The sequence below is a fragment of the Stutzerimonas kunmingensis genome (genome assembly GCF_900114065.1).
Taxonomy (GTDB): Bacteria; Pseudomonadota; Gammaproteobacteria; order Pseudomonadales; family Pseudomonadaceae; genus Stutzerimonas; species Stutzerimonas kunmingensis.
Genome location: NZ_FORS01000006.1, coordinates 54,668 through 112,338, shown reverse-complemented (window position 1 = coordinate 112,338; position 57,671 = coordinate 54,668). Strand labels below are relative to the sequence as shown.

Here is a 57,671-nt window from a genome sequence, read left to right as displayed (position 1 = left end):
GCACGATGTGCAGGTTCTTCTTCAGGAAGTCTCCGCGCGACTCGGAACCGGCGTCGTTGACGACCCAATCGATAAAGCCGTCGAAGAGGATGTCCGACTTGCCAACCGGGAAAGTCATCGCCCAGGTGGGGGTCACCTGCCACTGACCGGAAGCGCGGCCGGTGGAGCCGTCGGGCTTGCGATAGTAGAAGTTCAGTGCGAAACGGTCGAAGCCGGGCAGGTCCAGATCGAAACCCGGTCCCAAGAGGTAGTTCTGATTCGGTACGCCTTCGGCCGAGCTTTCACCACGCTCATAGGTGGCGGCAACCAGAACGTCCTTGACCACACCGAAAGACAGGTCGCTTCCGCTGATCTTGCTTAGCGACAGGCGTGGGCTGAACTCGCCGTAGTAGGTATGGCCGTCGCTCCCGCTCACGCCGTTGTACCAGATGTTGTCGACGAAGAAGAACATGTCGCCCCATGCCCAGCCGCTGGCATGCTCGAAGGTGACGGTCTGCTGGGTGTCGGGGTCGACCTTGTAATCCTGGCCGTAAAGATAGGTCAGGCTGTTGTTTTGCCAATGCATCAGATCGCCAGCCAGCGCCGGTGTCGCAAGCAGTGTGCCGGTAAGGGCGAGGCAGAGCGGGGCAGTCTTCAGTTGCATGGAAGTGGTTCCTGTGTGTTTTTTTATAGGCTAGGCCGTCGCGACCGGGCGCGTATTCTGGGCGAAGGCCGAGACGGCGGGAAGCGGTGTGTGTGTCGTTCAGCCCGTTGAATCGGCCCGGGCAGCCTGTGGCATGACGTCGCGGTCGTGGCGGTCGTGCGGCTTGTAGTCCGGAATATTCACCGACAGCGTATTGGTGCCAACGGCATCCTCGACCAGCTCCTCGGGGTCGAATACATCGACTTCGCTCGGTTCGCGCGGCAGGAACAGGTTGAGCAGGATGGCGCTGAAGGCGCCGATGGTGATCGGCGAACCGAAGATGTTCTTCAGCACCTCGGGCATCGCGCTCAGCACCTCCGGCACGCCGGCGACACCCAGGCCGAGACCCAGGGAAATCGACACGATGAGCATGTTGCGGCGATGCAGGCCGGCTTCGGCGAGGATCTTGATACCGGCGATGGCCACGGTGCCGAACATGATCAGCGTGGCGCCGCCGAGCACCGGCTTGGGCATCAGCTGCAGCACACCGCCGACGAAGGGGAACAGACCCAGCAGTACCAGGACCGCGGCGATGTAGTAGCCAACGTAGCGGCTGGCGACGCCGGTGAGCTGGATGACGCCGTTGTTCTGGCTGAAGGTGGTCATCGGCAGGCTGTTGAACACCGCGGCGACCGCCGAGCTGCAGCCATCGGCGAGGATTCCCGATTTGATCCGCCGCAGATACACCGGCCCGCGCACCGGCTGACGCGAGATCATCGAGTTGGCGGTGAGGTCGCCGGCGGTTTCCAGCGGTGTGATGAGGAAGATCACCGCGATCGGGATAAAGGCCATCCAGTCGAAGGCGAAACCGAAACGGAAAGGTTGCGGCACGCTGAGCAGCGGCAGTTCGCCCAGCTCGGCGAAGTCCACCTTGCCCATGGACCAGGCCACCAGATAGCCCGCGGTCAGCGCGATGATCACCGCCGACAGCCGCAGGATCGCCCAGGGAAAGCGGTTGAGCACCACGATGATGCCGATCACCAGGCCGGCCAGCGCCAGGTTGGGCAGGGCGCCGAGGTCATCGGCGCCGTAGCCGCCGGCGATATCGGTCATCGCCACCTTGATCAGCGAAAGGCCCATCAGGCAGATGATGGTGCCGGTGACCACCGGGGTGATCACCCGGCGCAGCTTGTTGATGCACTGGCTGAAGGCGATCTCGACGAACGCGGCGCAGAAACTCACGCCGAACAGCGTGGCGAGGATATCCTCCGGCGTGCCGCCACGCGCCTTGACGATGAAACCGGCGCTGAGGATGGCGCTGAGAAAGCCGAAGCTGGTGCCCTGCAGGCACAGCAGTCCAGAGCCGATGGGACCGAAGCGCCGGGCCTGGACGAAGGTGCCGAGACCGGAGACGAACAGCGCCATGCTGACGAGGTAGGGGACGTATTGATCGAGGCCAAGCGCGCTGCCGACGATCAGGGTGGGGGTGATGATACCGACGAAGCTGGCCAGCACGTGCTGCAAGGCGGCGAAGGTCGCGGGTAGCGGGCCGGGGCGATCATCGAGCTGATAGATGAGGTCCTGATTCGCTTGCGGAGCGGTGCCGCTCCTGTTTTCGGTTGCGGTCATTGTTAAGCCTGCCATTTGTTGTTTTACGGTCATGGGCTTGCGAGGCTTCACGGCACCTCTATCGCTGTCCGTCGAAAGCTGTTCGATCGGTCAGGACGCCTGGACTATAGCAACCTGTAGACAGGCTGATAAACAATAAATCAGAAAATTGTGCACAATTGGATCGACGGCAGTTGGCCCAGATCGCGCGAGCGGGTCTGGACCGGGCCTCAGCGCGGTGCCTGCAATTCCCGCGAGACATTTTCCGCAAGGCCCGCGCCGGCCTCGCTCATGGTCAGGTAGGTGCGGTCGGCGCCAGCTTCCTGGATGCGCTGGGCGATATCCTCGTACATCGCGTGGGACACGATCAGCCCGCCAAATCCGCTTTCGCGCAGCTTGCGGGTAGAGATGATCTTGGCCTCGGGATCGTTCATCGCCAGGATCACCGCCTCGACCTCGTTCATCTCCAGGCTCTGCCAGAACATCTGGTCCTCGGCATCGGCAAAGAGGATGTGCCGGCCCTCGGCGGTGTTCTTTTCCACCATGACCGGGTCGGAATCGAGGCTGACCAGGGCGAAACCCTTCTCCGCCAGATAGTCGTAGGCGGCGCGCCCGGTACGGCCCATGCCCATGATCAGAATGCGCGCATCGCCCAGGGACACCGGTTGTTCGTCGGGGTGGCGAATGTTGCGCTCGTAGCGGAGCAGACGCGGCGCCAGACGTTCGTACAGCGGATGGGCGAAACGGTTGATCTGCGCCGAAACGATGAACGAGAACGCCACGGTGATCGCCAGCGGCATCAGCCACTGCGGCAGCACCACACTGACGACGATCAGGCCGAATTCGCTGTAGTTGGTCAGGCTGGCGGCGCTGAGAAAGGCGCTGCGGGCGCGCAGGCGGAAGGCGACGAACAGGCCGAAGAACAGCACCGCCTTGAGCGGCAGCAGCAGCGACATGGCGAAGGCGAACCAGAGGGCGTTGGCATCCGGCAGCCCACCGATGCCGATCTTCAGGAAGAAGCCAACCAGAAACACTTCCTTGATCGCCCACAGCGAGTTCGACAGCTCGCCGGCACGCTTGTGTTTGGCGAGCATGGCGCCGAAGGCCAGCGCCCCCAGTTCGGAACTCAGGCCGACGTATTCGAAGCCGAGACCGCCGGCCACCAGCGCCAGCATCAGGCCCAGCAGCACCATCAGCTCCTCGTGGCCGCTGTGGTCGAGCAGGCGGAACAGCACGGGGCGCAGCAGCGGCAGCAGGAAGACCAGCAATGCCCAGGCGGAAGGGGCCTTGCCCGCGGCGAGGCTCATGACCACCAGAGCGATGAGGTCCTGGATGATCAGCACGCCGATGGCGACGCGGCCGTGAAAGGCGCGCAGCTCGCGCTTGCTTTCCAGCACCTTGGCCGCCAGCACGGTGCTGGAGAAGGACAGCGCGATTGCCAGCAGCATGGCCTCACGCCAGCTGTTATCGAGGATCAGCATGATCGCCGGCATCACCAGCACGCTGGAGATGAAGAAGTGCAGCAGGCTGCCGCCGATGACTTCGCGGCGAACCAGATTGCCGAGCTTGAGCTTGAGCCCCACGGTGAACAGCAGCAGGAGCACGCCCAGATGCGACAGGTGATCGAGAACGATGCTGTCGTCACGGGTCACGCCCACGTAGTCGCCCGCTGCGGCCAGCGCGAAGCCGGCGCCCAGGTAGCCGATCAGCGGCGGCAGGCCGATGAAGCGGGCAAGCAGCCCGAGGGCGAAAGCGAAGGCAATCCAGCTGGCTTCAATCACGGGGCGGCGTCCGGCGTCGAGGGAGGGCGCGGCATTTTAACGGGGTGTCGGCGATTGGGTAGCGTCGGCAGCGATATTCCTTGCGGGAATCTGCTCGCGCGCCGCGCCCTGGAGGCGGGAGTTGCCGTGATGCAGCGCAGCGTTGCCAAACCTTGCCTAGGGAGCCGAGGAGGGATGTGGTGCGGCCAGTGCTCTCAACTGGAACGGTACGTAGAGAGAACGCCGCGCGGGCTGCGCGCGGCGTCTTTGCTCAGTCGATGGACGCGCCCTTGGCGATCCAGTCACCCAGCAGATCGCGCTCGTCCTGGGTCATCTGGGTGATGTTGCCCAGCGGCATGATCTGGCTGGCCACGGTTTGCGCATGGATCTTCGCCGCCTGCTCGCGTATCTGCTCGGCGGTATCGAACATCACGCCCGCTGGGGCCGCGCTGAACAGCGGGCTGCTCGGCTGCGCTGAGTGGCAAACGGTGCAACGCTCGTGAATCACCTCGCTGACCTGGGCGAACTGGCTGGCACTGGCGCCGCTCTGCTGTGCACTCGTGCTGGCCTGCTCCGGCGAAGTCGCCGCCAGGTTTGGTGCTGCCGGCTGACGGTTCGGCGCGGTGACGTAAGCCAGGCAGATCATGCCCAGAGCCGCGGCCGGTAGCGCCCAGGCAAAGCGGTTACTGTTGTGGCGGGTGTTGAAGTAGTGGCGCGCCAGCACCGACAGCGCGCCGAGCGCGGCGAGGATCAGCCAGTTGTATTCGCTGCCGTAAGTGCTCGGGAAGTGGTTGCTGATCATGATGAACAGCACCGGCAGGGTGAAATAGTTGTTGTGCCGCGAACGCAGCAGGCCCTTGGCCGGCAGCACCGGATCGGGCGTGCGGTTCTGTTCGATGGCGGCGACCAGCGCACGTTGGGCCGGCATGATGATGCGGAACACGTTGCCGACCATGATGGTGCCGATCAGCGCGCCGGTATGGATGTAGGCTGCGCGGCCGCTGAATACCTGCGAATAGCCCCAGCACGCGGCGATCACCAGCACGAACAGCACCAGGCCGAGCAGGGCGGGGGTCTTGCCCAGCGGCGAGTCGCAGAGCAGGTCGTAGACGAACCAGCCTACGATCAGCGAGCCGAAGCCGATAGCGATGGCCGCCGCAGGGGACAGCTCGCTGCCCGGTGCGATCAGGTACAGGCTGGGGTTGAGGTAGTACACCACCATCAGCAGCGCCACGCCCGACAGCCAGGTGGTGTAGGCCTCCCACTTGAACCAGTGCAGGTTTTCCGGCATCTGCGGCGGCGCCAGCTTGTACTTCTCCAGGTGGTAGATACCGCCACCGTGGATGGCCCAGAGATCGCCCGACAGGCCCTCACGCGGGTTGGCGCGGTTGAGGTTGTTCTCCAGCCAGACGAAATAGAAGGAAGCACCGATCCAGGCGACGCCAACGATCATGTGAATCCAGCGGATACTCAGGTTCAGCCATTCGGTCAGATGGGCGTCCATTTGTCATGCACCTCTTGCGGCCTGCAGGCGGCCGTATTTCTTCTTATTGGAATCGGCTTGAGCGCGGCGCGAACGCAGGCAAGGCAACGCCGAATGAGCCAGCGCAGTAGCGGTCATGTCGATTCCGGTTGGGGGTCGAGGAGGAGTTGCTGATCCTCCGTGAAGAAGTACTCGTCGCAGTTGTTGCCAGAACCGCTGCGATCGACCACCAGGAATTCATCCCGCTTTTCGATCGTCAGCACCGGGTGGTGCCAGACGCCGCGGTGGTAATTGACGCCCTGCCTGCCGTTGCTGCGGAAGGCACGGACGTGGCCCGGTACAGGTGCATCGCCAAGTGGCGCGACCACGACCAGAAAGGGGTTGCCGAGCAGCGGGATGAAGGCCTGGCTGCCCAGCGGATGACGTTCGAGCATGCGGATGACCAGCGGCATCTCCAGCGCCTCGGCGGCGAAGATGCTGATGATCGCCTGGTCATCGGGCGCGGCGGTCTCGACCGTGGCCATCTTGTGATAGCGGCGGGTCGAGCCGTTGTTGATCATGAAGTAGTCGCTGCCTTCGGTCTCGATGACGTCGCCGAAGGGGGCGAAGGCTTCCTTGGTCAATGGCTCGATGGTCAGGGTGCGCATGGTGTGCTCGTTCTTTGTTGAAGGATCGGTATTCGCTTGGGGCTGCTCCCCCTCACCCTAACCCTCTCCCCGGAGGGGAGAGGGAACTGGCGCGGAGAAACGGCTGACCTCGTTCCTCCCTCTCCTCTCGGGGAGAGGCCGGGGTGAGGGGAAAGGCGCTTCCTACTTCGCCACCTTGCCAAACAACCGCAGCCGGCTCACACCGCCATCCGGGAAGATGTTCAGACGCACATGGGTGATCGGGCCGAGCTTGGCGATCTGCTCGCTGAACTCATGTTCGGCGTGCATCGACAGCTTCTGGCTCGACAGCAGCTCGCGCCAGAACAGGCTCTGGGTCTCGATCTGGCTGTCGGTGCCACCTTTGACGTAAGCCGCCTGGACCGAGCAGCTGTCCGGGTAGTTGCCCTTGAAGTGCAGGGTGTCGACGACGATGCGCTCGATCTCGCCCGGATGGCCGAGGGCGACGATGACCCAGTCGTTGCCGGGCGTGCGGCGGCGGGCGGTTTCCCAGCCGTCGCCCATGTTTTCGCCGCGGTTCGGGTTGAGGATGTTGCTCATACGGCCGAAATGCTCGTCCGAGCAGGCCAGCGCGCGACCGCCATTCAGCGCCGCCGCCAGGTCGATCTGCTCGTTGTCGCCGACGCTGCTCCAGTCGCGGAACGGGATGCCGTGCACGCGCAGACGCGCCACGCCGCCGTCCGGGTAGATGTTGAAGCGCAGGTGGCTGACCGGCTTGTCGAAGGCGATCTCGTGGTAGTGGTGGCTGTTGCCCTGGAGCTCGACGGCCGGAAGGATTTCCGTCCAGACGGTGTCTTCGATCGGGTCGCCGTCAGCGACGAAGCAGGCTTCCAGCGAGGCGGACGGCGGGTAGTTGCCGGTGAAGTGGCTGGTGTCGATATCCACGCCCTTGATCTGACCAGGCACGCCCAGGCGGATCACCGCATGGTCGTAACCTTCGAAGCGCTTGCGGCGCGACTCCCAGCCATCCATCCACTTGCCGTTGTCATCGAAAACGCCCTCCTTCCATACGGCCGGCGTTGGCTGGAACAACCGGTTGACGTCGGCGAACCAATCGTCGGTGACGGAGATGGCGCGGGTGCCCAGGCGGGCATCGGCCAGGTTGACGTATTTTTCGAAGGGTACGGCGTAAGCTTTCATGGACTCGTCTGCCTTGGATGAGAAGCGGTTTCTGTCATTACTGCCTTTGTTGCGGTTGGTGCTCGTTACATCGCCTGCAGGCGGAACAGGGCGATCTTGTTGATTTCCACCAGCGCCCGGGCGAATTCCTGCTCGGGATCGTTGTGGATGCGTTCTTCGAATGCGGCGAGGATCTGGTGCCGGTTGCTGCCTTTGACCGCCATGATGAAGGGGAAGCCGAACTTGGCCTTGTAGGCCTCGTTGAGTTCGGTGAAGCGGGCGAACTCCTCCGGCGTGCATTCGTGGATGCCGGCGCCGGCCTGTTCCGAGGTACTGGAGGCGGTCAGCTCGCCACGCACGGCGGCCTTGCCGGCCAGGTCGGGGTGAGCATTGACCAAGGCCAGCTGAGTGTCATGGTCGGCGGCGAGCATCGCCTGGGACAGGCGGGTGTGCAGCACTTCGATGTCGTCCAGCGTCTCGTCGACGCCCGCCTGGTAAACGGTTTCGGCAACCCAGGGTGAGTGCTCGTAGACGTCGGCAAAGGCGGCGACGAAGGCGTCGCGATCCAGCGTCGAGGGTTTGATCGTCTTGAACGGGGTCATCAATTGCGCTCCGCGATAAAAGGGTGGGTGGCGTGCCAGTGGCGGGCGATGTCGACACGACGGGCGCACCAGACCTTCTCATGACCCTTCACGTACTCAATGAAGCGTGCCAGCGACGCCAGACGCGCCGGGCGCCCGAGCAGCCGGCAGTGCATGCCGATGGACAACATCTTCGGCGCGCCTTCGCAGCCTTCGGCGTAGAGCACGTCGAACGCATCCTTCAGGTAGGTGAAGAAGTCATCGCCGCTGTTGAAGCCCTGCACCTGGGTGAAGCGCATGTCGTTGGTGTCCAGCGTGTAGGGGATCACCAGATGCGGCTTGTCCGGCGTCGACTCGGAGTCCCAGTACGGCAGGTCGTCGTCGTAGGTGTCGGAGTCGTAGAGAAAGCCGCCTTCCTCGCGTACCAGGCGCCGGGTGTTGGGGCCGGTGCGGCCGGTGTACCAGCCGAGCGGCCGTTCGCCGGTGATCTCGCCGAGGATGCGGATGGCTTCCTGCATGTGCTCGCGCTCCTGCGCCTCATCCATGTACTGGTAGTCGATCCAGCGGTAGCCGTGGCTGCAGATTTCGTGACCTGAGCCTGCCATCGCCTTGATCAGCTCGGGGTGACGCTGGGCGGCCATGGCGACGGCGAAGATGGTCAGCGGGATGTCGTGCTTGTCGAACAGCTTGAGCAGGCGCCATACGCCAGCACGGCTGCCGTATTCGTAGAGCGACTCCATGCTCATGTGGCGCACGCCTTGCAACGGTTGCGCGGCGACCATCTCGGAGAGAAAGGCCTCGGATTCCTTGTCGCCGTGCAGCACGCAGCGTTCGCCACCTTCCTCGTAATTCAGCACGAAGGACAACGCGATACGCGCATCGCCCGGCCAGTGCGGGTGCGGTGGGTTGCTGGCGTAACCGATCAGGTCGCGTGGGTAGTCGGCGCTCACTGGGGTGCTTCCTGTATGGCAGGTCGTCATGGCACGACCGGATGGCTGGATTGTATACAAATTGAATGAGGCTTTGTAAATAGCAATTTTCATCCTTTCGCTATAGCTGGTATCTGCCGTGTCGCGATCAACCATGCTCAGAGGCATCTGCAGCTTGCAGGTAACGGGCCAACCGATGCTTGAAAAACTGTATACAAAAATATCTGCAGATTGTCTTGAGCGATGTGGGGAGGATGGTTATGCTCGGGGCAGTTTCCATTCAACAGAGCGGAGGTGCCCGTGGGCCGATTGACCACACACGTACTCGACGCCGCCCACGGTTGCCCGGGCAGCGGAATCAAGGTGGAGCTGTACCGCGTCGAGGATCAGGCGCTGACCCTGGTCGCAACCCGTGAGACCAATGCCGACGGGCGCTGCGACAGTCCGTTGCTGGAAGGTGCGGATTACCTGTCCGGTGTCTATCAGCTGCAGTTCAGTGCCGGCGATTACTACCGCCGCCGTGGTGTGGTCCTGGCGGATCCTGCGTTTCTCGATGTGGTGGTGCTGCGCTTCGGGATCGATTCGGAGCAGGAGCATTACCACGTGCCGTTGTTGGTATCGCCGTATAGCTATTCGACGTATCGGGGTAGCTAGTCGCTTTTCCCTTCAGTGCTGACTCTTGTGGAGTCCCTTTGCCCGCCTTAATGGCGGGTTTTTTATGGGGTGAGTTTGGTTGGCGTGAGGCGCTCGGCGCGGGTTACAGCGTGCGCATTGCTCGATGCTTTACCTTTCTTTCGTGTCGGCGAGTAGCAGGGGTGGAAAAACGCGCCGCGTTTTCCACCGGGGGTGGCGTGCAGATCTTTGTCTGACGCCCGCTAACGACTAGACAAAGGCTTCGCTAAAGAGCGCTACCGACTCATCAAAGACGCCGCTCCCGCGCCCCCAAACAGCGCCGCGCTGGTCCGGTTGAACCACGCATGCCCTTTCCCGGTGCGCAGGTAACGTGCCGCCCCCTGCGCGCCCAACCCGTAGGCCAGCTTGCAGAGCAGATCGAGCACGGCCCAGGTAAGGATCATTAGCAATAGCTGCGGCAGCAACGGCTGCCCCGCGCTGAGAAACTGCGGCAGAAAGGCGGCGAAGAAGAGGATGTCCTTTGGATTGCTGCCACCAAGGATGAACGCCCGGCCGAACAATCGACTGAAACGTGGGGCGAGGGCGGGGCTTTCGATCTCGTGGGCGATGGGTGTGCGACGGGCTTCCTTCCAGCTCTGCCAGGCGAGGTAGAACAGGTACAGGGCACCGACCAGCTTGAGCGTGCTGAACAGCCGCTCCGAGGCCATCAGGAGCGCGCCAAGCCCCAGCGCCGAGGCGCTGAGCAGGGCGATGGAAGCTGTCACACCTCCCAGGAAGGCCGGCCAGGAGCGGCGCACTCCGTAGTTCAGGCTGTTGCTGATCATCAGTAACGACAGCGGCCCGGGGATCAGGATCACCACCAGCGCCGCACCGGCGAACAACAGCCATATTTCCAGGGTCATGACGGCCTCCTATAGCCAATGCAAAAGCCCCACTGCGGAGCAGTGGGGCCGTAGGTGAGCCGGGCGCTGCCGGCCCGGTTCAGAGAAACGCGAACTTGGCGATGAATATCACGCACAACACATACAGGCTGATCGATACCTTGTCGCGCTGGCCAGTCAACAGCTTGAGCGTCGCGTAGGTCAAGAAGCCCAGGGCGATACCGTTGGCGATGGAAAAGGTCAGCGGCATCATCACCACGGTGACGATGGCCGGGATGGTGTCGGTGTGGTCCTTCCAGTCGATATTCGCCAGGCCACTCATCATCAGCATCGCCACGTAGATCAGCGCGCCGGCGGTGGCATAGGCGGGAATCATGCCGGCCAGTGGGGCGAAGAACATGGCAATCAGGAACAGCACGCCGACGGTCACTGCGGTCAGCCCGGTGCGGCCGCCGGCGGCGACGCCCGCGGCGCTTTCCACGTAGCTGGTAACCGGTGGGCAACCGACGAAGGCGCCGACCACGCTGGAGCTGCTGTCGGCCTTCAGCGCGCGGGAGAGGTTCTCGATCTTGCCGTCCTCATTGACCAGGTTGGCACGGTGGGCGACGCCCATCAGGGTGCCGGCGGTGTCGAACATGTTCACGAAGAGGAAGGCGAGGATCACGCTGACCATCGCCACGTTGAGCGCGCCGGCGATATCCATGGCCAGCCAGGTCGGCGCCAGGCTCGGGGGCATCGACACCAGGCCGTTGTACTCGACCAGACCAAGCGCCCAGCCGGTGGCGGTGACCACCAGCATGCTGACCAGGATCGCACCGAAGACATTGCGGTGGCTGAGTACGGCGATCATCAGAAAGCACACCGCGGCCAGCAGCGCCGACGGCTCGGCGAACGAGCCCATAGTCAGCAATGTTGCCGGGCTATCGACGACGATGCCGGCGGTCTTCAGGCCGATCAGGCCGAGGAACAGGCCGACGCCAGCGCCCATAGCGAAGCGTAGGCTCATGGGGATGCTGTTGAGCAGCCATTCGCGGATGCGCGACAGGCTCATGATCATGAACAGCACGCCGGAGATGAACACCGCGCCGAGCGCGATCTCCCAGCTGTAGCCCATCTCGCCGACCACCGTGTAGGTGAAGAAGGCGTTCAGGCCCATGCCTGGCGCCAGGCCCACCGGCCAGTTGGCGTACAGCCCCATCAATAGGCAGCCGAGCGCCGCGCCGATGCAGGTGGCAACGAAGGCAGCGCCGTGGTCGATGCCGGCGTCGGCCATGATGTTCGGGTTGACGAAGATGATGTAGGCCATGGTGACGAAGGTCGTCAGGCCGGCGAGCAGTTCGGTGCGGATACTGGTGCGGTGTTCGCTGAGTTTGAAGAATCGGTCGAGCAAACCCGCGTTCTTCGGTTGCAGCCCGAGGGTCGGGTGTACCTGCTTCGTGGTTTCCACAAGGTGTTCCTCATCGTTCTTGTTGTCTATCACCCAGAGCGGTGCTCTCGAGGGCAGGTGATGGTGAGGGCTCTTCTGCTCGGTTTATTGACCGAAAGGTCAGGAAGGCTTGACGCGATTATGCTTTTGTATACAGGAATTGCAACTCGATTTGCGCAAATTCAGTCGTTCAGGCGGCTTTTGACTATCAATCCTGTTCTGCGTGAAGCGCTATGGTGAACGAACAGATGTAGGCTTCCCGCTTGATTGTGCACAATATTTGGATTTATTTCGCTGTTTAACCATCGGCTACTGCCAGGCACATGGCGAAAGGCAGTAAAGTTCGGTCTGCCGATACTTCCGACGCGAGTCACCATGAACGAACAGTTGCAGCCTCTGAAAAAGCCGACACGAAACGGCAAGGTCCGTACCGGGACCCAGGACGACATCGTTTACGCCCATATTTTCGACGCCATTCTCGAACAACGCCTGGCGCCGGGTACCAAGCTCAGCGAAGAAGCGCTGGGCGAAATCTTCGGGGTGAGTCGGACCATCATCCGCCGCGCGTTATCGCGGTTGGCTCACGAAGGCGTGGTGCTGTTGCGCCCGAATCGCGGGGCGGTGGTGGCAAGCCCCAGCGTGGAGGAAGCCCGGCAGATCTTCTTTGCCAGGCGAATGGTGGAGCGCGCCATCACGGAACTGGCGGTTCAGCACGCTACTGCTGAGCAACTGGCGGAACTGCGGCAGATGGTGGCCGACGAGCAGGATTGCTTCGCTCGCGGCGATCGCGGCGCCGGCATTCGCCTGTCCGGTGAGTTTCACCTGAAGCTGGCCGAGGCGGCAAAGAACGCGCCGCTGGTGAGCTTTCAGCGCAGCCTGGTCTCGCAGACCTCGCTGATCATCGCCCAGTACGAGAGCGGCAACCGCTCGCATTGCTCTTTCGACGAACACAACCAGCTGATCGATGCCATCGCTGCCCGCGACAGCGAGAAGGCAGTGAGCCTGATGATGCATCACATGGATCACATCGACAGCAAGCTCAACCTCGACGAAGACAGTGCGTCGGATGACCTGCACGCCGTGTTTTCGCATCTGGTGCTTGGCAAGAAGAAGCCGCGCGTACTGCGCTGAGATTCGATGTGGATCCTGCCGTTGTGCGGGATCATCGATATTAGAAGTAGGCCGGGCGGCGTTCCGTTTCAGCCCACCGACCGGGGGGGGCGGGTTTGGCGGGAGCGGAACGCCGCCCTGCTCATGCTGCGGACGCCGCTCTTGATTGGAGGGACGTCCGGCGCATCTTGGGGCGTGGACAAGGCTTCGCCGTTGTCCACGCACGCGGTGCTCGGCGAACTCAACAGCCCTAGCGCTTGTGCACGCTGCACCCGGCCGCGTAGGTCTCCTTTTATGTGGAATAGAAAATCAATGAAAACGGGGGCTTTGCTCACCCCCGGTGCTTTTCATACCTAACCAGTATGGCTATAGCTTCTGAAAAGAAAGAGATCGCCAACGAAGCCAGTTTAAGATCCCTGACCTACCATCGGGCTGACATGCACGTAAAAGAGACAACAGGCAGAAAACGACCAGCAGCGGACTACCGCCCGCTATTGCCGAGAAAAAAAAACTTAAAGCAGTGTCCCAGAATCGGTTGACCACTACAGCCATCAGTATGACTTGAGATCGATATCGCTGGAAAATTTCTCCCCAGGCACCTCTTTTATCAGGGCCTGCCCGGCTATCGGCGTCTTACCATCGAATGTGAGAGTTGGGCCACCATGCAGTTCCCAGCCGTTGTTCAGCGATTCGGTTATCCGCATGCAGAACAGAACATCGTCCGGTCCTGTAACAAATCTATATAACTTCATAAAATTTCCTATTCCGAAGTTTTCTTAGAGGGTGTTTACAAAATCAGGTAGTCAGCCGGCGAAGCAGCAGTCTCGCCTCAGTGAGCCAGACCCAAGCTTCAGCGACCTGCGCCAGTCGATCGTGATGCATCGCCAGCCGTCGTGCACGTTCGTTCCAAGCATGCGTGCGCTCGACGACCCAGCGCTTGGCCAATACAACGAAGCGAAGCCTTGAGCATCGGCTTTCACCGTAAACAGGTCCAGCTGTTCGGGGCGTATCCAGCGGCCCACGTTCCTGTTGGCCGGATGCCGCACCACCTGGACCCGGATGCCATGGCATTGGGAGACCGTCTGCGCACACTGGCCGGCATAGCCGCTATCGGCGAACAGCCTCTGGATGCTGGGATATTTCGTCATCGCCGCCGCCACCACCGGATGAGCGCCATCGCGGTCCTGCACACTGGCGGCCGTTACGCTGACCGCCAGCAGCAGCCCCAGCGTATCGACCACCAGGTGGCGCTTGCGTCCCTTGACCTTCTTGCCCGCGTCATAGCCCGTATCGCCTCCTTGTGGGGAACCGCGCGTGGACTGGGCATCCAGTACCGCCGCCGTGGGTTCTGCCGCGCGCGCCTCTCGCTCACGCCATTGCGCCCGCAGACGATCATGCATCTGCTCGAACTTGCCCTGAGCGCTCCAACGACGGAAGGTCCGGTACACGTTCTGCCAGCGCGGGAAGTGTTTAGGCAACATCCTCCAGGAACCTCCGGTCCGCACCACATAACAGCAGGCATCGACCAATGTCCGGCGGCTGAACCGCGGCGGCAGCCCTCGACCGCCCTCGTTCTCGAAGAGATCCCGGACTAAGGTCCACTCGGCATTGGTCAGGCAACTGGGGTAGATCTGTTCCGGCTCCAGGCGTCGATGGGCGGCGCTATAGCCGTATCGTGCAGGGCCAGGCACCGCCGCCTCCACCATCACCGCTTCATGGCTGGGCGCACGCTCGATGCCCTGCCGGCGTAGTGTGGTGATCAGCGTCTACTGATGCACACTCAATCCGGTACGACGGGCCAGTTCAGCACCGATCTCCTCCAGCGTGGCGGTCGGATCAGACTCGACGATTGCCACCAGGATCGCTACGTGATCACCCTGTAGCTTGCGGGGGCGGCCCATTTCGATCTCTCGCTTCGACTGAAAAAGCCAGATTATACTATTTTTTGTAAACACCCTCTTAGTATAGGTTTATAACGCTCTAGTTCAGGGCCAGGTTGGGGGTAGCAGCGCCCGAAGCCCCTGTGGTGTGTTGATATAGGCGACCAAATTTGGAGCCGCTCTTCTCGGCAGCGGAGATACAGACAGCAAGCAGTTAAGATCGAGGGAAGACAGCATACGAGCAACACGCGCTGGCTCAGGGTGAAAGAGTTCAAGCTTGACGAGGGACAGCCCAAGGTCTTGAAGCTTCGCAGCAGGATGAATGTCAGTCTGCCATTCAATTAGTGCAGGGCCGATGCCATTTAGAGGAACTGAACCATCGGCGGGAATAGTAATTAGCCAGTTTAGTGCGCCACGGCTAATGGACTCGACTACCCCAAGCGGCTCAGAGCAAGCGCCTGCCATTGCATGAATGTCAGTGGTGCGAGCAACCCACGTAGAAAGGGATGGCATTGCGTCGGGGCGCAAGCTCTCGAGACCGAACCAACGAGGCCGCTCGGGCGCAGGTGCATCCGGATTGGGCGAGATGACTTCAAGGAACAGCGCGTCGCCCAGCCGTAAAAGCAAGTTGTGCGTTCCCATTCGCGGATGCTCGCCACCAATCTGGGGCTCGGCTCCAAGGGTTTGCCATATAAACTCCGCACCTGCTTCAAGTGATGGTGACGTAACCGTGATGTGGTCTAACTGGCAACGCGGCACGCTAAGACCTCTTGACGTTTGGTTAAGGTGGGGGCTTAAGCCCCCAGCGAGCGGAGCGGTATTCCCTGCGGCGTCACCGGAGCCGACAGTCCTGCAACGCGTCTTTATACATTACACCGATTCCGGCCGCACTGACCCCTTGGAGCCGTTACGCGGCGGAGCCCGTCTCCTTTTGTGCAGGCGGTGGTATTCGAGCTTCAGCCGGTTCCAGCCGATCGCTGCAGCCGGTTTGAAAAGCGGTGTGATCAGGCATAGAGCGATATCATGGCTACTCTTCTTTCCTTTACATCGACGCGGCCAGGGCTGAATTATCGAGATTTACCGAGCGCAGCCCCTCCAGCGCAGCGAGTAGATACTCTATTGGCGATCAAGCATTTTTTATGTGCTGATCGCTGAAAAACCGGGTGGAGTCGAAGGGCACGCCGAGTTTGAGACAGGCCCAGATTCCCGTCAGGTACTTGCGCATGACCGCACACAGTGCCTGGATTTTCTTCTTGCCTCGCTTCTGCAAGACCTCATAAAACGCTTTGGCGTTCGGGTCATGGCGCACCGCAGACAAGGCTGGCATGTAGAGCGCACTGCGCAGGTAGGCGTTGCCAGCCTTGCTCAAGCGTCCGGGCTTGTTGACGCTGGTGCCCGATTGGCATAGCCGCACGTCCAGGCCGGCGTAGCGGCTGACCTGGGCGGCTTTCAGCTCTCTGGGCAACACGCACAGCTCGGCCAGCAATGCGATAGCGCTGGCTTGAGCGATACCCTTGGCCTGCTTGAGGTTCGCCAGGTGCTGCTGGTGTTGCGGCTGTTGGCCGATCAGCTCGCAGGCAGCCTTGGTCAACCTCTCGATGCGCTGATCCAGACGTTCGATGCCTTCGACTTCATCGTCGACAAGCAAGGGTAAGGTAGATGACTTCGAGCGCAGGGCATGTAGCCGATTCTTGGCCTGGGTGCGAGCTGCGGTCAGGCGGTTGATCTGTCGCCCTATGTCGCGCAGGCCCATCAGGGTGTCGTCGGGCGCCTGCCACAGGACAGGGTTTCATACACTCGCCGTATTCAGCCAACAGCGCGGCATCCGCCGCATCGGTCTTGCTGTTGCTCAACTTGAGCTGGGCGAAGTGGTGAAAGCTGCGTGGATTGATGACTGCCACCGGCAAGCCGGCTCGCTGCAGCGCCACCGCCAGGTCCAGGTAGTAAACGCCTGTGGCTTCCAACACCACGCGGGCCACCGTGAGCCCCTTGAGCCGCTTGATCAGTGCCTGATGCCCCTCGTGGGTTTGGCGAAACTCCGCTGTGTCGACAACACGCCCAGCACGCCACTGAGCCACTGCGACGGACTTTGCTCCAACATCCACACCAACAAAAGTCTCCACGGGTTCACCTCCACTGATTTATGCGTAACAATCATCACCGGTTCCCCGACCTCGCACTTCTTACCGCTGCAACCTTGTGATGCGAAGTCCACCTCTCGCGAGCTGGCTTCCGGATACTCCACGCAGTTGGTAATGAGGCGGGGGGCCAATCTACAAACGAGATCACTCAAGGTGTCTCCAGGGTGGGACGGCCTCCCGGTAACGCTTCGAATCATCGCTTATTGACGATGGATTCAACATACAAGGGTGGGCTTCAGCCCACCAGATTCCCAGTCACACTTTACCTCGTGGCATTACTCACCTTACACAGCGGTGGCGAGCTTATGCTTTGCTGTGCACCGAGACCCCGGCGACGTAGGTTTCCTTCACAGCGCGATCGTCGCCGAGAGTCATCAGCGCAAAGAGCTTTTCCTGGAGCGTCGTCGCCTGGCTCAGCCGGTAGTCGATCAGCGGAGTTGCCTTGTAATCGAGCACAACGAAGTCGGCATCCTTGCCCGGTTGCAGGTTGCCGATCTTGTCGTCCAGATAGAGCGCCCGCGCACCGCCGAGCGTGGCGAGGTATAGGGCCTTGAACGCGTCGAGCTTCTGCCCCTGCAGCTGCAGCACCTTGTAGGCCTCGTTGAGGCTTTGCAGTTGCGAGAAGCTGGTGCCGCCACCGACATCCGTGCCCAGGCCCACGCGCACGCCGTGACCTTCCAGCTTGGCCAGGTCGAACAGGCCACTGCCGAGGAACAGGTTGGACGTCGGGCAGAAGGCGACGGCGGAACCTGTCTCGCCGAGGCGTTTGCATTCGTCGTCACACAGATGAACGCCGTGCGCGAATACCGAGCGCGCACCGATCAGGCCGTGGTGGTCGTATACGTCGAGGTAGCCGCTGCGCTCGGGGAACAGCGCCTTGACCCATTCGACCTCCTGCTTGTTCTCGGAGATATGGGTGTGCATGTACAGCCCGGGAAATTCGGCGAACAGCTTACCGGCCAGGGTTAGTTGTTCGGGTGTGCTGGTCGGCGCAAAGCGCGGGGTGACGGCGTAGTGAAGGCGACCCTTGCCGTGCCAGCGCTCGATCAGCTCGCGGCTGTCGGCATAGCTGGACTCGGCGGTGTCGGTGAGGAAGTCCGGCGCGTTGCGGTCCATCAGCACCTTGCCGGCGATCATCCGCAGGTTGAGCTTTTCCGCCGCTTCGAAGAAGGCATCCACCGATTGCTTGTGCACGGTACCGAATACCAGCGCCGTGGTGGTGCCGTTGCGCAGTAGTTCGGTGAGGAACAGGTCGGCCTGCTCGCGAGCATGTGCCATGTCGCTGAAACGGCCCTCGTTTGGGAAGGTGTAGGTTTCCAGCCAGTCGAGCAGCTGCGCGCCGTAGGAGCCGATGACGCCGACCTGCGGGTAGTGGATATGGGTATCGACGAAGCCAGGGGTAATCAGCGCATCCGGGTATTCGACTATCTCTGTGCCGGCCGCCAGGGTCGGCAGCAGCTCGGCGGCATGGCCGATGCGTGCGACCTTGCCGTCCTCGACGATCAGCAGGCCGTCCTCGAAGTATTCATGGGATTGCTCGATGCCCACGTCGCGCGGGTCGGCGAGGCAGTGGAGCAGGGCGGCACGGTAGGCTTTGGTGCTTGGCATGGTGACTCTCGAAAATCGTTGTGTGAGGTGATGCGTTGACATGGGCAGGCCGTCGCCGGAGGTGTGCCTGCCACAAGGTCGGGTGGTCAGTTTGTCTGGGCGCGGCGCGAAGCGGGGACCAGCATCGGTACCGGCTTTTCACCGTCCGCGGTCTTCTCGCCACCCTTTTCACCGAAATGCGCGTTGTAGGTGGCGATCACTTCACCAGCGATGGACACGGCGATCTCCACCGGCAGCTTGCCCTTCACCTCGGCGATGCCCATCGGGCAGCGCATGCGTTGCACCGTTTCGGCCCCAAAGCCACGGTCGCGCAGGCGGTGTTCGAATCTGGCGCGTTTGCTCTTCGAGCCGATCAGCCCGTAGTAGGTGAAATCGTTGCGCGAGAGGATCGCGGCGGACAGCTCCAGATCCAGCTGATGATTGTGGGTCATGACGATGAAGTAGCTGCCGGCGGGCATGTTATCCACTTCCTCGACCACATCGTCGTTGACCACCTTTTCCACGCCGCGCGGAATCTCGGCGGGGAATTCGTTATCGCGCGAATCGATCCAGCGCACCTTGCACGGCAGGCTGGCCAGCAGCGGCACCAGCGCGCGCCCGACATGCCCGGCACCGAACACGGCGATATGCGCCTGCGGCTGGCCCATGGTCTCGAACAGCAGCACCGTGGCGCCACCGCAGCACTGACCGAGGCTGGCGCCGAGGGAGAAACGCTCGAGACGGGTGCCGCGGCTGCGCTTTTCCAGCATTTCGCGGGCGATCTCTTGCGCCTTGTATTCCAGATGGCCGCCGCCGATGGTGTCGTACAGGCGCTCGCGGCTGACCACCATCTTCGAGCCGGCATTGCGCGGCGTGGAGCCGCGTTCCTCGATGATGGTCACCAGCACGCAGGGTTCGCCTTGTTGTTGCAGGTCGGCGAGTGCTTCGATCCAGGCCGTGTTGCTCATGTCTGTGTCCCTAGTAGTTCGGGCGGCCGCTCCGTGGAAAAAACCGCGAAGCGCCTTCCACCCAAACGATCAAGTTGTGTTGATGGTGGACAATCACAGGGTTGTCCACCCTTGGTCAGGCCGGGGTGGTCTCCGCTGCCGCAGACCTGCTCGCGGTCTGCTTCAACCTACGCATCTGCTCCACACCCCACAGCACCCGCTCCGGCGTCGCTGGCGCGTCGATCTTCGGCTGAACCTTGTAATCCGCCAGGCTCGCCACGGCGTCTTTGATCGCGCACCAGACGGATATCCCGAGCATGAACGGCGGCTCGCCCACGGCCTTGGAGTGAAACACGGTGTCTTCGGGGTTCTTGCGGTTCTCCACCAGCTTGACCCGCAGATCCAGCGGCATGTCCGCCACCGCCGGGATCTTGTAGCTGGCCGGGCCACTGGTCATCAGCTTGCCCTTGTCGTTCCAGACCAGCTCTTCCATGGTCAGCCAGCCCAGGCCCTGGACGAAGCCGCCTTCGACCTGGCCGATATCGATGGCCGGGTTCAGCGAGGCGCCGACGTCATGCAGGATGTCGCTGCGCAGCATCTTGTATTCGCCGGTCAGGGTGTCGACGATCACTTCCGAACAGGCCGCGCCGTAGGCGAAGTAGTAGAACGGCCTGCCGCGCGCCTGGCTGCGGTCGTAGTAGATCTTCGGAGTGCGGTAAAAACCGGTGGACGACAGCGAAACCTGGCCGAAATAGGCCTGCTGGATCAGCTCATCGAAGCTGATGTACTGGTCGCGCAGGCGCACCTGGCCATTCTTGAACTCGACATCTTCCTCGAAGATCTGCCACTTGCGCGCGGCGAACTCCACCAGCCGCTGCTTGATGGTCTGCGCGGCATTTTGCGCCGCCTTGCCGTTGAGGTCGGTGCCGCTGCTTGCTGCCGTCGGCGAAGTGTTCGGCACTTTGTCGGTATTGGTCGCGGTGATCTGGATGCGGTCGATATCGACCTGGAACACCTCGGCCACCACCTGGGCGACCTTGGTGTTCAGGCCCTGACCCATCTCGGTGCCGCCATGGTTCAGGTGGATGCTGCCGTCGGTGTAGACGTGCACCAGCGCGCCGGCCTGGTTGAGGAAGCTGGCGGTGAAGCTGATGCCGAACTTCACCGGCGTCAGCGCCAGGCCCTTCTTCAGGATCGGGCTTGCGGCATTGAACGCGCGGATATCTTCGCGTCGCTTTGCATAGTCGCTGCTGGCTTCCAGCTCGGCGGTCATCTCCTCGAGCATGTTGTGCTCGACGGTCTGGTAGTAGTGGGTGACGTTGCGCTCGGTCTTGCCGTAGTAGTTGCGCTTGCGCACCTCGAGCGGGTCCTTGCCCAGCTCGCGGGCCACCGCGTCCATGATCTCCTCGATGGCGACCATGCCCTGCGGGCCGCCGAAGCCGCGGTAGGCGGTGTTCGAGGCGAGGTTGGTCTTGCAGCGATGGCCGTTGATGGTGGCGTCGCCCAGGTAGTAGGCGTTGTCGGAATGGAACATGGCGCGGTCGACGATCGAGCCGGAAAGGTCCGGCGAGTAGCCGCAGTTGCCGGCCAGGTCGATCTCAATGCCGTGCAGCAGGCCGTCGTCATCGAAGCCGACGTCGTATTCGACGTAGAACGGGTGACGCTTGCCGGTCATGGTCATGTCTTCCATGCGTGGCAGGCGCATCTTGGTCGGGCGGCCGGTGAGGCGTGCTATCACCGCGCACATGCACGCCGGGCCGGCGGCCTGGGTTTCCTTGCCGCCGAAGCCGCCGCCCATGCGGCGCATGTCGATGACGATCTTGTTCATCGAAACGCCGAGCACCTCAGCGACGAGCTTCTGCACCTCGGTGGGGTTCTGCGTCGAGGTGAAGACGATCATGCCGCCGTCCTCGGTGGGCATGACCGAGGAAACCTGGGTCTCCAGATAGAAGTGCTCCTGCCCGCCGATGTGCAGCGAGCCCTGCAGCCGACGCGGCGCGCTGGCCAGGGCCGTGGCCGAGTCACCACGCTGGTGGGTGTGGCTGTCGAGCACGAAGTGCTTCTTGTGCAGCGCCTCGACCACGTCGAGCACCGGCTCCAGATCCTCGTATTCGATGATTGCGGCCATGGCTGCCTTGCGCGCGGTTTCCAGGCTGTCGGCCGCGACGGCGATCACCGGCTGGCCGATGTACTCGACCTTGCCGTCGGCGAGCAGCGGATCACCCGGCAATACAGCGCCGATATCCAGCTGCCCGGGTACATCCTGAGCGGTGATGGCAATGGCGACGCCAGGCACCTCATAGCAGGGCGCGGTGTCGATGCGGGCGATGCGTGCGTGGGCACGGTCGCTCATGCGCGCATAAATATGCAGCTGATTGGGAAACTCCAGGCGGTCGTCGACGTACACCGCCTCGCCAGAGACATGCTTGGGCGCGCTGTCGTGCTTGACGCTCTTGCCGACGCCGGTGATCAGATCCTCGGTAAACAGCGCCGCGATTTCTTCCTGAGTGCGGGTGGTTACGTGGTTAGACATAAGCGGTCACCCTCGTTTCGGTTTTCGGTGCGTGTTGTTCGAGGAAGCATTTACGCAGCAGGTTCTGCGCGACCAGCAGGCGATATTCGCGGCTGGCGCGGAAATCGGTCAGCGGCGTGAAGTCCTCGGCCAGCGCCTCGCAAGCGGCTTCCACGGTTTGCTGGTTCCACGGCGCGCCGTTCAGGGTCGCCTCGCAGGCCGCGGCGCGTTTTGGGATCGCCGCCATGCCGCCAAAGGCGACGCGGGCATCGGCGATCATGCCATCTGTGATTTTGAGATCGAACGCGGCGCAGACCGCCGAGATGTCGTCGTCCAGTCGTTTGGAAACCTTGTAGGCACGGAACAGGCGATCCGGCGTGGCGCGCGGCACGATGATCTGCTCGATGAACTCGCCGGGCTGGCGCGCGGTGACCTTGTAGTCGAGGAAGTAATCTTCCAGCGGCAGGGTGCGGCTGACATCGCCCTTGCGCAGCACGACCTCGGCGCCCAGGGCGATCAGCAGCGGTGGGGCGTCGCCGATGGGCGAGGCGTTGCCGATGTTGCCGCCCAGCGTGCCCTGATTGCGGATCTGTAGCGAGGCGAAGCGCTGCAGCAGATCGCCGAAGTCCGGGTACTCGGCAGCCAGCGCGGCGTAGCAGTCGGTCAGCGGTGCGGCTGCACCGATCTCGATATGGCGGTCGGTGATCTGGACCTGCTTCATCTCGGTGATCTGCCCGACATGGATCATCACCGGCAGCTCGCGGTGGAACTGGGTGACCTCCAGCGCCAGGTCGGTGCCGCCGGCGAGCAGCCGCGCTTGCGGATTGGCGGCATACAGCTCGGCCAGCTCAGCGATGGTCAGCGGTGACAGGCTGCGCTTCTCGCCGTCGCTGAGTTCGGCCGTTTCACGCGGCGCGATGCGCTGCAGCTGGGCGATGGTCTCGGCTTCGCGGGCGTCGAACTGGTCCGGCTGCTTGCTGCAGCAGGCCTGCTCGGCGGCTTCGAGAATCGGGCGGTAGCCGGTGCAGCGGCAGAGGTTGCCGGCCAGGGCTTCGTGGGTCTGGTGTGGATCGTAGGTCTGCACGCCGTCGCCGCGATTCTTCTGCAAGGCGAACAGGCTCATGACGAAACCGGGAGTACAGAAGCCGCACTGCGAGCCGTGGCAATCGACCATCGCCTGCTGGACGCTATGCAGCTGACCCTGATGCTTGAGGTCTTCGACGGTGATCAGTTGCTTGCCGTGCAGAGCGCAGACGAAGGTCAGGCAGGAGTTCAGGGTGCGGTAGCGCAGCCGATCGCCGACCAGTTCGCCGACCACGACGGTACAGGCGCCACAGTCGCCGGAGGCACAGCCTTCCTTGGTGCCCGTCTTGCCGCGGTGTTCGCGCAGGTACTGCAGCACCGTGGTGTTGGGGTCGAGAGCGTGCTCGCTGCGCAGCTCACGATTGAGGAGAAACTGGATCAAGGCGGTGCCTCCGACTGTTGTTGTTCTGACGCGCAAATTATCGCTATCTGACTTTTCGGTCAACTTATTCCTGACTCAAAAGTCAATGCGGCATGCGCGCGCAGGTCGGGCGAAGGCTAGGTGGCCATCGCCCGGTTTTTCCTACTGCAAGTAAAGCCCGCTCAGGCCGATTCGGCCTCGCCCTGCCGTCGGTAGGCGTAGGTCTCGGCGAAGCGCGAGAGCATGTACCGACTGCAGGTGGTGCTGGGGTATTTCGGTGGGTTGTCGTCGCTGTAGCAGCCGGGCAGACAGCTGATTTCGGTGTCTGGATGCGGCTCGGCGAAGAATGGCATCGAATAGCGATCCACGCCCAGCGGGCTGATCACGCGATGTGGCGTCGACTTGTAACGATCATTGCTCCAGCGCGCCATCATGTCGCCGATGTTGACCACGTAGGTGCCTTCGATGGGCGGCGCGTCGATCCATTCGCCCTTGACGTTCTGCACCTGCAGGCCGCCGGCCTGGTCCTGATAGAGCAGGGTGACGCAGCCGTAGTCGGTGTGCGCGCCGGCGCCTTGCTGATCGGCGCTAGTGGCCGTCTGCCGGGGCGGGTAGTGGATCATGCGGAATACGCTGATCGGCTCGACGAAGCGCTTGTCGAAGAAGTCCCGCTCGATGCCCAGGGCGAGCGCGATGGCACGCAGCAGGGTGCAGGCGAGATCCTGCATGTCGCGGTAATGACCCTCCATCAGCTCGGTCCAGCCTTCGATCTGGAGCGGATGACGGTTGGGCCCGCGCAGCGGCTTTTCGGCCAGCACTTCCGGGTGATCTGCAGGCATATGGAAACCCATGTCGAAGGTTTCCTTGAGGTCGCACGGCTGGCTCGGGTCGAGCTGCTCGGTAGCGACGGCACCGTAGCCGCGGTGGTGGCGGCTCTTGGTGATGTCGATCTTCAGCTTTTCTTCGGCGGGCAGGGCAAAGAACCGCTGGGCATGGTCGGTGAGGGCAGCGATGCGCTCGGCGCTGATCGGATGACCCTTGATGTAGAAGAAGCCCCACTCGCGGCAGGCGCGGTCGATGGCCTCGGCAACGGCCAGATGGCCGGCCTCGTCGGCGTTATAGAGCGGGGAAATATCGATGACGGGCAGTGAATTCATGGCTGACTCCGGTACGGCGCCGCCGGTCTTCTCGTACCGGCGGCTTTCGAGGGCAATGCCCCCTGCGTGCGGTTCGCCAAGTGGCGGGACGGCACGCAGATTCCGCAGTGCGCCGGGCGGGGCCGGCGCGGGTAACGCTTACTTCGGCATTTCAGCCTTGACGCCTTCGACGTAGTAATTCATCGAGGCGAGGTCCTTGATGCTGGCGGTCTCGCCCTCGACGATGCGCACTTCGCCAGCCTGGTCCTTGATCGGGCCGGTGAACGGGTGGAATTCACCGCTCTTGATGCTGGCGATGATCGCTTCGGCTTCGGTCTTCACATCGGCCGGCACCAGATCGCTGATCGGCAGGCTGATGCTGTCCTGGGCCAGACCACCCCAGAAGTCTTCGGATTTCCAGGTGCCGGCCATCACCGCTTCGGCGGACTTGGTGTAGTGCGGGCCCCAGTCGTTGACGATGGAGGTCAGCACGGCCTTGGGCCCGAAGTGCTGCATGTCCGAGGCGTAACCGACCGAGTAGACGCCACGACGCTCGGCGGCCTGGATCGGCGCCGGGCTGTCGGTGTGCTGGAAGATCACGTCGACGCCCTGGTCGATCAGCGCGTTGGCGGCATCGGCTTCCTTGCCCGGATCGAACCAGGTGTTGACCCACACCACCTTGATCTCTGTGCCGGGGTTGTACTTGTCCAGCGCCAGCTGGATCGAGTTGATGTCGCGGATCACTTCCGGAATCGGGAAGGAGGCGATGTAGCCGACCTTCTTGGTCTTGGTCATCTTCGCCGCGAGGAAGCCGCCCACATAGCGGCCCTCATAGGAACGGGTCAGGTAGGTGCCGACGTTCTTCGCCTGCTTGTAACCGGTGGCGTGCTCGAAGGTGACCTTGGGGAACTGCTTGGCGACCTTCAACGTGGGGTTCATGTAGCCGAAGGAGGTGGTGAAGATCAGGTCGTAGTCGCTCTTGGCCATATTGCGGATGACCCGCTCGGCATCGGCGCCTTCCGGCACGTTCTCGACGAAGCTGGTCTTCACCTTGTCGCCCAGTTTTTCTTCCATGTACTTGCGGCCCTGCTCGTGCTGGTAGGTCCAGCCGTGGTCGCCGATCGGGCCGATGTAGACGAAGCCGACCTTCAACGGATCGGCGGCCGACGCTGCGGCGGTCGTCAGTGCGGCGCTGAAGCCGATCGCTGCGGCGAGTGCACGCAGCAGGGTTTTCCGAGTGTTGTTCTGCATGGCGGGTGACGCTCCTGTTTGTCTAGCTACAGAGCCTATGTTGGCTGATAGCTGGTTAGCAAAAAGCTGACCAACTGGACAGATACCTTCGTTGTGCCGGGTTGCGGGCGCTTCGACTCGACGCTGATGCCTGGTCGAGGCTTGTGCTGGTGCGCCAGTAATCCACGCTGCCCAGCTTTGGTGCAAGCCTCGATCATCGCTGATCAGCCGTTTACCAGCTGTCGGGCCGCCTGCTGGTGATCGGCGATCAGCCCCTGCACGTCGAGGCCTTCGACCTGCCCGTCGACGACGCGCCATTTGCCGTCGACCATCACCCGGTCGGCACGGTCGGCTGCGCAAAGCAGCAGCGCGGCGACGGGGTCATGGCTACCGGAGAAGCGCAGTTCGTCGAGCTTGAACAGGGCGAGGTCGGCCTGTTTGCCGACCGCCAACTCGCCGATGTCGCTGCGCCCGAGCAGGCGTGCGGAGCCGCGGGTCGCCCAGCCGAGCACCTTCTGCGGGGTGATCTTCTCGGCGCCGTAGCGCAGGCGCTGGATGAACAGCGCCTGACGCGCTTCGAGCATCATGTTGGAGGCGTCGTTGGAGGCCGAACCGTCGACGCCCAGGCCGATGATGGCGCCCTTGTCCTCGAGCTCGAGCGTGTGGCAGATGCCGGAGGCCAGGCGCATGTTGGAACTCGGGCAATGGCAGATGCCCACACCGGCTGCACCCAGGCGGTGAATTTCCACCTGGTTGAAATGGATGCCATGGGCCAGCCAGGTTCGCGGCCCGAGCCAGCCGACGCTCTGCAGGTAGTCCACGGTGCGCATGCCGAAGCGCTTCGCGCAGAACTCCTGTTCGTCCAGTGTTTCGGCAAGATGCGTATGCAGGCGCACGTCGCGTGCTCCGGCTATCTCGGCACAGGCACGCATGATGTCGGTGGTGACCGAGAACGGCGAGCAGGGCGCCAGGGCGATCTGGATCTGCGCGCCGTCGCCGCGCTCGTGGTAGCGATCGATCAGCCGCTCGCTGTCGGCAAGAATCGTCTCGGCGTCCTGTACCACGTTCTTGCAGGGCAGGCCGCCGTTCTCCTTGGACAGGTTCATCGAACCGCGGGTGAGCATGGCGCGCATGCCCAGCTCGCGGACGGCCTCGACCTGAATGTCGATGGCGTCCTCGAGCCCGCCCGGAAACAGGTAGTGGTGATCCGCCGCCGTGGTGCAACCGGACAACAGCAACTCGGCCAGCGCCACCTTGCTCGCCAGCTGCAGCGCCTGCGGCGTGAGCCGCGCCCAGACCGGGTAGAGGGTCAGCAGCCAGTTGAACAGCGGCTCGTTGACCACCGGCCCCCAGGCGCGGGTGAGGGTCTGGTAGAAGTGGTGGTGGGTGTTGATCAGCCCCGGCAGCACGACGTGCTCGCGGGCATCGAACGTCTCGCTCACCGGCTGCGCGGGTGAAGCCCCGGCGGCGAGCATTTCGACGATGACGCCGTTCTCGACCACCAGCCCGCCGGGGGCCTGGGTGTCGTTGGCGGTGAACAGGGCAAGGGGATTCTTGATCCAGATACGGTCAGCAGGCATGGCCGGCTTTCTCCTGAGGGTTGAGTTCAGAGTAGCCAGCTCAGTTATGCCCTGTCTGCTGATCCAGGGGGCGCAGGCAAGCCGTGCGCCGAGGAGGAAGATAAAAGGTTTGGGGTGGGTTTGTCACAGGGCTGCCAAGGGTTGGGTAGTGGGAGCGGCCAATCCGACTCCCGAGATAACCCTTGTGGCCGTCATCACCAGGGAAGCGGATTGCCCTGGTAATCCAGATACCGATGCCCACCCTGTCCAATGGCCTGGGTAACCTGCTCGAGCATACCGCGCGTGCTGGTCTCGACATCCAGTGGCGCCTGGTCGCCGCCCATGTCGGTCTTGACCCAGCCGGGATGCATCGACAACACGGTCAGCCGGGTCTCGCCCAGTCCGGCGACGAAGGTACGGGTCATGTGATTCAGCGCGGCCTTGCTCGCGCCGTACAGGTCCATGCCCATGCCCGGACCGGTTTCGACGCTGCCGAGGATGGAACTCATAAAGACGATCACGCCCTGCGCAGGATCGACCAGCGGCAGCAACCGCTCGGCCAGGCGCACCGGTGCGACGGCATTGGTGAAGAACAGCTGGCCGACTTCCGTTTGATTGGCTTGCGTGGCCGGTTTGTCCTGCGGGCCGGCGACGCCGGCGTTGACGAATAGCACATCGAGTCTGGTATCGCCCAAGCGGGCTGCCAGCTGGTCTACGCTGCCTGCATCGTCCATATCCAGCGTTTCGACGCGCACCTGCGGCATCTGGCTGAGGGCTTCGGCGTGCTGCGGGTTGCGCACCGTGGCGATCACCTGCCAGCCTGCGGCGCAGAACTGTTTCGCCAGGCCGAGGCCCAGACCGCGGGAAGCGCCGATGATGAGTGCTGTTTTTTGCATGCTGCGTCCTCGGTAGGTCATGACTGACCGGCAAGAATAGCGCGGCTGCGACGCGCGCGTGCAGCAATGCTGGGGTGCGACATCTGGTCGTCGTGCGAGTGTTGCAAGCGGTTTCGCAACGGTGGTCATAGGGGCGCTGTTTCGGCTCTGATGGGCCAGCGTTGCCGGTTTTTCCGGCATCATCGAATCAATATCAGGGGGAGCCAATGCCCGACCCGCAAACACAGTCGAACCGCTGGCATGCTCGGCAGAGCGATGAGGCGTTGCTCGAACTGGAGTCCTCGAGCGCCGGCCTCAGCCACGAACAGGCCCGGCAGCGCCTGCTGCAATACGGTCCCAATCGGCTCGATGAGGCCAAGCCGGCGAGTGTCTGGCAGCGCTTGCTGCGTCATCTCAACAATCTTCTGCTTTATGTGCTGATCGCCGCGGCGCTGGTAACCGGGCTGATGGGGCATCTGGTCGACACCTTCGTGATCCTGGCGGTGGTGGTGGTCAACGTGGTGATCGGCTTCGTTCAGGAGGGCAAGGCAGAAAAAGCGCTGCAGGCGATTCGGCATCTGCTGGCGCCGCACGCGGTGGTGTTGCGCGATGGCCGCCAGCAGGACCTCGATGCCGCCGAGCTGGTGCCCGGGGATGTGGTACTGCTGGCTTCCGGCGACAGCCTGCCGGCGGACGTTCGCCTGCTGCAGGCGCGCAACCTGCGTATCGACGAGGCGGCGTTGACCGGCGAGTCGGTGCCAGTCGACAAGCAGGTCGAGGCCGTGGCCGCCGATGCTTCCATCGGTGATCGGCTTTGCATGGGCTATGCCGGCACGCTGGTGACCCAGGGCCAGGCGCGTGCGGTGGTGGTCGCCACGGGCGCGGCGACCGAGATCGGGCGTATCGGGACGATGCTGGAATCGGTCGAGCAGGGCACCACGCCGCTGCTGCGCAAGATGTCCGATGTCGGTCGGGCGCTGACAGCCGTGATCCTGGCTGCCGGCGTGCTGTTGTTCCTGTTCGGCACGCTGGTGCGCGGCATGGGCGCCGGCGAGATGTTCATGGCGGCGGTGGGACTTTCGGTTGCCGCGATCCCCGAGGGGCTGCCGGCGATCATGACCATCACCCTGGCCATCGGCGTACAGCGTATGGCCAGTCGCAATGCGGTGATCCGGCGCCTGCCGGCGGTGGAGACGCTGGGCTCGGTGACGGTGATCTGCTCGGACAAGACCGGCACCCTGACGCGCAACGAGATGACGGTGCAGGAAGTGGTCTGCGCCGGGCAGGCACTGGAGGTCGAAGGCGCGGGTTATGCACCGCAGGGTGCGTTGCTGTTCGAGGGCGTGCCAGTCGAACCGGTGGCGCTGGCAGCGCGCACGCCGGCAGCCAGCGCGCTTGCCGAAGCCGCGGCGCTGTGCAACGACGCCAGTCTGCACGAGAAGGACGGACTGTGGGCCCTTGCCGGCGACCCCACCGAGGGCGCGTTGCTGACCCTGGCGATGAAAGCAGGACTGTCGCCGGCCAACCTCCACGTCGACCGTCCGCGGCTGGACGTGATTCCCTTCGAGTCGGAACACCGCTTCATGGCGACTCTGCACGCTTGCGAAGGCGGCAGCGAAGTGCTGGTCAAGGGCGCGCCGGAACGGATCCTGGCCATGTGCGCGCGGCAGCTCGAGGCCGACGGCCAGGAGCGGCTGCTGGATCAGTCGCACTGGCATGAACAGGTCGAGGCGCAGGCGCGGGCCGGTCGTCGCGTGCTGGCGCTGGCGCGACGCAGGCTGCCGGCCGGCAAGGAGGCGATCGAGCATGCCGACGTTGCCAGCGATCTGACCCTGCTCGGGCTGGTCGGCATTATCGATCCGCCGCGTGACGAGGCGATCCGTGCGGTGGCGCAGTGCCGTGCAGCTGGCATTCGCGTGGTGATGATCACCGGCGACCACGGCGTGACCGCCAGTGCCATTGCCAGACAGCTGGGCATGGGGGATGACATCAAGGCAATCACCGGGCCGGAGCTGGAGCTGATGGATGAAGCGGCCATGCGCGAGGCCGTCGCCGAGGCCCGGGTGTTCGCCCGCGCCAGTCCGGAACACAAGCTGCGCCTGGTGCGTGCGCTGCAGGCCAATGGCGAGGTGGTCGCCATGACCGGCGATGGCGTCAACGACGCGCCAGCGCTGAAGCAGGCAGATGTCGGCGTGGCCATGGGCATGAAGGGCACCGAGGCGGCCAAGCAGGCCGGCGCCATCGTGCTGGCGGACGACAACTTCGCTTCCATCGCCCATGCGGTGGAGGAGGGGCGCACCGTCTACGACAACCTGCGCAAGACTGTGACCTTCCTGCTGCCGATCAACGGCGGCGAGTCGCTGTCGCTGCTGCTGGCGGTGCTGCTCGGTATCGCGCTGCCGATCACGCCGGTGCAGGTGTTGTGGGTCAACATGGTCAGCTCGGTGGCGTTGGCCATGGTACTGGCGTTCGAACCGACCGAGGCGGATGTAATGCAGAGGCCGCCGCGGCGGCCGGACGAGCCGATGCTGTCGCGCTTCGTCATGTGGCGGATCTTCTTCGTTTCCGCGCTGTTTCTCGCCGGCATCTTCGGCATGTATCAGTGGATGCTGACGCAGGGCGCGACGATCGAGGCGGCGCGCACCGTCGCAGTCAACACGCTGGTGTGCATGGAGGTGTTCTATCTGTTCAGCGTGCGTTATCTGAAGGCGCCTTCCTTCACCGTGCAGGGCGTCAAGGGTACGCCGCGGGTGCTGGTGGCGGTGTTCGGTGTGTTCGCCCTGCAGCTGATGTTCACCTACGCGCCGTTCATGCAGTCGCTGTTCGCGTCCGAAGCGTTGCCGCTGGCGACCGGTGTGCTGGTGGTGCTGGCCGGGGTGGCCGTGTTGGTTATTCTGGAGATCGAGAAGGCGCTGTTGCGTCGGATGGGCGTTGGCCCGGCGTGAGTCAGGCTTGCGCAAAGGTCAGAGCGGCGGCAGCTCTTCCATTAGGTCGGTCGTGTACACGCCGGGGATATGCAGCTCGCTCTTGGCCAGCTGCTGGCCTTCCATCTGCGGCTGGGTCACCCAGGTGAGGATGTCGTAGTAGCGGCGGATGTTGGCCACGAAGTGCACCGGCTCGCCGCCGCGGGCATAGCCATAGCGGGTCTTGCTGTACCACTGCTTCTGCGCCAGGCGCGGCAGCATTTGCTTCACGTCCAGCCACTTGTTGGGGTCCAGCCCCTCGGCTTCGGCGAGTTTGCGGGCGTCTTCGAGATGCCCTCCGCCGACGTTGTAAGCGGCGAGGGCGAACCAGGTGCGATCGGGTTCCTGCACGCTTTCGGGCAGGCTGGCGTGCACCTTGACCAGGTATTTGCCGCCGCCCTGGATGCTCTGCACCGGGTCCAGGCGGTTGGTCACGCCCATGGCGTTGGCGGTGCGCAAGGTCAGCATCATCAGCCCGCGCACGCCGGTCTTGGAGGTGGCCTCGGGCTGCCAGTGGGATTCCTGATAACCGATCGCGGCCAACAGGCGCCAGTCGATGCCGTGTTTCCTGGCGGTCTCGCGGAAGGCTTTCTCGTAACGCGGCAGACGCTGCTGCAGATGCTTGGCGAAGGCGTAGGCGCCGACGTAGCCGAGCACGTCCACATGACCGTAGTAGCGTTCGCGCAGGCGCTGCAGCGTGCCGTTCTGCTGGGCCTGCTCGAGGAAGGAGTTGGCGGCCTCGAGCAGGCTGTCGTCCTCGCCCTTGGCCACGACCCAGACCAGGCTGTTCTGCTCGCCGACATCGAAGCCGGCGCGGATGTTGGTGAAGTACACCTGGTTCATGGACATCTCGTTGGATTCCACCAGGGTCAGGTCGATCTGCCCCTCGTCGACCATGCGCAGCAGGTCGACCACTTCCACGGCGTCGGATTCTTCGTAGCGCAGGTCGGGATATTCGGCCTGCAGCGTGGCGAGCTTCTCAGCCTGGCTACTGCCTTTGAGCACGAGGATGCGCTTGCCGATCAGGTCCTTGGGGCTGGTCGGACGGCGCTGGCCGCTGCGGTAGACGACCTGGGTGGTGACGTCCAGATAAGAGCGGGTGAAGCGTGCCAGTTCCTGCCGGCCTTCGCTGGCGACCAGGCCTGCGGCGGCGAGCGCCGGGCCGCCGGGCCGGTTGAGACGGTTGAAAATGTCTTCGATGTTGTCGGCGGTTTCGATCTGCAGCTCGACGCCGAGATTGCTGGCGAAGCGCTTGGCCAGCTCGTACTCGAAGCCGGCTTCGCCGTTGCGGTCCTGGAAATAGGTGGAAGGGCTGTTGCGGGTGATCACGCGCAGTACGCCTTCCTCCTGTATACGCTCAAGCTCGCTGGGCTTCTCGGCGCAGCTACTGAGCATCAGGAAGAGTCCGGTCGCCAACAGCCAGATGGCGCAGCGCTTGCGGAACACGGTTTGGGCAAACATCGGCGCAGTATACGCAAAGGCGAACCGCCACCATATCTGGACAGCGGTCGGGCTCTCTGCTAAGCGAGCACCTTCCTCCGGCAGGGTGATGCTGCCAAACGCCCGTGGCGCGCAAGTCCGGCATAATGCCGGCCCGTACCGCCACCGACTCCGAGAGTTTTGCGAAACATGACCGAGGTTCAGCCCAAGCCCTGGTTCGTCTATCTGGTGCGCGCCGCCAACGGTGCGCTGTACTGCGGTATCAGCGACGATGCGCAGCGTCGTTTCGCCGAGCACCAGCGCGGGCGCGGCGCGCGTTTCTTTCACTCCAGCCCGGCGCAGGCGCTGGTCTATGTCGAGACTTGCGCCAGCAAAGGCGATGCGTTGCGTCGCGAAATCGCCATCAAGCGACTGGACAAGCGTGCCAAGGAACGCCTGGTGAGCCTGGCCAGCCCCGTTGCGTGAATGACGCACCAATCAGCCGGTAGGCTCGGTGGAGCGGAGCGTCTAAGCTGATGCTCTTCCAACGGGGCGACGCCCCATCTCGAGACCTCTGGCGGAGCCTGTCATGCACGAGCTGATCCTGCACCACTATCCCACCTCGCCCTTTGCCGAAAAGGCGCGCCTGATGCTGGGGTTCAAGCAGCTGTCCTGGCGCTCGGTGATGATCCCTCCGGTCATGCCCAAGCCCGATCTGACCGCGCTCACTGGCGGTTATCGACGCACGCCGGTGCTGCAGGTCGGCGCCGACATCTATTGCGACACCGCCCTGATCGCGCGTCGGCTCGAGGCCGAAAAGACCACCCCGGCGCTGTTCCCGGAAGGCCAGGAGTTCACCGCCGCGACGCTTGCCCAGTGGGCCGATTCGGTGCTGTTCCTGAACGCCGTGAGCCTGGTGTTCCAGCCCGAATCCATGGCCGTCCGCTTCGCCCAGGTGCCCAAGGAGTTCGTCCAGATCTTCAGCAAGGACCGTGCGCAGCTGTTCTCCAACGGTTCGGTCAGTCGCGTTCCGCTGGAGCAGGCGAAGAGTGATTGGCCGACCTTCATGACGCGCCTGCAGCAGCAGCTGGCGCGGGAGGAGGGCGAGTTCCTGTTTGGTGCGGCGCCGTCGATTGCCGACTTCGCCGTCGCCCATTGCCTGTGGTTCCTGCGTGCGACGCCGGTCACCGCGCCGCTGGTGGATGGCTACCCGGAGGTGGCGGCCTGGCTTGCCAAGGTACTCGGCGTGGGCCATGGCTCCAGCAGAGAGCTATCCGCCGAGGATGCACTGCGCATGGCGCTGGAGGCCGAGCCTGCGCCGCTGCCGGACGAAGCATTCAGCGAGCCGAATGGTTTTCAGGAAGGGCAGAATGTGGCCATCGCCGCAGTGGATTACGGCGCCGATCCGGTCGAGGGTGAGTTGGTCTTCGCCGGTAGCGAAGAGCTGATCCTGCGCCGCAGCGATGACCGCACCGGGGTCGTGCATGTGCACTTCCCGCGTGTCGGCTACCGCATCGAGGCGCGCTGAAGGCGCCTCAGCGCGGCGTCGGTGATTCGCCGCCGCGCAGCTTCGGCAGCTCGCGGGCGAGCGTGCGGAAGTAGGCGATGCGCTCGTAGCACAGCGTAAGCTCACCGCTGATGCGGTTGAACCAGGCGTCCGGCGCGCCGCAGGTGGACATGCGCAGGGTCAGGTCGCGGGGCAGCGCGAAGGCATCGCTGGCCTTCGCCGCGACCGCTTCCAGCTCGCCGCTGGCGCGAATCTTTTCCAGCAGTTCGGCACCACCCGGCAGATGTCCGGGGGGTGTGTCGTAGATCACCTGAATGCGGTGCCGCGCCGGTCGCTCGTCGCTGCGGCCGAAGTGCTCGCGAAACCACTGCACTGCGTGGGCCGCCTGTTCGTATTCCTCGGGACAGTACAGCGCGCGTTCCACCGGCAAGCCGCTGACTTCCAGCACCCAGTCGAGCCGATCCGGGTCGCTGCCGTAGGCCAGGCAGGCGATGTTGTAGAAGCGCTGGGCGTCCAGCGCATGGCTGTCCCAGACCGGCACCGGGGAGCCGTCGCGTTCCGCGTGCTGCCATTCCAGACGCCAGTAATCGGCAACATCCATCAGCTTGGCGTAGAAATCGTCGCGGTGCTGTTCCTGCTGCAACAGGAACAGGCCCATGAAGCCGAGCTGGTCGGCGGCGTCTTCCTCACGCCCCAGTACCGGCAGCTGCAGTTCGCTGATCAGCAGGTGCCCCATCTCGTGCATCAGGGTGAACTCGGAGTTGGCGACCGTGAAGCGGACCTCGTCCACCGACAGTTCCGGCGCTGTTTCGCCTTGCTGCGCCTGCGCCTGCGCCAGCAGCGGCAGAAGCAGCAACAGAGCGAAGCGCTTCATGGCGTGCTGTCCAGATCGGCATGGGTGAATGGCGCCGGCCGCGCCGGCCAGTCTAGTGCCAGGCGCTCGAACGCGCGGGCGAGCAGGCTGGCGACGAGCAGGTCGCGCAACCAGCGGTGGTCGGCCGGTATCACGTACCAGGGTGCTTCGCGGCTGTGGCTTTTGCTCAGCACGGCAGCCCATTGCGCCTGCTGCTGGGCGAAGTTGCGGTGGTCCTGCAGATCGCCGAGGGTCAGCTTCCAGCGCTTTTCCGGCTGCTCCAGGCGCCGATGCAAGCGCTGCTTCTGCTCGCCGGCAGACAGCTGCAGGTAACACTTGAGCGGCTGGATACTGGCGGCCGGCAGCTCGCGCTCGAAAGCCAGGATTGCGGACTGGCGCTGCGGGATGTCGGCAGGCGAGCACAGGCCGTCGCGCAGATCGCTGACCAGCGCTTCGTAGTAGCTGCGATTGAATACGCCGAGCATGCCGGGCACCGGCAGCCGCTCCCGGTAGCGCCAGAGGAAGTCGTGGCGGCGTTCTTCTTCGCTCGGCGCCTGGAAGCTGTGCGGCGACAGCCCCAGCGGGTCCAGGCCACCCAGCACGCGGCGGATCACGCCGTTCTTGCCGGAGCAGTCCGGCCCCTGCAGCACGAGCAGCAGGGCGTCGCGGCGGTTGGCCCAGAGCATGGCCTGCTGTACCCGCAGCCATTCCTTCAGGCTTGCCAGCTGCGCTTGAGCCTGTGCTTTGTCCAGGCCGTAGCAGCGTGCCGGATCGCGCGCCAGCGGCGCCGCCGGGTCGCACAGGCAGTCATCGAGAATGGCGTCCGCCAGGCGCATGGCGTGGTCAGTCCTTGCGCCGCTTGAGCTGGTCCTTCAGTTGGGTCGGCAGCTGGCGGATGATCAGCATGTCGCGCGCCTCGTCGTACTCGACCTTCGAGCCCAGCAGATGCGACTCGAAGCTGATCGACAGCCCTTCGGCGCGCCCGGTGAAGCGCTGAAACTGGTTTAGCGTGCGTTTGTCGGCGGGAATTTCCGGCGACAGCCCGTAATCCTTGTTGCGGATGTGCTCGTAGAAGGCGCGCGGACGTTCCTCGTCGATCACCCCGGACAGCTCTTCGAGCGACATGGGTTCGCCGATCTTCGCCTGGCTACTGGCGTAGCCGACCAGCGCGCTGGTCTTCTCCCGTGCTTTTTCCTCGGGCAGGTCTTCGCTTTCGACGTAGTCGCTGAAGGCCTTGAGCAGCGTGCGGGTCTCGCCCGGGCCGTCGACGCCCTCCTGGCAGCCGATGAAGTCGCGGAAGTACTCGGACACCTTCTTGCCGTTCTTGCCCTTGATGAAGGAGATGTACTGCTTGGACTGCTTGTTGTTCTGCCACTCGGAGATGTTGATCCGCGTCGCCAGGTGCAGCTGTCCGAGGTCGAGGTGCCGGGCTTCGGTCACGTCCAGCGAGTCGGTAACGGTGACGCCGTTGCTGTGGTGCAACAGGGCGATGGCCAGGTAATCGGTCATGCCCTGCTGGTAATGAGCGAACAGCACGTGGCCGCCGGTGGACAGATTGGATTCCTCCATCAGCTTCTGCAGATGCTCGACTGCCTGGCGGCTGAATGCGGTGAAGTCCTGATTGCCTTCCATGTACTGCGCGAGCCAGCCGCTGAACGGATAGGCGCCGGACTCCTCGTGAAAGAAGCCCCAGGCCTTGCCCTGCTTGGCGTTGTAGCTCTCATTGAGATCGGCCAGCAGGTTCTCGATAGCCTGGGAGTTGCCCAGCTCCGAGTCACGGGCGTGGAGCACGGCGGGGGTGCCGTCCGGCTTTTTCTCGATCAGATGGACGATGCAGTGGCGGATGGGCATGGTGGTCTCACGGCTGGAATGCAACAGGTTGGGCAGTTTACCCGAGAGCGGGTAGTGCGTGCCTGCAGCCGAAGCTGCGGTCTGGCAGAGTCGATCTGTGTCAAGGACGTCTCGCGGCGTTGGGGTTAGCCTGCTGTACACCAGACGATAGCGGGAGGCGTAGATGAGCGGAACCTTGGACTGGCTGGGTGTGGCGCGCGGTCGTTTCCTGCTGCTGACGCTGAGCTGCGTGGCGCTCGGGCTGGCCTTGGCAGCGCGCGGGAGCGCGGAAGCGATGTCCTACAGTGATGCACTGCTGGTGATGCTCGGCGCCCTGGCCGCCCATGTGGCAGTCAATGCGCTCAACGAATGGGGTGATTACCGCAGTGGGCTGGACCTGCAGACCCGCCGCACGGCATTCAGCGGTGGCAGCGGTACCTTGGTGACCCATCCGCATCTGCTGGGTCGCACATTGCTGCTCGGTCTCGGCAGCCTGCTGACCTGCGCGCTGATCGGCGTGTTGTTCCTGCTGCGCCAGCCGCCGCTGTTGCTCAGTCTGGCGCCGATCGGTCTGGCGGGACTGTTGCTGGTGCTGCTTTACACGCCTTGGCTGACCCGCCACCCCTGGCTGTGCCTGTTCGCGCCGGGCTTGGGCTTCGCGCTGATGGTGCTGGGTACGCGCATCGTTCTCGGCGGCGCGCCGGATCTCGGCGATCTGTGGTTGATCCTGCCCCCTCTGCTGCTCTGCAACAACCTGCTTTTGCTCGGCCAGTTTCCGGACATTGATGCTGACCGCGCTGTCGGCCGGCGAACCCTGCCGATGCATATCGGCTGCGCCAACGCCGTGCGCGTGGCGCTTGCGCAATGGCTGCTGGCCTACGGAGTACTCCTGGCTGTGCTGGCGCAGCCAGGTCTGGCCGGTGGCGCACTCGGCTTGTTGACCTTGCCGTTGGCCCTGCGAGCGGCATGGTTGCTGCGTCGCGAACCGCTGCAGGCGCAGCGCCTGCTGCCGGCATTGGGGCTGAACGCTGCGGTCAGCGTGGCGACGCCGTTGTTGATGGCCGTAGGGTTGCTGGCGCTTTAGCGTTCCGCGAGAGCGGAGGGCACCCGATCGGACACATGGGGTGACGAAAGAAAGGCTTAACTGAGTAAACTGGTCGCCTTTTCTTCGAGGAATGACCCCCATGACCGCTGCATGGCGCAACTCTGCCTGGATTCTCGCTGGTGGCTCGCTGATCCTCGCGATTTCGCTGGGTGTGCGCCACGGCTTCGGTCTGTTCCTGCCGCCCATGAGTGCCGAGTTCGGCTGGGGTCGCGAGGTGTTCGCCTTCGCCATCGCGATACAGAACCTGATCTGGGGCCTGGTGCAGCCGGTGACTGGCGCGCTGGCCGATCGCTTCGGCGTGGCTCGTGCGGTGCTGATCGGCGGCATTCTCTACGCCGTTGGGCTGGCATTGATGGCGGTGTCCGATTCGCCGACGACCCTGACGCTGAGTGCCGGGCTGCTGATCGGACTGGGGCTGTCAGGCACCTCGTTCTCGGTGATCCTCGGCGCAGTCGGGCAGGCGGTTCCGCCGGAGAAGCGCAGCATGGCGATGGGCATCGCCAGCGCTGCGGGCTCCTTCGGCCAGTTCATCATGCTGCCCGGCAGCCTGGGGCTCATCGAGTGGCTGGGGTGGTCCTCGGCGCTTATGGCGCTCGGTTTGCTGGTGGCGCTGATCGTGCCGCTCGCGGGGATGATGCGCAGCCCCGCGCGGCCTCCGGCGGCACCCGGAACTCAGCAGTCGCTGGGCGAGGCGCTGCGCGAAGCGGCCGGGCATTCCGGGTTCCGTCTGCTGGCGCTGGGCTTTTTCGTCTGCGGCTTTCAGGTGGTCTTCATCGGTCTGCACCTGCCGGCCTATCTGGTCGATAAGCATCTGCCGGCGCAGGTCGGTACCACGGTGCTGGCACTGGTCGGGCTGTTCAACGTCGTCGGCACCTACACTGCGGGCTGGCTGGGCAGCTGCTACTCCAAGCCAAAGCTGCTGGCCGGGTTGTATCTGATTCGCGGTGTGGTGATCAGTGTTTTCCTGCTGGCGCCGCTGAGTGTCTGGAGCGCGTACGCATTCGGCATCGCCATGGGCTTGCTGTGGCTGTCCACGGTGCCACTCACCAACGGTACGGTGGCGACCATGTTCGGCGTGCGCAACCTGTCGATGCTCGGCGGTATCGCCTTCCTTTTCCATCAGCTGGGCTCGTTCTTTGGCGGCTGGCTGGGCGGCTGGCTGTACGACCGTACCGGCAGTTACGACCTGGTCTGGCAGATCGCGATCGCGCTGAGCCTGATGGCGGCGGTACTCAACTGGCCGATTCGTGAGCAGCCGGTCGAGCGCCTGCGCGAGGCGCAGGTCAACTGATGCGGCCGCTCTGGCTGGGTGTGAGCGTCGCCCTCGTGCTGGGTCTGCTGATGCTGGCCTGGTGGGGCTGGCAGCGTGGCGGCCTGGCGCTGCTGCAGATGGGCCTGGGCACCTGCTGATTCCAGCTGGCCTGCGATCTCGTAATTCCTTCTTTTCCGCGTGGCCGGTTTATCCGGTCGCGCCGAAGCTGTCATGCCCGCAATACCGATCTCATGGCCTCGCTCTGCAGTTCGAAAGCGGCGACGAACGTGACGGAATCAATTCGGTATTCATCGCTCCAAAGCGAAGCGGCGTAGAAGACGTTAAGAACAAATCGCCGGTTCTTAGCAGCAACCTATCGGCTTTTGTGCGTACGCCCGCGATCGAGTGGCAGCCTGGAAATCCCGTTCTAAGCTCGGCTGTCGCATAACCGTCATCAACAGTTGGTAAATACCTGCGGCACGCAGTCAATGGAGCAACAAGCAATGTCCACCCTTACCGAACTCGCCCAACAAATCGCCAAGCTCTATCCGTTGAAGGACAAGCGTGTAGGCAAGCGTTATCGCGTGGTAGGCGAGCTGGCCGGGATGACCGAACTGGAAGAGATCAACGGTGAACCGCGCTATATCCAGACTATGGCGCTGAAGAACAAGCAGCTCTGGGACGTGGCGGTCTAAACCTTTCCGTTGACGCCTGCCTGAATTTCACCCTTTCGCCCAGCGCTCGGCGCGCCAACTCGCCTGCTCGGTTTGACTCAGGAAGGTCCAGGCGACGAAGCGGCTCTTCTTCTGCCCCTGAGCCATGTCCAGCGTGTGCATCTGGCGGGCACCGAGGCGTTTCAGCCGCGCCTCCAGCGGCGCCACGTTGGCGCCCTTCGATACCAGCGTACTGAACCAGTAGACCTGTCCGGCGAACGCGACGCTTTCCTCCGCCATGCGCGCGACAAAGGCCGCTTCGCCACCTTCGCACCAGAGCTCCGCCGCCTGACCGCCGAAATTGAGCGCGGGTAGTTTGCGGCTCGGGTCGAGCTTGCCGAGATTACGCCACTTGCGCTGGCTGCCACTGCTGGCTTCGGCCTGTGACGCATGGAAGGGCGGATTGCACAACGTCAGGTCGAAGCGATCCTCCGGCAACACCATGCCCTTGAAGACGTGCTTCGGCGCCGCCTGCTGTCTCAGCTCGATGGCCTTGGCGAGGCCATTGGCCGAGACGATGGTGCGTGCCGAGGCCAGAGCGGTGGTGTCGATATCACTGCCGGTGAAGTGCCAGCCATACTCCCGATGGCCGATCAGCGGGTAGATGCAGTTGGCCCCGGTACCGATGTCCAGTGCGTGAATGGCGGTGCCGCGGGGAATGGCGCAGGCATCGTTCTGCCCGAGCAGATCGGCCAGTCCATGCAGATAATCGGCGCGCCCTGGCACCGGCGGGCACAGGTAGCCTGGCGGAATGTCCCAGTGCTGGATTCCATAGAACTGCCTGAGCAGCGCGCGATTGAACACCCGCACCGCATCCGGGTTGGCGAAGTCGATGCTTTGCTTGCCGTAGGGATTGAGGATTACGTACTCGACCAGCTCCGGGCAGCCAGCAATCAGCGCCGGGAAGTCGTAGCGGCCGGTATGGCGGTTGCGTGGATGCAGTACGGCCTTGCCGGTTTCGGCACGGCCGGGCTGCGGAGTCGAGGACGGGGATCTGCGCGGCATCTGATCAGCGGGAGGTTGGCGGCTGGGGCGCGCATTGTCCCACAACCGCTGCCCGCGGATAGGTCTCGTTGCTAACGGCGGCGCGGCACCATCAGCATCCAGAACAACCCCCAGAGCAGCGCCCCCGCGCCGAGCCAGAAGGCGCTGTGCAGGCTGCCGCCCATCCCCATCCAGATACTGGTCAGCCAGGGTGCGGCGAGCTGGGTCAGGCCGTAGAGTGCGATCAGCGCCGCCGACAGCCGCGGTCCCTGGTGTGGATGCAGTGTCCGCGCCAGACGCTGGGTCAGCAGCACGGTGCCGAGAAAGGTGCCGCCGACCAGTACCGCACAGAGCAGGATGCCGACCGCGCCGGGCAGCAGCAGCGCGGCCAGTACGCCGAGCAGTTGGGTGAGGTAGCTCAGGCGCAAGGCGATGTCGTCACCCATGCGCACGCCGAGACGATTCCACAGCCAGGGCGCCGGCAGCGTCGCCAACGCCACCACCAGCCAGCTGCCACCGATGAGGAAGTCACCGGGCTCCACCTGCAGACGCGCGACCATCGGCAGGAAAGTCATCGGCAGGATGTAGCCCATGCCGGCGCCGGCATAGGAAAGAAACAGCGGTGTGCTGGAGCGATCGAGCAGCTTGCCGCTGGGTGGCTCCTCCGCAGAATGGGCCTTTTCCTCGTCAGGCATGTCCAGCCGCGACAGCTGCCGCCAGCCCCACCAGGCCAGCGGTATCGAAAGCAACGCCGCCGGCCACCAACGCTCGGCTCCCAGCAGGTACCCGTCGCTCAGGCTCACCAGCAAACTGGAGAGAATCAGCCCGACGCAGACACCGAGATAGACCAGGCCACTGGAGGAAACGCGCTGCTGTCGCGCCAGCCATTCGAGGATCAGCGAGGGCGCCTGGACGAATACCAGACCGTTGCTGATGCCATTGGCCAAGCGCAATGCGGCGAGGGCGTCAGCGGATTCCGCCTGGGTCTGCAACAGGGCGCTCAGGACGTGTAGCGCCAGTGCCCAGGGCAGCGTACGGCGAATCTGCGCGACGCGATGCCAGCGCACCGCGAGCAGGGCGCCGATCAGATAGCCCAGGTAGTTCCAGCTGGCGATGCTGGCGCCTTCCTGCACGGTCAGCAGGCCGTCCTCCACCAGCCAGGGCAGCAGTGGGGTATAGACGAAGCGGCCAAGGCCATGGACGACCAACAACAGGACGGCACCGGCCAGCAGGACCGGAAACAGGGCGACACGCTGAGGCATGGAGTTTGTTCTTTTTAGAATGAGAGCTGGAGCTTAACGGCTGGCCCTTTCAGCCGCCATGCCACTTTTCGCTGGCTACCCGTCGGTGGGTGTCCCGAGGCAGCCGGCATTCATAGCGGAAACAGCAGCGGCACCAGCAGCACCGAGACGATCATGACCAGCGCTGTAAAGGGCACGCCAACTCGGACAAAGTCGGCGAAGCGGTATTGGCCGGGACCGAGCACCAGCGTGTTCACCGGCGAGGAAATCGGCGTCATGAACGCGGCTGAGGCGGCCAGCGCGACGATCATGGCGAACGGGTAGGGCGAGGCGCCCAGCTGCTCGGCGGTGGACAGCGCAACGGGTGCCATCAACACAGCCGTCGCCGTGTTGGAGATGAACAGCCCGATCACGGCGGTCAGCAGAAACAGGCAGGCGAGCAGGGCATGCGGTCCGGCGTCGCCGAGCAGGCCGACCAGCCCCGATGTCGCCAGGGCGATGCCGCCGGTTTTCTGCAACGCCAGGGCGAACGGCAGCATGCCGACGATCAGCACCAGGCTTTGCCAGTGAATCGCCTTGTAGGCGCTGTCCATGTCGATGCAGCGGAACAGGCCCATGACCAGGCAGCCAATCAGCGCCGCCAGCACGTTGGGCACCAGGCCGCTGACCATCAATGTCACCATCACCGCCAGCCCGAGCAGCGCGAACGGTGCCTGGTTGGCCGCGGGCGCCACATCGTCCACCTCGGCCGGCAGGCTCAGCACGAGGAAGTCGCGGCTCATGCCCTGCAGACGGTGAATGTGCTTCCAGCTGCCGGCCACCAGCAGCGTATCGGCTGGCTTGAGCTTTTCATCCACCAGCAGCCCCTGCAGGGCTTGGCGATTGCGGCGCAGACCGACCACGTTGAGCTTGTGCCGGCTGCGAAAACCCAGTTGCTGGATGGTCTTGCCCGGCAGGCGCGAATCCGGTGGCAGCGCCACTTCCGCCAGCCCCAGCTCGCGACCGTGCACCGAATAGTAGGAGGTGCTGAGTTGCAGGGGTTCGAGGCCCAGCTCCTGATAGGCGCCGAGCAGGCCGATGGCCGGGCTGGCCAGATCGACCAGCAGCACATCGCCGACGAACAGTTCGGTATTGCCCGTCGCGATCAGCAGAAGGTTGCGAAAGCGGTCATGGCGTTCCACGGCGATCACGTTGATGCCGTACTGGGTTCGCAGCTTCAGCTCGTCCAGCGCCTGGTTGGCGAGAATCGATCCCGGCATCACCCGCAGTCGCCGCTCACGTTCTTCCAGTCGATACTCCCGCGCCAGATCCGCCAGCGTATGGCGATGTTCTGTCGCTTCGCTGCGCTTGTCGCTGCCCAGCCAGCGGCGCGCCAGCAGCATATAGCCGACGCCGAGCAACAGAATCGCCAGGCCGATGGGGGTGAAATCGAAGAAGGAGAAGCCGTCGAGCCCGGCGCGGCGCAGTTCGCTGTTGATCACCAGGTTCGGCGGCGTCGCCACCAGCGTCAGCATGCCGCTGATCAGGCCGGCGAACGCCAGCGGCATCATCAGCCGCCGTGGCGAGACCTTCATGCGATTGGCGATGCCGAGCACCACGGGAATGAAGATCGCCACCACGCCGGTCGAACTCATCACCGAGCCGAGCCCCGCGACGGCCAGCATCAGCAGAATCAGCAAGCGGGTCTCGCTGCTGCCGGCGGTACGCATCAGCCAGTCGCCCAGGCGATAGGCGATGCCGGTGCGCACCAGGCCGTCGCCGATGACGAACAGGGTGGCAATCAGCACCACGCTTGGGTCGCTGAAGCCGGCCAGTGCCTCCTGCACGCTGAGCACACCAGTGAGCGGCAGCGCGACCATGGCCAGTACCGCCACCACGTCCATGCGTGGCTTGTTCAGCGCGAACAGGCCGATGCAACCGGTGAGCAGGCCGAGAACCAGCAGCAGGTCGCCACTCATGGTCGATCAGGGATATTCGAGAATGGATTTGATACGCGGCAGGTTGCGCTCGATCCAGCCCTTGTCGATGGCACCCCAGTCGCGGATGGCGTAGTGGCCGGCATTGTGGCGTTCGCCGTCGTCCTGCTCGAAGCTGCAGTCGATGTCCAGCTCCGCGAGCGCGGCAAGGGTGTCCTGGGCGGTGCGCCGCGGCATGCCGGTCGCGGCCATCAGTGCAGGGACACTGCAGGCGGTGCCGCTGTCGATCAGCCAGGCGACGTAGAGTCGGCGATAGAAACTGGTTTTGGTCTTGCTGACGGTCATGGAAGGTCCCTGGCCAGGTCGTCTGTGGGGGCAGCGACCTGGCCAGGCTCGCTGCGGTTTAGCGCAGGGCGAGCATGCCGATGTAGGTCGCGGCGCCCGCAGTGTAACCGAGGAAGGCCAGCAAGCTGACGCGCTTGACGTACCAGGTGAAGCTGATCTTCTCCATGCCCATCGCCGCGACCCCCGCAGCCGAGCCGATGATCAGCGTGCTACCGCCGGTACCGGCGCAGAAGGCGAGCATCTCCCAGAAGTTGCCATCGACGACGAACTGGGACATCCAGCTAATTTCCTCTGCCGCGGTTGCAGCCAGCATCTTCTCGCTGACCAGCGGGTACATCTTCATCGCACCGGCCACCAGCGGCACGTTGTCGACCACGGCCGAAAGCAGGCCGATGGCGTAGGTGATCGGGTAGATGTGGCCGAGCGATTCACGCAGCGCGGTCGCGACCTGGGTCAGGTGGCCCGCGGTAGCGAGACTGGATACGGCCAGCAGAATGCCGAGGAAGAACAGCACGCTGGGGGTGTCCACCTTGCGCAGAACGCCGACTACCGAAAGCGGGTGCTTGTCTTCGGCATTCTTGTTGCGGTGGATGAACTCGGTGGTCACCCAGAGCACGCCGAGGCCGAAGAGGATGCCCATGTAAGGCGGCAGGTGGGTCACGGTCTTGAACACCGGGACGAAGAGCAGGGCAGCGAGGCCAAGACCGAGTACCAGGTTGCGCTCGAATACGGTGGTGGTCGGTGGGTGCTTCTCGGCCAGGTGAGCACGAGGACGCGGGCGTGGTGCCTCGCCGCGCAGACGGAAGCTGAGAATGATCAGCGGCACCAGCAGGCACACCAGGCTTGGCAGGAACAGGCCGGTGATCACGCCGGAAGCGCTGATCTGGTTGCCGATCCAGAGCATGGTGGTGGTCACGTCACCGATCGGCGACCAGGCACCACCGGCGTTGGCGGCGATTACCACGACGCCGACGAACAACCAGCGCTCGGGACGGCCACGGATGAGCTTGCGCAGCAGCGAGACCATGACGATGGTGGTGGTCAGGTTGTCCAGTGCTGCGGAGAGGAAGAAGGTGAGGAAGCCGATGATCCACAGCAGGTGCACGCGCTTGCGGGTCTGGATGCGGTCGGTGATTACCTTGAAACCTTCGTGGGAGTCGATCAGCTCGACGATGGTCATCGCGCCGAGCAGGAAGAAGAGAATCTCCGAGACTTCTCCCAGGTGATGACGCAGCGATTCGACCACCACCGCCGAGGAGTCCCCGGGGTTGTGGCTGCCGGGTTGCAGCAGCGGAAGTATCTGGTCGGCGCCTAGCACCAGAATGGTCCAGGTCACAACCGCGGTCAGGATCGCGGCAGCGGCCTTGTCTATCTTCAGGGGATGTTCAAAGGCTATGCATAGATAGCCTATGACGAACACGACAGCCATGAGTGCATACATCGGAGGGACTCCATCTTGAGGAACCTTGCCGGGCATGCGGGTGTGTCGACGCAGCCTCAGCGGCTGGCAGGGGAACGATTCGCTAGCGAGGTGAAACAAATCGGGGCGGTGGACTGCCCTGGGAGACGGTTGCGCGTTCGGCGAAATACGTGGGGCATTGCGCTTCGCAGCAGGGGGCTCATTTCACATCGTCGAGCTGTTCGTCTTGGCTTTAACGGCCTGCCAGTTTGTAAAGGGGTGTTTCATGTGCGGCATAGTGTATCAGCGTTGCCGGTAATAACTTGTCATCAATCAAGATGACCTCCTTAAGCAAAAAGGCCAGCACCTTTCGGGCTGGCCTTTTGCGTTTACCGCGTCCTGATCAGAGCGTGGCGATGCGGTCGCGCTGCTCCTGCAGCCTGGCTTTGGCCTGTTCGGCCTCGGCCAGTTTGGCGCGTTCCTTGTCGATCACCTCGGCGGGTGCCTTGTCGACGAAACCGGCGTTCGACAGCTTTCCGCCGACGCGCTTGACCTCGCCGTCCAGCCGGGCGAGTTCCTTGTCCAGGCGAGCCAGTTCGGCATCCTTGTCGATCAGGCCAGCCATCGGCACAAGCACCTGCATGTCACCCACCAGCGCGATGGCCGACAGCGGTGCTTCTTCGCCGTCGTTGAGCAGGCGCACGCTTTCCAGCTTGGCCAGTTTCTTCAGCAGCGGCTCGTTGTCGGTCAGGCGGCTTTGATCGGTAGCCGAGGCGTTGCCCAGCACCACGTCGATGCGCTTGGCCATGGAGATGTTCATCTCGCCGCGGATCTGGCGGATGCCCAGCATGAAGGCCTTGAGCCACTCGATATCGCCTTCGGCGGCTTCGTCGATACGCTCCGGGTTGAACTCCGGCCACGGCTGCAGCATCAGCGTCGGACCGGACTTGCCGGCGAGCGGCGCGACGCGCTGCCAGATTTCCTCGGTAATGAACGGCATGAACGGATGCGCCAGGCGCAGCGCGGTTTCCAGCACGCGCACCAAGGTGCGGCGGGTGCCGCGCTGGCGTTCGGCGCTTGCGGTCTCGTCCCACAGCAGCGGCTTGACCAGCTCCAGGTACCAGGCGCAGTACTCGTCCCAGATGAACTCGTACAGCGCCTGCGCGGCCAGGTCGAAGCGGAACGCCTCCAGCTGTCGATTCACCTCGCTCTCGGTACGCTGCAGCGCGGAGATGATCCAGCGATCCACCGACGAGAGCTCGACGGGCTCGCCATTGACCCCCGTGTCCTTGCCCTCGGTGTTCTCGAAGACGAAGTTGGCGGCGTTCCAGATCTTGTTGCAGAAGTTGCGGTAACCCTCGACGCGGCCCATGTCGAACTTGATGTCGCGGCCGGTTGAGGCCAGCGAGCAGAAGGTAAAGCGCAGGGCGTCTGTGCCGTAGCTGGCGATGCCTTCGGGGAACTCGGCGCGGGTCTGCTTGGCGATCTTCTCGGCCAGCTTGGGCTGCATCATGCCGCTGGTGCGCTTGGTCAGCAGTTCATCGAGGGTGATGCCATCGACGATGTCCAGCGGGTCGAGCACGTTGCCCTTGGACTTGGACATCTTCTGCCCCTGACCATCGCGTACCAGACCGTGCACGTAGACGGTCTTGAACGGAATCTGCCCGGTCAGGTGAGTGGACAGCATGATCATCCGGGCGACCCAGAAGAAGATGATGTCGAAGCCTGTGACCAGCACGTCGGTGGGGTGGAAGGTCTTCAGGAACTCGGTCTGCTGCGGCCAGCCGAGTGTGGAAAAGGTCCACAGGCCGGAGCTGAACCAGGTGTCCAGGACGTCCTCGTCCTGACGCAGTTCGACGTTGTTGCAGAGGTTGTACTTGCTGCGTACCTCCACTTCATCGCGGCCAACGTAGACGTTGCCGGCTTCGTCGTACCACGCAGGAATGCGATGGCCCCACCAGAGCTGACGGCTGATGCACCAGTCCTGGATGTCGCGCATCCAGCTGAAGTACATGTTCTCGTACTGCTTGGGCACGAACTGGATTTCGCCGCTTTCGACGGCGGCGATGGCCTTCTCGGCCAGCGGTTTGGTGGAAACGTACCACTGGTCGGTCAGCCACGGCTCGATGATGGTGCCGGAGCGATCACCGCGGGGGACTTTCAGCGCGTGGTCGTCGATCTTTTCCAGCAGGCTCATGGCGTCGAACTCGGCGACAATGGCCTTGCGCGCATCGAAGCGGTCCATGTGCGCGTAGCCGTCCGGCAGGTTGGCATCGATCTTGTCGTTCGGCGTCCCGTCGATGTTGAACACCTGGGCCTTGGCGAGCACCGCGGCGTTGCGGTCGAAGATATTGATCAGCGGCAGGTGATGACGCTTGCCGACCTCGTAGTCGTTGAAGTCATGCGCCGGGGTGATCTTCACGCAGCCGGTACCGAACTCGAGGTCGACATAGTCGTCGGCGACGATGGGGATCAGGCGGTTGACCAGCGGCAGCATGACGTGACGGCCGATCAGGCTCTTGTAGCGCTCGTCCTCCGGGTGCACGGCGATGGCGGCGTCACCGAGCATGGTTTCCGGACGGGTAGTGGCGACCACCAGGTAATCAAGGCCGTCTGCAGTCTTGCAACCGTCGGCCAGCGGATAACGCAGGTGCCAGAGATGACCTTTCTCGTCATGGTTCTCGACTTCGAGGTCTGAGATCGCGGTGTGCAGCTTGGTGTCCCAGTTGACCAGGCGCTTGCCGCGATAGATCAGGCCGTCCTCGTGCAGGCGGACGAAGGCTTCCTTGACCGCCTCGGAGAGGCCGTCGTCCATGGTGAAGCGCTCGCGCGACCAGTCCACCGAGGAGCCCAGACGACGGATCTGCCGGGTGATGGTGCCGCCGGACTCTTCCTTCCACTGCCAGACCTTCTCGAGAAACTTCTCGCGTCCAAGGTCATGACGCGAAACGCCCTGCGCGCCGAGCTGGCGCTCGACCACCATCTGCGTGGCGATACCAGCATGGTCTGTGCCTGGCTGCCACAGGGTGTTGCGGCCCTGCATGCGGCGCCAGCGGATCAAAGCATCCATGATGGCGTTGTTGAAGCCGTGACCCATGTGCAGGCTGCCGGTGACGTTCGGCGGCGGGATCATGATGGTGTAGGGCTCGCCGGAACCTTGCGGGGCGAAATAGTTGTTCGATTCCCAGGTCTGGTACCAGGAAGTCTCGATGGCGTGCGGCTGGTAGGTCTTGTCCATGCGGCGGGACCCTTAAAACGGCTGGTCGGAAAAACGGGCAAGTATAAAGGCAAACGGCCGCGAGATTACGCGGCCGTACTTATTAACTGCGCATTGTCGCGGATGACTCAGGAGCGAGGCGGGGGCGTGCGTACCAGGCGCTCGATTCGGCTCTCGAGGCGACGCTTGAGTTCCGCCTCGATCTGCGGCACGAAGTCGTCGATCACTTCCTGCAGGATCAGATTGGCCACGGTGCGCAGCTCGTGGTCGATGTGCCGTTCGGCCAGGGAGCGAAACGCGCTGCGCACGCTGGTTTCCCGCGGCTCGTCGTCGCTGGCGCTCGCGGCCGGAACGGCAGGCGCTGGCTCGACGATATCGGACAGCAGCGGAATGCTGTCCGGGTCCAGCGCTGCGCCGGCCGGAGCCTCGTCTGGAAAATCGTCACCGAGCAGGGCGCGAATGGACTCGAGATCGCTCAGCAGTTCGGCGGGTTTGTTCGGGGCTTTCGGTGTCATCTCAGAAGTTTCCGGGGCTTGAGCATCCCGGCGGCTGCCAGGGGTTTTCCCTTGCTGTCGAATGGTTGGTCTTAAAGCTCGACCCGTTTCGGATCATAGCCCTGGCGTCGATACAGGCGGAAATTCTCCCGGCAGGCGGTCAGCAGTTGCGGTTCCTGGTTGACGATCTCGATGACCCGGCTGAACTGGTCGATGTGCGAAGAAAGCGTTGATCCCAGGTTGATCAAGAGGCCCTGCGTGAATTGAGGTGCCTGGTCGACACCGATCACTACCGGGGCCTTCGGGTCGTCGACGTGTTGCTCGTGGGGAATGAAGCGCTCGGCGCGAAAGCCCCAGAGTAGCTCGTCGACCTCGCTTGACTGCGTTTCATCGACGCAGCGAATGAATACCTGCATGCCGTGTTGCCAGCCCTTGGCCGCCAACTGACAGGCCGCCCGCAGGCGGCCGGTCGGGTTGGCGTCGGGCAGGACGTAGAATTCGACCCGCGTCATGGGCGTGCTCCGCTCTGGCCGGGCAGCGCAAGGCGGCTCCGGCCCGAGGGATCAGGCGCGACGGCCAGGTGCATCTCAGTTGACCCGGTCCAGCAGGTACTGGGTCAACAGCGGCACGGGCCGGCCGGTGGCGCCTTTTTCCTTGCCGCCGCTGGTCCAGGCGGTGCCGGCGATATCCAGGTGCGCCCAGGCGAACTTCTTGGTGAAGCGCGAGAGGAAGCAGGCAGCCGTGATGGTGCCTGCTTTGGGGCCGCCGATGTTGGCGATATCGGCGAATGGACTGTCCAGCTGTTCCTGGTATTCGTCGAACAGCGGCAGCTGCCAGGCGCGGTCGGCAGCGTTCTCGCCAGCCTGCAGCAGTTGCTGCACCAGGGCGTCGTTGTTGCCCAGCAGACCGGAAGTGTTGCTGCCCAAGGCGACGATGCAGGCACCGGTCAGCGTGGCCACGTCGATCACCGCGCGCGGTTCGAAGCGTTCGGCGTAGGTCAGCGCATCGCACAGCACCAAACGGCCCTCGGCATCGGTGTTGAGGATTTCCACGGTCTGACCGCTCATGGTGGTGACGATGTCGCCCGGGCGGGTGGCGCCGCCGCTGGGCATGTTCTCGGCACAGGCCAGCAGGCAGACCAGGTTGATCGGCAGCTGCAGCTCTAGCACGGCCTTGAGTGTGCCGAGTACGCTGGCGGCTCCGCCCATGTCGTACTTCATCTCGTCCATGCCCTGGCCCGGCTTGAGGCTGATGCCACCGGTATCGAAGGTGATGCCTTTGCCCACCAGGGCATACGGCTGCTCGCCCTTCTTGCCGCCGTTGTACTGCATGACGATGATGCAGCCGGGCTGGTCGCTGCCCTGGGAAACCGCGAGGAAGGCGCCGGCGCCGAGATCACGCAGCTTCTTCTCGTCGAGCACGTCGACCTTCAGGCCCTTGTAGGCCTTGCTCATTTGCTTTGCCTGTTCGGCGATGTAGGTCGGGTGGCAGACGTTCGGTGGCAGGTTGCCGAGGTCGCGGGTGAAGGCCATGCCACTGGCGATCGCCGAGGCTTCGCGGGTCGCGCGTTCCACGTCGGGCTGCTCGCTCTTGTCACACAGCAGGACGATCTTCTGCAGAGCGCGCGGGTCGGCTTTCTTGCTCTTGAAGCGATCGAACACGTACTGGCCGTCGGCAAGGATTTCCACCAGCAGGCGAGTGCGGCCGTAATTGTCGCGACCTTTGATCTGAACATCCTGCATGGCGAAGGCCGCATCGGCACCGCCGAGACCCTTGATTGCGGCAAGTGCGGCATTGGCGATCTTGCGCCACTGGCGGTTGTCCAGTTCGTCGACCTTGCCGATCCCGACCAGCAGTACGCGCTCAGCCTTGAGGCCGGGCAGGCCATGCAAGAGCAGGGTCTGACCCGCTTTGCCCTGGATGTCGCCACGCTTGAGCGCAGTGCTGAGCGCGCCGCCGCTGGCGCTGTCTACGCTCTGCGCGACGCTGCCGAGAAGGCAGTCATCGCCGAGCGGCAGAACCAGGGTGGCGGTCTTCTGGGTGGAGGCTTTGGCGCTTTTGACAACAAATTCCATGACGTGGTGTCCCCAAGACAAAGAGTCGGGTTTGCATGATAATGCCGGGCTTATTTTTCCGGTGGTTCGCCTGTTCGGTCGTTGCTAACGACTGCGCTAGGCTAGAAACGTTGCAATCGTCGATGCTTCGGCGATTGTTTCGGCGCGGCGGTCCGCGTCCGCTCGGTGCGTCATTACCCAATTTCCAACGGCCCGCTCCGGCGGGCCGGCAACTGGCGGCTAGTTTGAGCGTTGCCGCCAGAGCCTGACAACCCTGGAGTGTCTGGTTTGATCGTCTTTCGTTACCTGTCCCGAGAGCTGCTGGTCACCATGAGCGCGGTCAGTGCCGTGCTGCTGGTAATCATCATGAGTGGCCGTTTCATCAAGTATCTGGCGCAGGCTGCGCAGGGACTGCTCGACCCAGGGGTGCTGTTGCTGATCATGGGCTTTCGTCTGCCCGGCTTTCTGCAGCTCATCCTCCCGCTCGGACTGTTTCTCGGCATTCTGCTGGCCTACGGGCGCCTCTATCTGGAAAGCGAAATGACCGTGCTTTCGGCCACGGGCATGAGCCAGCGCCGGCTGCTGGTCTACAGCCTGGCGCCCGCCGCCCTGGTGGCGGGCGTGGTGGGCTGGCTGAGCCTGGGGTTGGCGCCGCAGGGCATCGCCGAGGTGGACCGTATCCTCAATCAGCAGGACTCCCTGACCGAGTTCGACACGCTGGTGCCGGGGCGCTTCCAGACGTTGCGCGGCGGGTCACGGGTAACCTACACCCGCGAACTGTCGGCTGATCGCAGCGAGCTCGGCGGGGTGTTCATCTCCGAAACCAATGTTTCGCGTCAGACCGGAAAGGAAAGCGGGCTGTCGGTGCTGGTTGCCGAGAGCGGACGGCAGGAAGTCCAGCCCGATGGCAGTCGCTATCTGATTCTGGAAAATGGCTATCGCTATGACGGCAGCCCGGGGCAGGCCGATTACCGCGCCATCCAGTACGACACCTATGGCGTGCTGCTTCCCAAGCCGGAGGTGAGCATGGAGCTGAGCGAGCGTGAGGCGCTGCCGACTCGGGAGCTGCTCGGCAGCGACAACATCCGGCATCGCACCGAGCTGCAGTGGCGCTTCTCATTGCCGTTGCTGGTGTTCGTCGTCACCGTGCTCGCGGTGCCGCTGGCCAAGGTGAATCCGCGACAGGGGCGTTTTCTCAAGCTGCTGCCGGCGATCCTTCTGTACATGACCTACCTCGCGTTGCTGATCGCCGTGCGCGGTGCGCTGGACAAGGGGCGAATCCCGATGGCGCTGGGCCTTTGGTGGGTGCACGGGCTGTTCCTGGCGATAGGCCTGTTGATGCTGTACTGGGAGCCGATCAGGCTGCGGATGAAGAAGGGCAGTGCGCAGCGGGAGGTGGCTCGTGGTTAAGCTGGATCGCTACATCGGAGTCCATGTCTTTCTCGCGATTCTGACTGTCCTCGGCATCATCGTGGGTCTGGCTCTGCTATTCGCGTTCATCGATGAATTGAGTGATGTAGAAGGCAGCTACGGGCTGGGCGATGCCCTGCAGTACGTGCTGCTGACGTCGCCTCGGCGTCTGTATGAAATGCTGCCTATGGCGGCACTGATCGGTTGTTTGATCGGCCTTGGCACGCTTGCCAGCAGCAGCGAGCTGACCATCATGCGCGCGGCTGGTGTCTCGCTGGGGCGCATCGTGGTGGCGGTGATGAAGCCGATGCTGGTGCTGCTCATTGCCGGCATTCTGATCGGTGAGTACGTTGCGCCAGCGACCGAGGACATCGCCCAGGCGCGGCGCTCCCTGGCGCAGGGCGCAGGCGAGGCGCAGAGCAGCAAACGCGGCCTGTGGCACCGGCAGGAGAACGAGTTCGTGCACGTCAACGCCGTGCAGCCCGGCGGCATGCTGGTGGGGGTGACACGTTATCGCTTCGATGACGAGCGCCGCCTGTTGTCGTCCAGTTTTGCCCGTCGCGCCAGCTATCAGGCTGATCACTGGCTGCTCGAGAATATCTCGACCACCCATTTTCGCGGCGATCACACCGAGGTGGTGCGCACGCCGCAGGAACGCTGGGATGTTCAGCTGACGCCGCAGCTACTCGGCACGGTGGTGATGGAGCCGGAAGCGCTATCGATCACCGGCTTGTGGCGCTATATCCACTACCTGGGCGAGCAGGGGTTGAACAACGGTCGCTACTGGCTGGCATTCTGGACCAAGGTGCTGCAGCCGGCCGTCACCGTTGCGCTGGTGCTGCTGGCGATCTCGTTCATCTTCGGGCCGCTGCGCTCGGTCACGCTTGGTCAGCGCATCTTTACCGGCGTAGTGGTCGGCTTCGTATTCCGCATTATTCAGGATTTGCTCGGGCCGGCTAGCCAGGTGTTCGGCTTCTCGCCGTTGCTTGCGGTGGTGCTGCCAGCGGGCATCTGTGCACTCATCGGTGCCTGGTTGCTGCGTCGGGCGGGATGACGGGTGCCTCCGGCGTGAACCGCCGGAGGCGCTGTCGACAAGGTTTGGGTCATTGTTGGCTCGGTGCGTAGAGCAAAGTCACTTCTTGTGAATGTTCTTCGGTAGCTGAACGGCCTGGCTCTCCGAGTACATGTCGTGCCAGGTGCGGTTCTGTTTGTCGAGCAGCATCCACCAATAACCCATGCCCAGGCACAGCAGCGAAACCAGTGCGATCAGAAAACGCAGAAGCGCCTGCCAAAGATCGATGGCGGTTCCGTCTGCATTCTGGATCCGGATGCCCCAGACCTGCATGCCCAGCGTTTGGCCGCTGTGGGTCCAGAACTTGGCGAAAAAGCCGAACAGGCTGAACAGCAGCAGCGTCGAGAGCAGGGGGTCGATGTCCAGGCGGCCGGCATCCGCGAGCTGCTGCAGCTGTTCACTGCCGTAGAGCAGGCGCAGCAGGACTTGCTGATAGAGCAGTGTCACCACCATCATCAAGGCGATGCACAGCAGGCTGTCATAGAACATTGCAGCAAGCCGGCGTACCAGGCCGGCGGCGGGAAACTGGCCCTGCGGGCTGAGCAGGTGTCTGCGCATTGGGTGTCTCGATCAAAGAGGTGGGCGGCGCATTCTACGGAATTGCGCGCATAAAAAAGCCCCTGATGGCAACATCAGGGGCTTTTCGGAGAAGAGGCTTAGCCCAGGATCTGAACCTGGTCTGCCTGCATGCCCTTTTGACCTTGCACTGCGACGAAACTGACTTTCTGGCCTTCTTTCAGGCTCTTGAAGCCGTTGCCTTCGATCGCGCGGAAGTGCACGAACAGATCCGGACCGCTCTCGGGAGTGATGAAACCAAAACCTTTCTCGTCGTTAAACCACTTGACGGTACCGTTCTGACGATTCGACATGTCTTTGTATCCTTGAAACTCAAAAGTAGAATTGCCCCCGCAGAGCAGGAAGCTGGAACTGGTTGCAAGGAGTAAGAGAGTCGAGCGGAGTAGCGGATCTGAAGATCTACTGCACCAGGTCACGATTCAACAGCGACCCATGCAAACACAGTGGGCACACTCTACGATAACTCGCCAGGGAATGCCAACCCCTCGGAGCCATAGAATTTGCCTGTCCAGGCGGCGCCATTTGGCGCTTTTTGACGTGGCTTTGACTCGCCTTATTCGCTGTTGCGAGAGAGGCACTGCCACGAGTCGACTGCATCGATATCGAGTGTCAGTCTGAGGAAAAGCGATGTAGTGACGTTGCTTGCCGTGCTGCCGATCCAGATTGTCTGGATGCTTGCATGCGGCTGGTGCGCTTTGAAGCTTCGCTACGGCGTTAGATTTGCAGGCGATCCGGTTACCCGTTTCGCTAAGCATGCAGCTTGGCTGCGTTGTAGCGATTCACTGATGGTGCCTCGAGAGAGACTCGAACTCTCACGTTGTTACCAACGGCGGATTTTGAATCCGCTGCGTCTACCGATTCCGCCATCGAGGCACAGTGGGCGCGCAGTATAGGGATGCGCGACGGGGTGGTCAATCGCTTGGCGTGGTCAGGTCGACGTGTTTCGGATAAGATTTGCGCCCTTTCCGCGTCCCGACCTCCGATCCATGCAAGTTGCCGATTTTTTCTTCCAGCTGCCCGATGCCCTGATCGCACGACATCCCCTGGCGGAGCGGCGCGCCAGTCGTCTGCTGGTGCTCGAAGGCGAAACGGGAAAGCTCTCGCATCGCAACTTCGCCGATCTGCTGGACCATGTGCGGCCTGGCGATCTGATGGTGTTCAACAATACCCGGGTGATCCCAGCGCGCCTTTTCGGTCAGAAAGCTACCGGCGGCAAGCTGGAAATCCTTGTCGAAAGGGTAGTCGGCAATCGCAGCGTTCTGGCGCATGTCCGTTCCAGCAAGTCGCCCAAGGCCGGATCGAAGATCCTGCTCGATGGCGGCGGCGAAGCGGAAATGATCGCCCGGCATGATGCGCTGTTCGAGCTTGAGTTCGACGAGGATGTTCTGCCGTTGCTCGAGCGCATCGGGCACATGCCATTGCCTCCTTATATAGACAGGCCTGACGACGTCGCCGACCGCGAGCGTTACCAGACCGTCTACGCGCAGCGCGCCGGTGCCGTGGCTGCGCCGACCGCAGGACTGCACTTCGATGAGGCGCTGCTGCAGACGCTGCGTGAGTCTGGCGTGGAAACGGCCTACGTTACCCTTCATGTCGGCGCCGGCACCTTTCAGCCGGTGCGCGTGGGGCGTATCGAAGAGCATCACATGCATCGCGAATGGCTGGAGGTCGGCCAGGATGTCGTCGATGCGGTGGCGGCCTGTCGCTCCCGTGGTGGGCGCGTGATCGCTGTCGGTACTACCAGCGTGCGTTCGCTGGAGACGGCGGCGCGCGATGGTGAACTCAAGCCGTTCAGTGGCGACACCGATATCTTCATCTACCCAGGCAAGAGCTTTCATGTGGTGGATGCACTGGTCACCAATTTCCATCTGCCTGAATCCACGCTGCTGATGCTGGTTTCCGCCTTCGCCGGTTATCCGGAGACCATGGCGGCCTACGCCGAAGCGGTGGCTCAGCGTTATCGCTTCTTCAGTTACGGCGATGCCATGTTCATCACCCGCAATCCCGCGCCGCGCGGCCCCGAGGAAACCCAATGACTCGCTCCTGCCATATGTCCTTCGAGCTGCTTGCCACCGATGGCAAGGCGCGCCGCGGACGTCTGACCTTTCCGCGCGGCACCGTCGAGACGCCGGCGTTCATGCCAGTGGGCACTTACGGTACCGTCAAAGGCATGCTGCCACGTGACATCGAGGCGATCGGAGCGCAGATCATTCTAGGCAACACCTTCCATCTCTGGTTGCGCCCTGGCACTGAAGTGATCAAGCGCCATGGGGACCTGCACGACTTCATGCAGTGGCAGGGGCCTATCCTCACCGATTCGGGCGGCTTTCAGGTGTTCAGCCTGGGCGCGATGCGCAAGATCAAGGAGGAGGGCGTCTACTTCGCCTCTCCGGTAGATGGCGCAAAAGTCTTCATGGGGCCGGAGGAGTCGATGCAGGTCCAGCGTGACCTGGGCTCGGATATCGTGATGATCTTCGATGAATGCACGCCTTATCCCGCTGACGAAGACGTGGCGCGGCGTTCGATGGAGCTGTCGCTGCGCTGGGCCAAGCGCTCGAAGGTCGCCCATGGCGACAGTCCGGCTGCGCTGTTCGGCATTGTTCAGGGCGGTATGCACGAATCTTTGCGCATGCGCTCGCTGGAAGGGCTTTGCGAGATCGGTTTTGACGGCCTGGCGATTGGCGGCCTGTCGGTTGGCGAGCCGAAGGAAGAGATGATCCGTGTGCTGGATTTCCTTCCGCCGCAGATGCCAGCGGATAAGCCACGCTATCTGATGGGGGTGGGTAAGCCGGAGGACCTGGTCGAAGGTGTGCGGCGCGGCGTCGATATGTTCGACTGCGTGATGCCAACGCGCAATGCGCGAAATGGGCATCTTTTCGTTGATGGCGGTGTAATCAAGATCCGCAACGCCGTTCACAAACACGACGATTCTCCGCTGGATCCGAGCTGTGACTGTTACACCTGCAAACATTTCTCCCGCGCTTATCTGCATCATCTGGATAAATGCGGCGAAATGCTGGGTAGCATGTTGAATACCATCCATAACCTGCGGCATTACCAGCGGGTTATGGCTGGTTTACGCGACGCCATTCAACAGGGTACATTGGCGGCCTTTGTCGACGCCTTTTATGCCAAGCGCGGTCTGCCAACGCCGCCGCTTGCGTGACGTGCCAGAACAAAACAATCCTTTCTG

The 57,671-nt window shown here is 63.3% G+C and carries 49 protein-coding genes, 1 tRNA gene and 1 pseudogene (1 of these 51 cut by a window edge); 12 read left to right on the top strand and 39 right to left on the bottom strand.

The genetic code is table 11. The features are described 5' to 3' along the window. The 8 genes from BM275_RS15525 to puuE all read right to left on the bottom strand — a co-directional run. Positions 1-643, bottom strand: partial view of an outer membrane protein OmpK gene (locus tag BM275_RS15525; RefSeq protein WP_090522188.1) — the 5' portion only. Its footprint begins 182 nt before the window's first position; only the first 643 of its 825 coding nucleotides appear in the window; the start codon lies at positions 641-643; the stop codon falls past the left edge of the window. A gap of 99 nt (positions 644-742) precedes the next feature. Further along, positions 743-2,251 (bottom strand): uracil-xanthine permease family protein, encoded by a 1,509-nt coding sequence (locus tag BM275_RS15520; RefSeq protein ID WP_180982742.1) that lies wholly within the window; start codon positions 2,249-2,251, stop codon positions 743-745. A 209-nt stretch (positions 2,252-2,460) separates the two neighbouring features. After that, positions 2,461-4,011: a cation:proton antiporter family protein gene (locus BM275_RS15515; protein WP_090522184.1), complete on the bottom strand. Its 1,551-nt coding sequence runs from the start codon at positions 4,009-4,011 to the stop codon at positions 2,461-2,463. 250 nt (positions 4,012-4,261) lie between these two features. After that, positions 4,262-5,494, bottom strand: coding sequence for a urate hydroxylase PuuD (locus BM275_RS15510; RefSeq protein ID WP_090522182.1), 1,233 nt, complete (start codon positions 5,492-5,494; stop codon positions 4,262-4,264). 113 nt (positions 5,495-5,607) lie between these two features. Further along, a complete protein-coding gene (locus BM275_RS15505; protein ID WP_090522180.1) occupies positions 5,608-6,120 on the bottom strand; it encodes an ureidoglycolate lyase in 513 nt (170 codons plus the stop codon). Positions 6,121-6,282: 162 nt separating this feature from the next. Next, a complete protein-coding gene (gene alc / locus BM275_RS15500; protein WP_090522178.1) occupies positions 6,283-7,278 on the bottom strand; it encodes an allantoicase in 996 nt (331 codons plus the stop codon). 65 nt (positions 7,279-7,343) lie between these two features. After that, on the bottom strand, positions 7,344-7,859 hold the full coding sequence (uraD, locus tag BM275_RS15495; RefSeq protein WP_090522176.1) for a 2-oxo-4-hydroxy-4-carboxy-5-ureidoimidazoline decarboxylase: 516 nt from the start codon (positions 7,857-7,859) through the stop codon (positions 7,344-7,346). After that, a complete protein-coding gene (gene puuE, locus BM275_RS15490) occupies positions 7,859-8,788 on the bottom strand; it encodes an allantoinase PuuE (protein ID WP_090522174.1) in 930 nt (309 codons plus the stop codon). Before puuE ends, uraD begins: the two co-directional genes overlap by 1 nt. Positions 8,789-9,067: 279 nt before the next feature. Here puuE and uraH point away from each other — a divergent pair, with 279 nt between their 5' ends. Then, a complete protein-coding gene (gene uraH, locus BM275_RS15485) occupies positions 9,068-9,421 on the top strand; it encodes a hydroxyisourate hydrolase (protein WP_090522172.1) in 354 nt (117 codons plus the stop codon). A gap of 254 nt (positions 9,422-9,675) precedes the next feature. Here uraH and BM275_RS15480 read toward each other — a convergent pair whose 3' ends face one another. Beyond that, a complete protein-coding gene (locus tag BM275_RS15480; RefSeq protein WP_090522170.1) occupies positions 9,676-10,302 on the bottom strand; it encodes a LysE family translocator in 627 nt (208 codons plus the stop codon). Positions 10,303-10,381: 79 nt separating this feature from the next. After that, complete coding sequence (locus BM275_RS15475; RefSeq protein ID WP_090522168.1) at positions 10,382-11,728, bottom strand: NCS2 family permease; 1,347 nt, start codon at positions 11,726-11,728, stop codon at positions 10,382-10,384. A 354-nt stretch (positions 11,729-12,082) separates the two neighbouring features. Between BM275_RS15475 and BM275_RS15470 the strand changes: the two genes are divergently transcribed. Beyond that, positions 12,083-12,838, top strand: coding sequence for a GntR family transcriptional regulator (locus BM275_RS15470; protein ID WP_014819421.1), 756 nt, complete (start codon positions 12,083-12,085; stop codon positions 12,836-12,838). Between the two features lie 530 nt (positions 12,839-13,368). On the opposite strand, the gene BM275_RS15465 is transcribed toward BM275_RS15470, so the two are convergent. From BM275_RS15465 to BM275_RS15410, 13 genes and pseudogenes are all read right to left on the bottom strand, one after another. Continuing rightward, the gene (locus BM275_RS15465) at positions 13,369-13,569 is read right to left on the bottom strand and encodes a DUF1737 domain-containing protein (protein ID WP_014819422.1); all 201 of its coding nucleotides are present in this window, start codon (positions 13,567-13,569) and stop codon (positions 13,369-13,371) included. Between the two features lie 43 nt (positions 13,570-13,612). Next, a pseudogene (locus BM275_RS15460) lies at positions 13,613-14,718 on the bottom strand (IS5 family transposase). Positions 14,719-14,802: 84 nt separating this feature from the next. Beyond that, positions 14,803-15,456, bottom strand: coding sequence for a VOC family protein (locus tag BM275_RS15455; RefSeq protein ID WP_090522166.1), 654 nt, complete (start codon positions 15,454-15,456; stop codon positions 14,803-14,805). 367 nt (positions 15,457-15,823) lie between these two features. Continuing rightward, positions 15,824-16,444 carry a transposase gene (locus BM275_RS22445; RefSeq protein ID WP_230697626.1) on the bottom strand — a complete coding sequence of 207 codons (621 nt, stop codon included), beginning with the start codon at positions 16,442-16,444 and terminating at the stop codon, positions 15,824-15,826. Next, entirely contained in the window at positions 16,329-16,775 is a 447-nt protein-coding gene (locus BM275_RS22440) for an IS110 family transposase (protein WP_230697625.1), read from the bottom strand. The genes BM275_RS22445 and BM275_RS22440 overlap by 116 nt, the downstream gene beginning before the upstream one ends. A gap of 366 nt (positions 16,776-17,141) precedes the next feature. After that, complete coding sequence (guaD, locus tag BM275_RS15445) at positions 17,142-18,446, bottom strand: guanine deaminase (RefSeq protein ID WP_014819425.1); 1,305 nt, start codon at positions 18,444-18,446, stop codon at positions 17,142-17,144. An 86-nt stretch (positions 18,447-18,532) separates the two neighbouring features. Continuing rightward, the gene (gene xdhC / locus BM275_RS15440; RefSeq protein WP_090522164.1) at positions 18,533-19,393 is read right to left on the bottom strand and encodes a xanthine dehydrogenase accessory protein XdhC; all 861 of its coding nucleotides are present in this window, start codon (positions 19,391-19,393) and stop codon (positions 18,533-18,535) included. 115 nt (positions 19,394-19,508) lie between these two features. Further along, a complete protein-coding gene (gene xdhB / locus BM275_RS15435) occupies positions 19,509-21,905 on the bottom strand; it encodes a xanthine dehydrogenase molybdopterin binding subunit (RefSeq protein WP_090522162.1) in 2,397 nt (798 codons plus the stop codon). Further along, positions 21,898-23,349 carry a xanthine dehydrogenase small subunit gene (gene xdhA, locus BM275_RS15430; RefSeq protein ID WP_090522160.1) on the bottom strand — a complete coding sequence of 484 codons (1,452 nt, stop codon included), beginning with the start codon at positions 23,347-23,349 and terminating at the stop codon, positions 21,898-21,900. Before xdhA ends, xdhB begins: the two co-directional genes overlap by 8 nt. Positions 23,350-23,510: 161 nt before the next feature. Next, positions 23,511-24,485, bottom strand: a complete 975-nt coding sequence (locus BM275_RS15425; protein WP_090522159.1) for a 2-oxoglutarate and iron-dependent oxygenase domain-containing protein — start codon at positions 24,483-24,485, stop codon at positions 23,511-23,513. A gap of 138 nt (positions 24,486-24,623) precedes the next feature. Beyond that, positions 24,624-25,715 carry a BMP family ABC transporter substrate-binding protein gene (locus BM275_RS15420; RefSeq protein ID WP_090522157.1) on the bottom strand — a complete coding sequence of 364 codons (1,092 nt, stop codon included), beginning with the start codon at positions 25,713-25,715 and terminating at the stop codon, positions 24,624-24,626. Between the two features lie 203 nt (positions 25,716-25,918). Continuing rightward, on the bottom strand, positions 25,919-27,274 hold the full coding sequence (locus BM275_RS15415) for an 8-oxoguanine deaminase (RefSeq protein WP_090522155.1): 1,356 nt from the start codon (positions 27,272-27,274) through the stop codon (positions 25,919-25,921). A 194-nt stretch (positions 27,275-27,468) separates the two neighbouring features. After that, positions 27,469-28,149, bottom strand: a complete 681-nt coding sequence (locus tag BM275_RS15410; protein ID WP_090522152.1) for an SDR family oxidoreductase — start codon at positions 28,147-28,149, stop codon at positions 27,469-27,471. 206 nt (positions 28,150-28,355) lie between these two features. Here BM275_RS15410 and BM275_RS15405 point away from each other — a divergent pair, with 206 nt between their 5' ends. Next, on the top strand, positions 28,356-31,073 hold the full coding sequence (locus tag BM275_RS15405) for an HAD-IC family P-type ATPase (protein ID WP_090522150.1): 2,718 nt from the start codon (positions 28,356-28,358) through the stop codon (positions 31,071-31,073). Positions 31,074-31,091: 18 nt separating this feature from the next. On the opposite strand, the gene mltF is transcribed toward BM275_RS15405, so the two are convergent. Next, the gene (gene mltF / locus BM275_RS15400) at positions 31,092-32,552 is read right to left on the bottom strand and encodes a membrane-bound lytic murein transglycosylase MltF (protein WP_090522148.1); all 1,461 of its coding nucleotides are present in this window, start codon (positions 32,550-32,552) and stop codon (positions 31,092-31,094) included. A 168-nt stretch (positions 32,553-32,720) separates the two neighbouring features. On the opposite strand from mltF, the gene BM275_RS15395 reads away from it, so the two are divergent. Both BM275_RS15395 and BM275_RS15390 read left to right on the top strand, forming a co-directional pair. After that, positions 32,721-32,996: a GIY-YIG nuclease family protein gene (locus BM275_RS15395; protein ID WP_003284707.1), complete on the top strand. Its 276-nt coding sequence runs from the start codon at positions 32,721-32,723 to the stop codon at positions 32,994-32,996. Between the two features lie 103 nt (positions 32,997-33,099). Continuing rightward, positions 33,100-34,038, top strand: a complete 939-nt coding sequence (locus tag BM275_RS15390) for a glutathione S-transferase family protein (RefSeq protein ID WP_090522145.1) — start codon at positions 33,100-33,102, stop codon at positions 34,036-34,038. A gap of 7 nt (positions 34,039-34,045) precedes the next feature. Here BM275_RS15390 and BM275_RS15385 read toward each other — a convergent pair whose 3' ends face one another. From BM275_RS15385 to yejK, 3 genes are read right to left on the bottom strand one after another with little or no spacing between them, the layout of a single operon-like run. Continuing rightward, positions 34,046-34,891, bottom strand: a complete 846-nt coding sequence (locus BM275_RS15385; protein WP_090522143.1) for a DUF4344 domain-containing metallopeptidase — start codon at positions 34,889-34,891, stop codon at positions 34,046-34,048. Then, entirely contained in the window at positions 34,888-35,706 is an 819-nt protein-coding gene (locus BM275_RS15380; protein WP_090522141.1) for a polyphosphate kinase 2 family protein, read from the bottom strand. The genes BM275_RS15385 and BM275_RS15380 overlap by 4 nt, the downstream gene beginning before the upstream one ends. Before the next feature lie 7 nt (positions 35,707-35,713). Continuing rightward, entirely contained in the window at positions 35,714-36,721 is a 1,008-nt protein-coding gene (gene yejK, locus BM275_RS15375) for a nucleoid-associated protein YejK (protein ID WP_041013178.1), read from the bottom strand. A 163-nt stretch (positions 36,722-36,884) separates the two neighbouring features. Between yejK and BM275_RS15370 the strand changes: the two genes are divergently transcribed. From BM275_RS15370 to BM275_RS15360, 3 genes are all read left to right on the top strand, one after another. Beyond that, complete coding sequence (locus BM275_RS15370) at positions 36,885-37,784, top strand: prenyltransferase (RefSeq protein ID WP_023444156.1); 900 nt, start codon at positions 36,885-36,887, stop codon at positions 37,782-37,784. Between the two features lie 100 nt (positions 37,785-37,884). Continuing rightward, on the top strand, positions 37,885-39,096 hold the full coding sequence (locus BM275_RS15365; RefSeq protein ID WP_014819440.1) for an MFS transporter: 1,212 nt from the start codon (positions 37,885-37,887) through the stop codon (positions 39,094-39,096). A 464-nt stretch (positions 39,097-39,560) separates the two neighbouring features. After that, positions 39,561-39,752 (top strand): hypothetical protein, encoded by a 192-nt coding sequence (locus BM275_RS15360; protein ID WP_003298204.1) that lies wholly within the window; start codon positions 39,561-39,563, stop codon positions 39,750-39,752. A gap of 27 nt (positions 39,753-39,779) precedes the next feature. On the opposite strand, the gene rlmF is transcribed toward BM275_RS15360, so the two are convergent. From rlmF to BM275_RS15315, 9 genes are all read right to left on the bottom strand, one after another. Further along, the gene (gene rlmF / locus BM275_RS15355; protein ID WP_090522139.1) at positions 39,780-40,775 is read right to left on the bottom strand and encodes a 23S rRNA (adenine(1618)-N(6))-methyltransferase RlmF; all 996 of its coding nucleotides are present in this window, start codon (positions 40,773-40,775) and stop codon (positions 39,780-39,782) included. Between the two features lie 71 nt (positions 40,776-40,846). Continuing rightward, positions 40,847-42,016 carry a YbfB/YjiJ family MFS transporter gene (locus BM275_RS15350; protein ID WP_090522137.1) on the bottom strand — a complete coding sequence of 390 codons (1,170 nt, stop codon included), beginning with the start codon at positions 42,014-42,016 and terminating at the stop codon, positions 40,847-40,849. A gap of 110 nt (positions 42,017-42,126) precedes the next feature. Beyond that, positions 42,127-43,953: an SLC13 family permease gene (locus BM275_RS15345; protein WP_090522135.1), complete on the bottom strand. Its 1,827-nt coding sequence runs from the start codon at positions 43,951-43,953 to the stop codon at positions 42,127-42,129. 6 nt (positions 43,954-43,959) lie between these two features. After that, positions 43,960-44,256 carry a winged helix-turn-helix domain-containing protein gene (locus BM275_RS15340; RefSeq protein ID WP_014819444.1) on the bottom strand — a complete coding sequence of 99 codons (297 nt, stop codon included), beginning with the start codon at positions 44,254-44,256 and terminating at the stop codon, positions 43,960-43,962. Positions 44,257-44,314: 58 nt separating this feature from the next. Further along, positions 44,315-45,697 carry a sodium:proton antiporter NhaD gene (gene nhaD / locus BM275_RS15335; protein ID WP_023444161.1) on the bottom strand — a complete coding sequence of 461 codons (1,383 nt, stop codon included), beginning with the start codon at positions 45,695-45,697 and terminating at the stop codon, positions 44,315-44,317. Positions 45,698-46,058: 361 nt separating this feature from the next. Continuing rightward, complete coding sequence (locus tag BM275_RS15330) at positions 46,059-48,893, bottom strand: valine--tRNA ligase (RefSeq protein WP_090522133.1); 2,835 nt, start codon at positions 48,891-48,893, stop codon at positions 46,059-46,061. Positions 48,894-49,000: 107 nt separating this feature from the next. Then, positions 49,001-49,387 (bottom strand): DNA polymerase III subunit chi, encoded by a 387-nt coding sequence (locus tag BM275_RS15325; RefSeq protein WP_090522131.1) that lies wholly within the window; start codon positions 49,385-49,387, stop codon positions 49,001-49,003. Between the two features lie 71 nt (positions 49,388-49,458). Beyond that, complete coding sequence (locus BM275_RS15320) at positions 49,459-49,878, bottom strand: DNA polymerase III subunit chi (protein WP_090522129.1); 420 nt, start codon at positions 49,876-49,878, stop codon at positions 49,459-49,461. A 75-nt stretch (positions 49,879-49,953) separates the two neighbouring features. Beyond that, positions 49,954-51,441 (bottom strand): leucyl aminopeptidase, encoded by a 1,488-nt coding sequence (locus tag BM275_RS15315; RefSeq protein WP_090522127.1) that lies wholly within the window; start codon positions 51,439-51,441, stop codon positions 49,954-49,956. A gap of 267 nt (positions 51,442-51,708) precedes the next feature. On the opposite strand from BM275_RS15315, the gene lptF reads away from it, so the two are divergent. Then, complete coding sequence (lptF, locus tag BM275_RS15310) at positions 51,709-52,830, top strand: LPS export ABC transporter permease LptF (protein ID WP_090522125.1); 1,122 nt, start codon at positions 51,709-51,711, stop codon at positions 52,828-52,830. Further along, complete coding sequence (lptG, locus tag BM275_RS15305; protein WP_023444166.1) at positions 52,823-53,884, top strand: LPS export ABC transporter permease LptG; 1,062 nt, start codon at positions 52,823-52,825, stop codon at positions 53,882-53,884. Before lptF ends, lptG begins: the two co-directional genes overlap by 8 nt. Positions 53,885-53,962: 78 nt before the next feature. Here the strand turns inward: lptG and BM275_RS15300 are convergent, their stop codons facing one another. From BM275_RS15300 to BM275_RS15290, 3 genes are all read right to left on the bottom strand, one after another. Beyond that, entirely contained in the window at positions 53,963-54,460 is a 498-nt protein-coding gene (locus BM275_RS15300) for an RDD family protein (RefSeq protein WP_014819452.1), read from the bottom strand. 98 nt (positions 54,461-54,558) lie between these two features. Further along, positions 54,559-54,771 (bottom strand): cold-shock protein, encoded by a 213-nt coding sequence (locus tag BM275_RS15295; RefSeq protein ID WP_003298189.1) that lies wholly within the window; start codon positions 54,769-54,771, stop codon positions 54,559-54,561. Positions 54,772-55,264: 493 nt separating this feature from the next. After that, positions 55,265-55,351: transfer RNA gene (locus tag BM275_RS15290), tRNA-Leu, on the bottom strand. A 113-nt stretch (positions 55,352-55,464) separates the two neighbouring features. Here BM275_RS15290 and queA point away from each other — a divergent pair. Beyond that, on the top strand, positions 55,465-56,514 hold the full coding sequence (gene queA, locus BM275_RS15285) for a tRNA preQ1(34) S-adenosylmethionine ribosyltransferase-isomerase QueA (protein ID WP_090522123.1): 1,050 nt from the start codon (positions 55,465-55,467) through the stop codon (positions 56,512-56,514). 14 nt (positions 56,515-56,528) lie between these two features. Further along, entirely contained in the window at positions 56,529-57,644 is a 1,116-nt protein-coding gene (gene tgt / locus BM275_RS15280; protein ID WP_090522121.1) for a tRNA guanosine(34) transglycosylase Tgt, read from the top strand. Positions 57,645-57,671 lie beyond the last annotated feature (27 nt).

Excerpts from the sequence above, each read along its gene's own strand:
- BM275_RS15520 (WP_180982742.1), bottom strand. The coding sequence starts at position 2,251 with ATGACCGCAACCGAAAACAGGAGCGGCACCGCTCCGCAAGCGAATCAG.
- BM275_RS15510 (WP_090522182.1), bottom strand. The coding sequence starts at position 5,494 with ATGGACGCCCATCTGACCGAATGGCTGAACCTGAGTATCCGCTGGATT.
- BM275_RS15505 (WP_090522180.1), bottom strand. The coding sequence starts at position 6,120 with ATGCGCACCCTGACCATCGAGCCATTGACCAAGGAAGCCTTCGCCCCC.
- alc (WP_090522178.1), bottom strand. The coding sequence starts at position 7,278 with ATGAAAGCTTACGCCGTACCCTTCGAAAAATACGTCAACCTGGCCGAT.
- uraD (WP_090522176.1), bottom strand. The coding sequence starts at position 7,859 with ATGACCCCGTTCAAGACGATCAAACCCTCGACGCTGGATCGCGACGCC.
- BM275_RS15480 (WP_090522170.1), bottom strand. The coding sequence starts at position 10,302 with ATGACCCTGGAAATATGGCTGTTGTTCGCCGGTGCGGCGCTGGTGGTG.
- BM275_RS15470 (WP_014819421.1), top strand. The coding sequence starts at position 12,083 with ATGAACGAACAGTTGCAGCCTCTGAAAAAGCCGACACGAAACGGCAAG.
- BM275_RS15465 (WP_014819422.1), bottom strand. The coding sequence starts at position 13,569 with ATGAAGTTATATAGATTTGTTACAGGACCGGACGATGTTCTGTTCTGC.
- guaD (WP_014819425.1), bottom strand. The coding sequence starts at position 18,446 with ATGCCAAGCACCAAAGCCTACCGTGCCGCCCTGCTCCACTGCCTCGCC.
- xdhC (WP_090522164.1), bottom strand. The coding sequence starts at position 19,393 with ATGAGCAACACGGCCTGGATCGAAGCACTCGCCGACCTGCAACAACAA.
- xdhB (WP_090522162.1), bottom strand. The coding sequence starts at position 21,905 with ATGTCTAACCACGTAACCACCCGCACTCAGGAAGAAATCGCGGCGCTG.
- BM275_RS15425 (WP_090522159.1), bottom strand. The coding sequence starts at position 24,485 with ATGAATTCACTGCCCGTCATCGATATTTCCCCGCTCTATAACGCCGAC.
- BM275_RS15420 (WP_090522157.1), bottom strand. The coding sequence starts at position 25,715 with ATGCAGAACAACACTCGGAAAACCCTGCTGCGTGCACTCGCCGCAGCG.
- BM275_RS15415 (WP_090522155.1), bottom strand. The coding sequence starts at position 27,274 with ATGCCTGCTGACCGTATCTGGATCAAGAATCCCCTTGCCCTGTTCACC.
- BM275_RS15410 (WP_090522152.1), bottom strand. The coding sequence starts at position 28,149 with ATGCAAAAAACAGCACTCATCATCGGCGCTTCCCGCGGTCTGGGCCTC.
- BM275_RS15405 (WP_090522150.1), top strand. The coding sequence starts at position 28,356 with ATGCCCGACCCGCAAACACAGTCGAACCGCTGGCATGCTCGGCAGAGC.
- mltF (WP_090522148.1), bottom strand. The coding sequence starts at position 32,552 with ATGTTTGCCCAAACCGTGTTCCGCAAGCGCTGCGCCATCTGGCTGTTG.
- BM275_RS15395 (WP_003284707.1), top strand. The coding sequence starts at position 32,721 with ATGACCGAGGTTCAGCCCAAGCCCTGGTTCGTCTATCTGGTGCGCGCC.
- BM275_RS15390 (WP_090522145.1), top strand. The coding sequence starts at position 33,100 with ATGCACGAGCTGATCCTGCACCACTATCCCACCTCGCCCTTTGCCGAA.
- BM275_RS15385 (WP_090522143.1), bottom strand. The coding sequence starts at position 34,891 with ATGAAGCGCTTCGCTCTGTTGCTGCTTCTGCCGCTGCTGGCGCAGGCG.
- BM275_RS15380 (WP_090522141.1), bottom strand. The coding sequence starts at position 35,706 with ATGCGCCTGGCGGACGCCATTCTCGATGACTGCCTGTGCGACCCGGCG.
- yejK (WP_041013178.1), bottom strand. The coding sequence starts at position 36,721 with ATGCCCATCCGCCACTGCATCGTCCATCTGATCGAGAAAAAGCCGGAC.
- BM275_RS15370 (WP_023444156.1), top strand. The coding sequence starts at position 36,885 with ATGAGCGGAACCTTGGACTGGCTGGGTGTGGCGCGCGGTCGTTTCCTG.
- BM275_RS15365 (WP_014819440.1), top strand. The coding sequence starts at position 37,885 with ATGACCGCTGCATGGCGCAACTCTGCCTGGATTCTCGCTGGTGGCTCG.
- BM275_RS15360 (WP_003298204.1), top strand. The coding sequence starts at position 39,561 with ATGTCCACCCTTACCGAACTCGCCCAACAAATCGCCAAGCTCTATCCG.
- rlmF (WP_090522139.1), bottom strand. The coding sequence starts at position 40,775 with ATGCCGCGCAGATCCCCGTCCTCGACTCCGCAGCCCGGCCGTGCCGAA.
- BM275_RS15350 (WP_090522137.1), bottom strand. The coding sequence starts at position 42,016 with ATGCCTCAGCGTGTCGCCCTGTTTCCGGTCCTGCTGGCCGGTGCCGTC.
- BM275_RS15345 (WP_090522135.1), bottom strand. The coding sequence starts at position 43,953 with ATGAGTGGCGACCTGCTGCTGGTTCTCGGCCTGCTCACCGGTTGCATC.
- BM275_RS15340 (WP_014819444.1), bottom strand. The coding sequence starts at position 44,256 with ATGACCGTCAGCAAGACCAAAACCAGTTTCTATCGCCGACTCTACGTC.
- nhaD (WP_023444161.1), bottom strand. The coding sequence starts at position 45,697 with ATGTATGCACTCATGGCTGTCGTGTTCGTCATAGGCTATCTATGCATA.
- BM275_RS15330 (WP_090522133.1), bottom strand. The coding sequence starts at position 48,893 with ATGGACAAGACCTACCAGCCGCACGCCATCGAGACTTCCTGGTACCAG.
- BM275_RS15325 (WP_090522131.1), bottom strand. The coding sequence starts at position 49,387 with ATGACACCGAAAGCCCCGAACAAACCCGCCGAACTGCTGAGCGATCTC.
- BM275_RS15320 (WP_090522129.1), bottom strand. The coding sequence starts at position 49,878 with ATGACGCGGGTCGAATTCTACGTCCTGCCCGACGCCAACCCGACCGGC.
- BM275_RS15315 (WP_090522127.1), bottom strand. The coding sequence starts at position 51,441 with ATGGAATTTGTTGTCAAAAGCGCCAAAGCCTCCACCCAGAAGACCGCC.
- BM275_RS15300 (WP_014819452.1), bottom strand. The coding sequence starts at position 54,460 with ATGCGCAGACACCTGCTCAGCCCGCAGGGCCAGTTTCCCGCCGCCGGC.
- BM275_RS15295 (WP_003298189.1), bottom strand. The coding sequence starts at position 54,771 with ATGTCGAATCGTCAGAACGGTACCGTCAAGTGGTTTAACGACGAGAAA.
- queA (WP_090522123.1), top strand. The coding sequence starts at position 55,465 with ATGCAAGTTGCCGATTTTTTCTTCCAGCTGCCCGATGCCCTGATCGCA.
- tgt (WP_090522121.1), top strand. The coding sequence starts at position 56,529 with ATGTCCTTCGAGCTGCTTGCCACCGATGGCAAGGCGCGCCGCGGACGT.